Below are 56,191 nucleotides of genomic sequence, written 5' to 3'. Positions count from 1 at the left end.
GGCTGCGGCGCCTTTCAACAGCAGTCTGCGGCTGGGGACTTGGGGAGCAGAGGGCACATGGGGCAGATCGCGATCGCGGCTCATGCGGGGGGACCTCTCGGGGAATGTCCGGACGTTCGAGATAACGAACAGGATCTGTCATTACGAACGACTGAAAGGTAAGGGTGTGTTACCAGGAGGTCAACGAGTCCGGCGCGACGAAGAGAAGGGCCAGGTTTCTGTTATCGGATGCCAGCTCCGCCCGTCCCCGATCACGTGCGCAGCCATACCCACAGGACAGCAGCGGCCGTCGGTGCCCTGGCGGGCGCCGCCGCCCTGACCGTTGTCGCTCCCCCGGCGCTCGCCGCCGGCCGGGACGTCACCGCCGACGTCCTCTCCGACCGGTACGTGACGCTCAGCGGCGACACGGTCGTCACCGTGGCGTCGGGACCGGCGCCGCGGTTCGGGCGCGGCCGCGGCCGCCGGCGGGGCGGGCGGCACACGGCGTAGGGAGCGGGGGCTCGAGGGGCGCCGAGAGTCGTCCCACCTGCTGGTCCCCCGCCCCACCTCGACTACCGTCGTCATCATGACCAGCACCATCACCCTCGCCGAAGCCCTCACCGCCGGGACCGTCGTGCTCGACGGCGGGATGTCCAACCAACTCGAGGCCGCCGGGCACGACCTGAGCGACGAGCTGTGGTCGGCGCGACTGCTCGCGGAGCGGCCCGAGGCAATCACCGAGGCGCATCTCGCCTACTTCGAGGCGGGCGCGGACGTCGCGATCACGTCGAGCTACCAAGCGACCTTCGAGGGGTTCGCGAAGCGCGGGATCTCGGAGGGCCGGGCGGCCGAACTGCTCGGTCTGAGCGTGGAGTTGGCCCGGGAGGCGGCCCGGCGGGCGCGGGGCAAGGGTGTCACGCGGCCGCTGTGGGTGGCCGCGTCGGTCGGGCCGTACGGGGCGATGCTGGCGGACGGCTCCGAGTACCGGGGGCGGTACGGGCTGAGCGTCGACGAGCTGGAACGCTTCCACCGGCCCCGCCTCGAGGTGCTGGCCGGGACGCGGCCCGACGTACTGGCGCTGGAGACGGTCCCGGACGCCGACGAGGCGCAGGCGCTGCTGCGGGCGGTGCGAGGGCTCGGTGTACCGGCCTGGCTGTCGTACTCCGTCGCCGGTGACCGCACCCGCGCCGGGCAGCCGCTGGAGGAGGCCTTCGCCCTGGCCGCCGACGCCGACGAGGTGATCGCGGTCGGCGTGAACTGCTGCGCGCCGCAGGATGTCGAGGGAGCCGTCGAGATCGCCGCGCGCGTCACCGGCAAGCCGGTCGTGGTCTACCCGAACAGCGGCGAGGCCTGGGACGCGGAGGCCCGGGCCTGGTCCGGCGAGGCCGGCTTCGTCTCCGAGCAGGTCGAGGCCTGGCGGGCATCGGGCGCACGGCTGATCGGCGGGTGCTGCCGGGTCGGCCCGGAGGGGATCGGCGCCATCGCCCGGACTCTGTCGGCGGCGCGGTAGCGGAGCGCGCGCCCGACTCGGGCCTCGCGGCGGTAGCCACGGTCGGAGGGGGCGCCGACCGACGGTCACGGATCGTTGACGCACGGCCCGACGCTTGAGGCGGGGACGCCAACGCCCCGACACGGCACACCCCGAAGCCTCGACAGGGCATGCCCGACGCCCCACGCGGGGCCACCAACGCCCCGACTCGACACACCCCAAAGCCCCGCCACGGCACGCCCGACTCCAGACGGCCCACAGCCCGACACCCGACACCCGACACGGGGACGCTAACCCCCTGACGCAGGACACCCCAGCGCCCGACGTGTCATCGCCCGAAGCCCGCCCCCAGGTCGGCGAACCGGGCCCCGCCGGGTCGCGCTCCCGCCCTGGACTGCCCGGGCTCTACGCCTTCCCACCCCGGCTGGACGCGCGCGGATGGTGGCCCGGTGGTCCGCGCCGGAGCGATCCGCCCGGCCCCGGTCAGGGGCACGCCCTCACTCAGCCGGAGCCGACGCCGACGCGTCCCCCGGCGCCGGGAGCAGAGCCGGCCCCGGGGAGGCAGGGCCGGGCGGCGTGGCCGTGGTGTCAGTGGCGGCGTACCGCGCCGGGCAGGCGGAGCCGGCGTACGACCGATCGCATCTCCGTGCCGCGCGGGGGCGGCGCACCGTCGGCAAGGGCCGACGTGGGCAGGGCCTCGGGCGGGGCGGCCGTGGCCCACAGGGCGAGCTCGGGATCGCGGGGGCCGAACGCGGTGTGGGTCTCACCGTCGCCGAAGATCCGCACCGGGTGCGAGTCGTCCCAGGTCTGCCACCCCGGGTCGCCCTCCACCGCGAACCGCACCCACGTGCGGTGCATCTCGTCAGCCAGCTCCTGCGGCGCTCCCTCGCCGGCCAGCTTGCGGGACTCGGGAACGCCCCCGGTGTCGAAGACGAAGCCGAGCTCCAGGGCGTGGCAGGCGCCGAGACCGGGGAGGGTGGAGGGCCAGGCGAACTCGTACACGTACGACGATCCGGGGCGGGCGTCGGCCAGGCGGTGCAGGGGCCCGCGCAGCAGGTGGTCGGTGACCATCTGGCCGACGATCTCGGCGGTGCCGGCCTCCGGGTGCAGGGCGCGGTAGCCGCGGGGCACGTCGGCGCCGACGTGGCAGCGGGCCATGGCACCGGCCAGGGCGACCGCGCCGAGCCGGTCCACGCGCTCGAAGAGCCCGCCGGGCACCAGCCACAGCCGGTACTCGTCGCGGGTCCAGCCCAGCATGAGGTCGACGCCTGAGGCGGCGTCACCCTCCGTGAGCGCCTCCAGGGGGTCCTGGGGGACGATGTCGCCGTCGACGACGATCCCGAAGGCGGGCCCGCCCACGACGGGGCTGCTGAGCCGACTCACGTCGGCCTGGGTGCGCAGGAGCAGCTCTCGGTCGACGTCGGCGAAGGCCGCGGCGGTGGCCGGGATCTTCAGCCGGGTGGCCATACGGCGCACCATCCGCCGTACCTTGTCCCGCTCGGCGGCCTCGGGCGGCCCGCTCTGCAGGATCGCCCGCCGGACCAGGCCCTGGGCCTGCGGGGCGGCGAGCAGCGCACCGATGCTGATCGCGCCGGCGGACTGGCCGAACAGGGTGATACGGCCGGGGTCGCCGCCGAACGCCTCTATCGAGGCGTGCACCCACTCCAGGGCGGCCAGCTGGTCGCGCAGGCCGGGGTTGGCGGGGGCGTCCGGAAAGTAGCCGTAGCCCTCGACGCCCAGTCGGTAGTTGACGGACACGAGGACGACGCCGTCGCGGGCGAAGGGCCGGCCGTCGTACACGGGCACGCCCGAGGAGCCGCGGGTCAGGGCGCCGCCGTGCAGCCACACCATGACGGGGAGCCGGGCCGCCGGGCCCGGCTCGGGGGTCCAGACGTTGAGGTTGAGGCAGTCGTCGCCGGGCACGACGGGGTCGGACAGGTACTGCGCGAAGGCCTCGGAGTACGGCGGCTTGGGCGGCGTCGGCCCGAAGTCCGCGGCCTCGCGCACACCGTCCCAGGGATCCGGCGGCACGGGCGGCCGAAACCGGTGCGGGCCGAACGGCGGCGCCGCGTAGGGGATGCCCCGGAACACCGCGACGCCTTGTTCGTACCGGCCCCGTACGGCACCGTAGGGCGTGCTCACCACGGGATCTGCCTGGACTGCCGTCATACGTCCACCAGCCTCCTCACCGCGCTCGTGCACCGCGAAGATCAGAGCAACTCATTGTGGCCCGATATTCCGGCGAACGAGCGGTTGTGAGGGCTATTCGGCGTACCCGGCCGCTTGGCGTACATCAGGGTGCCGAAGCCGAGCGTGCCGAAGCCGAGCGTGCCGAAGCCGCCGCTGTCGGATCCGTGGTCACCGCCGCCGCCCTCCGGGCCGACCGAGGAGCACATCATGCCTCCCCAGTCCGTGAGGGGGTCAGCTGCGGGTGATGCTCACCTCGTCGAACTCGGTGCTGGAGCGGTCCAGTTCGCCGCCCCGAGCCAGGGCGGAGCTTCGCTCCTCAATCTCACCGATTGACCCGTCCAACGACCAGATCTACGGTAGAAGGCGCTTTCTGACACGTTTTCCGTTCAGCGTCGCCAGTGTCTCGACTCAGTACTCAACTCGGCGCCTCAGGAGAGTCATGCCCAGCCCGCATCCCTTGAGGGCCGTGTTCGCGATGGATCCGGTGCACCTCCCCCTGCTGTTCCCGCCGCCGCTCATGGCCCGGCTGCGGCAGGCGGCCGAGCTCGACCCCACGTTCGTCGTACGGGACTTCACCGACCCGGCAGCGGCCGGGGTCCTCTCCCGGACCGAGGTGCTCATCACCGGCTGGGGCTGCCCCCGCCTCGGCACCGACGTCCTCACCGCCGCGCCCGAACTGCGCGCGGTACTGCACGCCGCAGGCTCGGTCCGCTCGCTGGTCGGCGACGCGCTGTGGAAGGCCGGTGTCACCGTCTCCAGCGCGGTGACCGGCAACGCCCTGCCGGTCGCGGAGTACACGCTGGCGATGATCCTGCTCACAGGGAAGGACGCCTTCGGTCACCGGGAACGTTTTCGCAGCACCCACTCCTACCCGACGCATCGCGAGACCGCCGCGACCGGCAACGTCGGCCGCAGGGTCGGCGTCATCGGGGCGTCGCGGGTCGGCAGACGCCTGCTGGAGCTGCTGCGGCCGTTCGACTTCACGGTGCTGCTGCACGATCCGTACGTCAGCGCCACCGAGGCCGCCGAACTGGGCGCCGAACTGGTGTCGCTGGACAAGCTCCTGCGGCGCAGCGACATCGTCAGCCTGCATGCGCCGGACATCCCCGAGACGTACCGGATGCTCGACGGGGAGCGGCTGAGCCTGATCCGGGACGGGGGCGTACTGATCAACACCTCGCGGGGGGCGCTGGTCGATCCCGTGGCGCTCACGGACGAGCTTGTCTCCGGGCGGCTGCACGCGGTGCTCGACGTGACCGAACCGGAGCCGCTGCCTGCCGGGTCGCCGCTGTATCACCTGCCCAATGTCTTCCTGACCCCTCATATCGCCGGGTCGCTCGGGAACGAGCTGGAGCGGCTCGGGCGGATCGTGGTGGAGGAGTTGGAGCGGGTGGTGGGGGGCGGGGGGTTGGTGCATGAAGTTCGGGAGGGTGATTTGGGGCGGGTGGCTTGAGGGTGCGGGCGGTGCGGCGGCCCGGTCCTGCAGCTGAGCTGCCGATTGTCCGGCTCGTCGCCTACGGGGTGACTCAGCCGGTGTCGTCGGCCCGGTGAGGTCGGTGGGCGCTTGTCCGGCGTTGAGCGAGTGCCCACCCACCTGAAACATGCCCGGCGTCGGGCCGCACTCGGTGTTTCTGGTCGACTCGGCGTTCACGGCCGACTTCAGGATTCCGTCTCACCTGCTGGGGACGCCCGGCGCGTTCGGAGTTTCGAAAGCCGCGGTCCGTGCAGTCCTTGGAACTCCGGCCTCTTTCGGACTCATCGCGGCGAACCTAGGGTAGGAAGCGCTTACTGTTTCCGCGCTGGTCGAAACTTTTCAGGGCCCTCGGGCGGGCCGGAGAGGTGGTTCCCGATGGTCCGTACGGGCGGTGCGAGCGTGGCGGCCGGTCCTACCCTGGCGGTCGTCGCCCGTGAGGCCGGGGTGTCGGTGCCGACCGCGTCCAAGGTGGTCAACGGCCGGGAGGACGTGGCCCCCGAGACCCGCCGCCGGGTCACCGAGGCCCTGGACCGGCTCGGCTATGTCCGCAGACCGCGCTTCGACGCGGCGAAGACGCCCGGGCTGGTCGACCTCGTCGTGCACTCCCTGGACAGCTCCTGGTCGGGCGCGGTGCTGCACGGGGTGGAGGCGGCGGCCCACGACGCGGGGCTGGAGGTGGTGGTCTCGGCCGGGCTGACCCGGACGCGGGGCGGCCGTCCGGAGCGCGGCTGGCTGGACAAGCTCATCGCGCGCGGCTCGTCGGGGGTGCTGTTCAACCTGGCCGAGCTGACGGCGTCGCAGTACGCGTGGCTGGAGCAGCACCGCGTCCCGTTCGTGATGATCGACCCGGTGCTGGATCCGCCGCCGGGCGTGGTGTCGGTGGGCGCGGCGAACTGGCACGGCGGCGTCCTCGCCACCGAGCATCTGCTGGCACTGGGCCATGAGCGGATCGCCGTGATCGCCGGTCACCAGCGCAAGATGTGCAGCACGGCACGGGTGGCCGGCTACCGCTCGGCGCTCGCCTCGGCCGGGGTGCGGCACCGTCCCGAGTATGTCCGGCACGCGGGCTTCGACGAGGGTCTCGCCCGCCGCCGGATGCTGGAACTCCTCGACCTGCCCGAGCCGCCGACAGCCGTCTTCGTCTGCTCGGACCGGATGACCCTGGGTGTCTACGAGGCGCTGACCGAACGCGGGTTGAGCGTGCCCGACGCCATGAGTGTCGTCGGCTTCGACGATCTGCCGGAGGCCCGCTGGCTCGCCCCGGCCCTCACGACGATCCGCCAGCCCCTGTCGGAGATGGCGGCGACGGCGTTGCACCTGCTCGTGCGGATGATGGACGGCGAACGGCCGGAGAGCACGCGCACGGAGCTGTCGACACGGCTGGTGGAGCGGGCGAGCACGGCGGGGCCGCGGGGAACGTCCCGCTGAGTCCTTCACCTGGTTGGCCGGGCAGGCCCCCACAACGGGTGCTGGGGGTGCCCGGGGCCGCTAACGTCGAAGGGCAGGTCGAACAGCTCAGGATCGTCCAGAAGGAGCGTGGTCGGTGTGGCCCGGAACCGCCGTCTGATCCTGAGCTCCCCGTCGAAGGTCTGGAGCCTGCTGTCCGACGGCCGTCGCTACGGGGAGTGGGTGTCGGGAACCCAGCAGGTCCGCGCCGCCGATCCGCACTGGCCCGCTGTGGGCGCCCGTCTGCAGGTCCGGGTCGGCGTCGGCCCCGCGGTCCTGGACGACACGTGCGTCGTACGGATCTGCGAACCGGAACGCCGTCTGGAGCTGGAGGCGAAGGCCGACCCCTTCGGTGCGGCACGCATCGCCATGCAGTTGATCCCGTGGGGCGAGAACACCCTCTTCATCCTCGACTGGCATGCCTTGCGGGGCCCCGGCGTCCGTATGCACGGGCTCCCCGTCGACTATCTCGTCCGGATCCGCAACGGAATGATGCTGACGAAACTCGCCCGGATCGCGGTGCAAGAGGCGGACGACAGGACCGTTGACGCCCACGTGCACTGAGCGGTTCTCCGGTGCTGTGCCTACCTTGATCGCGTTGGACCGACAGGGTGGTTGATGCGCCCCCCGGCCCGTCCGCCCTGGTGGCGACGTTGATCATTGCTAGCTTCGCGAGCTGTCCGAGGGTCCCGGGGCATCGAGCCGAGGCGGGGCCATGACGATGAGCTGAGGCGAGAGTCGAGAGTGACGGGTATGAGCGAAGAGCCGGACAGGCAGACAGTTGCCCCGTTCAGGCGCAGGAGTTTCCTGGCGTCGGCCGCGCTGGCGAGTGGCACCCCGGCCGCGGTCGCGGTCGCCGGTCCCGCGCAGGCTGCCGCGCCCCCGGCAGGCGGTGCGCTCGCGGCGCCCGCCCTCGGGTCCGTGGCACGGCTGCTGGCCGTTCCCCAGGAAGGCCGCGGAGTCGACTGGATCAGGTCGGCCCTTCAGGTCGCCGTCGCACTGGAACTCGCCACCATCCCGCCCTACTTCTGCGGCTTGTGGTCCGTCAAGGACCGTCGCAGTGAGGTTGCGCGACTGATCCAGCGCATCGTCGGCGACGAGATGTACCACCTCGGCATCACCTGCAATCTGCTCGCTGCCGTGGGCGCAAGACCGCAGATCAAGGCGGCCGCACCCGTCTTCCCGGGCCCGCTGCCCGGCGGTGTCCGTGCCGGAGTGCACGTCTACCTGTCGGGCCTCACCAAGGCCTACGTGCGCGATGTGATGATGGCGATCGAGGCCCCCGAGGAATCGCTCGTCCGGAGCGTGCAGGCCTCCCCCACCGTCGGCGAGTTCTACGAGGGGCTGCTGAACGCGTTCCGGACGGTGCGGCCGGAACTGTCGGTGCAGGGACAGCTGTCCCAGTACGTCTTCGCCGACGATCTGTCTCCGATCGCGAACCTCGACCACGTCGTGCAGGCCATCCGGATCATCATGGAGCAGGGCGAGGGCACCACCAGTTCCCCGTCCGCCTCCTTCGAGGACGACCACCCCGCGCACTACTACGCCTTCGGCGAGATCTACCACGGCCGGGAACTGCGCCGGACCGAGGACGGCTGGCGGTATGTCGGCGCGCCCGTGCCCTTCCCCGACGTGCGCCCCATGGCCCCGATCCCGGTCGGCGGCTGGCCCAGCCCGCCGGCCCAGGTCCGCCGGCTCCTGCACCAGTTCGACGCCACCTACAGCACCGTGCTGGACACTCTCGACGCGGCCTGGGCCGGCGGCGGCCAGCGCACCCTGGGCGCGGCCATCCACGCCATGCACGGCCTGGAGAGGCCCGCCGTGGAGCTGATGGAGACCCGCAACCCCTACGTCCCCGGCACCTACGGCCCCCAGTTCCGCGCGCTCCGCAGGCGGCTCCCGGCATCGTGACCCCGTGACGGCAGCCGTGCACGGCGGGCCCCGGCGCGAGAGGACCGCGCCGGGGCCCGTCCGCATCGGCCCGGGCGGCGTCCCGGACCGCGCTGAGGCGCCGGACCGCTTGCTCTAGCGAAGTCCCGCCGCCCACTCGATCCCGCCCAGGAGGTGGGCCCGGAAGCCGGGGTTCACATAGGCCTCGGGCGCGTGGCCGAGCGCCGTGTAGAAGACGCGTCCGGCTGCCTGCTCACGGCACCACACCAGGGGATGGTCCCCACCCATGCCGCCTCCGTCGTACGACGACTCGTCGGCGCCGGCCAACACCCGTACCCTGCCTCGGGGGTTGGTGCGGAAGTCGTACCACTCGTCGACGAAGTCCCATACGGCGGGCAGGTGCCGGGTGGCCGGGTGCTCGCGGTCCTCGACGACCGCCTTGCCCGGCTGGTACTCGGGGTGCCGGTCGAACCACGTGCCCAACAGCTCGCCGTAGTAAGGCCAGTCGTACTCGGTGCAGGCAGCCGCGTGCACGCCGACGAAGCCGCCGCCCGCGTCGACGTACGCGGCGAGCCGCTCGCGCCCGGCGGGGGTGAGCACCTCGCCGCTGGTGGAGAGGAAGACGACCGCTGCGTAACCGTCGAGGGGCTGCTCGAAGGCCGTGGGGTCCTCCGTGTGGTCGACTGCGAAGTCGCCGACGGTGCGTACGGCCTCGACGCCGGCCGGGATCGAGGCGTGCCGGTAGGCGGTGGTGCGGGTGTAGACGAGCAGTCGCACGGACATACGGTCGAGCGTAGCGGCCCAACCGCCCGGGATACCGGGCTGCTTCAGCCCCTCGCGCACTCCCGTCCCGGAAACGTCGGGCCCATGGCGCATGACCGGACTGCCGCCGGGAGTTCCGTATCTGCCGTGCCGAGCGTCCGGTGCGGGTGGCCCCGACGGGCCCGAGCCGCCGCGCCCTTCCGACGTGGACGAGTACGGCCCCATGAAGATCCATCAGACGCTGCCGGAGGACGGCAGCGTCATCCACGACGAGTGACCCTCACCCTCCTCCCGACGCACAGGTGTTCCATATCGCGCGCTGCTCTGCGTAGCCTCGGCTGCGATGAACGCCATTCCCGCGCTCCTTGACCATCTCGTCCTCGCGACGCCCGACCTGTCCGCCACGGTCGCCGACTTCGCCCGCCGCACCGGTGTGACGCCCGCCCCGGGCGGCGTGCATGTCGGGCTCGGCACCCGCAACTACCTGGTGTCGCTGGGCGGCATGAGCTACCTGGAGATCATCGGCCCGGACCCCGAGCAGTCCGCGCCCGGCGATCCCCGCCCCTTCGAGGTCGACGGGCTCACCGCCCCGCGCACGGTCACCTGGGCGATCAGCCCGCCCGACCTGGACGCCGCCATCGCCGCCGCCCGGGGCCGGGGCTACGATCCCGGCCCGGCGCAGCCCATGAGCCGCCGCAGACCCGACGGCACCCTCCTGGAGTGGCGGCTCACCGACGGCGACGACGCCCACCCCTCCGGCCTCGTGCCCTTCCTCATCGACTGGAGCGCCACGGTCCACCCCACCGCCTCGGACCTGCCCACCACTCCTCTGCTGTCCCTGTCCGCGAGCGCGCCCGAGCCGGACGAGATCCGGCCCCTGCTGGCGGCCCTCGGCACGGACCTCGACCTCACGACGGGCCCGGTTGGGATCACCTTCACCGTGGAGACGCTCATGGGACCGGTGACCTTCGACTGACTCCCCCCGCCACCGATCGCGTCTCGGCTACGAAGGCAGATTGAGAGCACCCGCCAAGCGCCGTTTCGCCCGGTGGACCTGGCTGCGGACCATGGCCTCGCTCACTCCCAGCAGACCTGCCGTCCTGCTGGTCGAATAGCCCAGGACGTACTTCATGACGATGACGTCGAACTGCCTGGGCGGAAGGTCCGCGATGGCCGAGTAGAGTCCGAGCGACTCCTCGAAAGTGGAGAACCGTTCACGGGCTGCCGCCATCGCGGCCCCCACCGGATCCAGTCCCGACACCCGGCTGGGTGGGGACACTCGGCGCCGCACCTCCGCCCAGACCTCCGACTCCATACGCTCGGAGGCCAGATAGGACGACCATTTGCCGAGGATCGTGACCCACGCGGCGTCCACCGCTTCCTCGGCGAGGTGGCGGTCGCCGTAGACCAGCTCGGCATAGGCCATGTAGGCGGGGTGGTACATCTCGTAGAAGGCCTGGAAGTCCACGGGGATCGCTATCGACGGCCCCACCGGTAGGTGTGCTGTCTCCGGTACGCCCGGGCGTTCGTCGGTCTCCTTCCGCCCGTCGGCATCACCGCCGCGCTCTCCGGGTCCCCGATCCACCTCGGATTCCGCTTCCCCTTCCCCTTCCGCTTCCGCTCCGGCTTCCGCTTCCGCTTCCGGTGACTGCGGGTGCTCTTGAGGAGGCTCCCCCCTTCCCGACCCGGAGTCGCCAGTCTCATGCTGTGACTGCTCCCCCAGATGAACGCGGAGCTCCGCCATCTCGTGCTGCAGCACATCGAGTTGCAGCCGCAGGCCCCGGTTCTCGTTGAGTACGGACTGCAACGCAGCCCGCCAGTCGGTGTGTTCGTGCCAGTCCTCCCGCTCGTGTGCCCCGTCACGGCGCGGGATCAAGGCGTCCAGTGCCGCCTTGACGCGGGCGGCCCGTGTCTGTTCGTCCTCTGAGCAGACGTAGGCGACCGCCTCGATGAACTCCCGCGTGGGACTGACTCCGGCCAGTCGATCCCCGATCGTCGAGCGGGCCGGAATCCTGCCGCCGGGAAAGTCTTCCGGGGTGAATCCTTGCCGGAGCGTGTCAAGGTCCACGCCGGCCTCGTCCATCCAGGCGCGCATGAGCCCGGCAACGGCGTTGCACTCGGCGGACCGGCCCCGCAACGGCCCCCACGGACGGGTCTTCCTCCCCGTGCGCTCCTGCGCCAGGGCAGGAGCGCAAGACGCTGGAAGGGAGAGCGTCACCTCTGATGCCGTTGCGACGAGTCGTCCGCGGTGATCTCGGACTCTCCGACCGGCGGCCGGATCCGCGGCACCCCGGGCGGTCCGTCGCGGAACCCGGCTGCTTCCTCCCGTAGCGGGTCTCCGGCGCGGATCGCGGTCGCCCCCGTGGTCATCGCCGTCACCCCGATCGCGACCACGGCAAGCGGAGTGCCCACGTAGGCGGAGGCATCCGCGACCGGCACCCCGATGATCAGCAGCGCGACCCACACGGCCAGGGAGGCCCCGGACAGCACCGCCAACAGGACGAGGATGCGACGTCGGGTGAGGTGTGGTCTCGGCACGGTCGTTTCCCATCGTGTGCGGCATCGACGAACTGCGTGAAGCCGTTGGCGCGGGCCGCTGGGCTTCGGGGGCAACAGCCTGCCGGTGGCGCTGCGTCGGCCTCAACCGAATCCGAGTTGTCCGGCGGACAAGCCCCGGTGATCCCGGACAACTCCCGAAGCACACTCACCCAGCTCCTACCCGGGGCGCACTGCGGTCGCAGGGTGTCCGATTCCTTCAAGACCGGCCGGCTCCGGCGTGCCTACGGTGACCGCATGACTCCACGATTCGATGCCATCGGCCTGGTCGTCTCCGACATGGCCGCCTCTGTCACCTTCTACCGCCGCCTCGGGTTCGCGTTCCCCGCGGGCGCCGAGGACGAGCCGCACGCCGAGGCCGAACTGCCGGGCGGGCTGCGGCTGCTGCTCGACACCGAGGAGACGGTGCGGTCCTTCCTCCCGCAGTGGCAGCCACCTACCGGCGGCGGCCGCCACTCGCTCGCCCTGCGGTGCGATGACCCGGCGGACGTCGACGCGGTGTACGAGGACCTGGTGGGCGCCGGCTACCACGGCGAGCTCAAGCCGTGGGACGCCTTCTGGGGCCAGCGGTACGCCTCCGTCCATGACCCGGACGGCGACGGCGTCGACCTCTTCGCGCCGCTAGCCGCCCCTGCGGCCGAGTAGCTCACCGAGCGGCAGGCCCGCCAACTCCTTGACGTCCCGCGCCAGATGAGCCTGATCGGCGTATCCCGCCCGGACGGCCGCATCCGCGAAGGCGACGCCGTCCCGCGCCAGTGCGAGCGCGCGCTGCAGCCGCAGGATCCGGGCCAGCGTCTTGGGGCCGTACCCGAAGGCGGTGAGGCAACGGCGGTGCAACTGGCGGGCGCTCAGGTGCAGTTGATCGGCGGTGGCGGAGACGGGGTGACCCGAGTCGAGGGCGGTGACGACCCGCCGTAGCAGCGGGTCCGGCCGCTCCGCGTCGGCGGCACGCTCCAGCGCCACGTCTTCGAGCGCGGTCACCGTGTCGACCGAGGCCTCGATACGGCCACACAGCCGTCGTACGTCCGAGGCCGGCCACAGATCGGCGAGGTCGACACGTCGGTCACGCAATTCGTGCGCGGGCACGCCGAGAAAGCCGGGTGCGGTCCCCGGGTAGAACCGCACGCCCGCCCAGGCGCTCGGCTCCCCTTCGGTGACGTAAGCACGGGTGTCGGGTCCGGCGACGAGCAGCCGCCCGTCGTTCCAGAGCAGGTCCATGCACCCGTCGGGCAGCACCCGCCCCGCACCGGGCTCGCCGGGGGTGTTCGTCCACACCACGGCACCAGGCAGCCTGGACGCCCGCTCCGCGTACATAGGGGCGAGGCTACGCCGCACCGCCTTCAGGGGCGCGGGGAACTGCGCGACCGGCCACGATGCAGCCGCAGCTCGCAGACAACGCGGCCCCCTGCGGCGAAGCCCGCCCTACCCCACCACGACCCGCCCCCGATGCTCCTGCGGACTCACCCCGTAGACCCTCTTGAACGCGCTCGACAGAGCAAACGCACTCCCGTACCCGACCCGCCGCGCAATCGCGTCCAGCGTGTCGTCGGTGTCGCGCAGCGCATCCGCCGCAAGCGCGAGCCGCCATCCCGTGAGGTACGTCATCGGCGGCTCCCCCACCAGCTCGGTGAAGCGCCGGGCCAGCGCGGCCCGCGACACCCCCGCCTTCGTGGCCAGGGTGGCGACCGTCCAGGGGTGCGCGGGGTCGTCCTGGACGAGCCGCAGCACGCGGCCGACCACGGGGTCGGCGAGGGCCGCGTACCAGGCCGGTGCCGCCGCCTCGGGACGGGAGAACCAGGCCCGCAGCGCGGCGATGACCAGCAGGTCGAGCAGCCGGTCCAGGACGACCTCCTGGCCGGGTTCGTCGCGGACGATCTCCTCCATGAGGTACGGCGTGAGGGGGCAGTCCCACACGTCGGCGGTGAGGGCCAGCAGCGGCGGCAACGCGTTCAGCAGCCGCCCGCTGACCTCGCCCTGCCACAGATAGGTGCCGATCAGCATCACGGCCGAACCGTCGAGCCGGTCGCCCCAGGTGCGCACGCCGAGATCCATCGAGCCGCTGAGGGAGCGGCCGTCGGGGTAGCGGCACTCGGCGCCCGGCAGGATCAGGGCCTGGGGTGCGGTGCCGGGGTCGTCGGCGCAGACGTAGGGGTCCGGGCCGCGGGCGATGGCGAGGTCTCCGGGGCGCAGCCGGAGCCGCTCCCCCCGGTCCGGGATCACCCAGGCTTCGCCGCGGACCATGACCATGACGGTGAGCGGGGCGCGGTCCTCGACGCGGATGGCCCACGGCGGCTCGAAACACGCGCGGATCATGAAGGCGCCACGCGCGCGTGGGCCCTCCAGAAGGCCGGCGAGAGCGTCCATGGCCTCAGCGTAGACGTCCGCGCATGGGAATGAGCCGTTCGGCGATGGGCTGTTGGGGCGCGCGCCAGTTGACTTGAAGCATGACGCAGAACACAGCCGACAAGGCGAACACGCAGCGGATGACGGTAGTGGTGACCGGTGCATCGGGTCGTACCGGGAGCCGGGTGGCGGAGGCGGCGCGCGGGGCGGGGCTCACTGTGCGGGCCGCCTCCCGGGCGCAGGGCTTCGACTGGGAGAACCCGACGACGTGGGCTCAGACCCTGCGCGATGCGGACGCGGCGTATCTGATGTACCCGTCCGACGTCGGCTCCCCGGAGGCGGCCGAGGGCGTCGGAGCGCTCGCGCGGGAGGCGGTCGGGCTCGGCGTACGGCGGCTGGTGCTGCTGTCGGCGCGCGGTGAGGACCAGGCGCTGCCGACCGAGAAGGCGCTCAAGTCGTCCGGCGCGGACTGGACGATCGTACGGGCCGCGTGGTTCGCGCAGAACTTCAGCGAGGGGCCGCTGGTCGAGGGGATGATCCACGGGGAGCTGGTCTTCCCGGCGGGCGAGGTGAAGGAGCCGTTCATCGACGTGCGGGACATCGCGGACGTGGTGACGGCCGTGCTCACCTCGGGCGAGCGCCATGTGGGCCGGACGCTGGAGCTGACCGGGCCGCGGCTGCTGGCGTGGCGGGAGGCGGTCGCGGAGATCTCCGGGGTGACGGGCAGCACGATCACGTACACGCCGGTCCCGACGGCGGCCTACGGCGAGGCCCTGGCGGGTTTCGGAGTGCCGCCCGAGGACGTGGAGCTTTTGGTGGAGGTGTTCGAGACCCTCATGGACGGCCGCAACGCCCATGTGACGGACGACGTCCGCGAGGTCCTCGGCCGGGCGCCGCGGGACTTCACCGACTTCGTGCGGGAGGCCGCGGCGGCGGGGGCGTGGAAGGCCTGAAGCCCTGCCCTTCGGGCCTTTCGGTCCGGTCAGTCCTCCGGCTTGTGCGGCGGATGCGTGTGCGTGCTCTTCACGTGCGTGCGCAGCCGCGACGAGAGGTCCTCCGGCGGCAGGAAGCGGGACCAGCGCTCGGGGAACTCCGACGGCATGTCCGGGTCGTCGGGGTCCTGCTCCCGGCTCGCGGCGTGGCGGGCCACGTACTCGGCGACCTGGGCCTCGCGCATCCGCTCGTTCGCGGCGCGGGCCGCGGCCGTCGCGGCGGCCGGCCAGACCCGGTCGATCGCGGCGTTGACCGCGGCCCCGACGAGCACGGCGAACGCGGACACACCGATCCACAGCATGACGGCGACGGCGGCGGCCAGCGAGCCGTAGATCGACGCCCCCTCGATGGTGCTCGTCAGGTAGATGCGCAGCAGGAAGCTGCCCAGCACCCACATGCCGAGGGCGACCAGCGCGCCGGGCACGTCCTCGATCCAGGGTGAGCGCACCGGCACGGACACGTGGTACAGCGTCGTCAGGAACGCGATCGACAGGACGATCACGACCGGCCAGTACAGGACCTGCACCAAGGTTTCCGACCACGGCACGATCCGCACCACCGCGTCCGGCCCGGCCACCATCAGCGGCAGCGCCACCGAGCCGATCAGCAGCGCCGCGAGGAACAGCAGGAACGCCACCAGCCGGGTCTTGACGATGCCGCGGACGCCGTCGAGCCCGTACATCACGGTGATCGTGTCTATGAAGACGTTCACCGCGCGCGACCCCGACCACAGGGCGAACAGGAAGCCGACGGAGATCACGTCGGGGCGGCCGCCGTTCATCACGTCGTCCAGGATCGGCTGGGCGATCTGGCGCACGCCCTTGTCGGACAGGACGGTGCGGGAGGCCTCCAGGATGTTGGTCTCCAGGCTGGTGATGGTGTCGGTGCCGGTCCAGTCGTCGACGTAACCGAGGAGGCCGATGAGGCTGAGGAGGAGCGGCGGCACGGACAGCAGCGTGAAGAACGCCGCCTCGGCCGCGAGCCCCAGGATGCGGTACTCGATGCAGGAATTGACGGTGTCCTTGAGCAGCAGCCAGGCGGTCCTGCGCTTCGACACGTTCCGGTAAAGGGCACGCGCCCGATGGAGACGGCCGGAGGGCCGCTGGGGGGATTCACTTGCTGGCTGCACGACCTAAAGGTATCCGCCGTACGGGGGCGCACTCATCGCGGCGCCGGGTGCACGCCCTCGCCACCTGCCCGATCCTGCGCGCCGGTGCCGTGTCAGGGTGGATATCAGCGTTCTACGGAGGGGTAGGTTCACAGTCATGGCAGGCAGCACGCACACCGTGACCAACCAGGCCCCGCCCCTGGTCGGCTACGACGCCTACACCACCGATCAGGCCCTGAGCTCTGCCGTCGAACGCCATCTCGCCCCTGAGCTGCTGGACGAGGTCCAGGGCGAGCTGTCGGGGCTCGGCAAGTCCTGCGGATCGGCGCAGGCGCAGGAGTGGGGGGCGCTGGCCAACGAGAACCCGCCGACGCTGCGCACCCACGACCGCTACGGCCATCGCGTCGACGAGGTCGACTTCCACCCGTCCTGGCACCGGCTGCTCGGCAAGGGCGTGGCGGCGGGCCTGACCGCGGCCTGGGTGCGACCGGGCGGGCATGTGCGGCGGGCGGCCGCGTTCGTGCTGTGGACGCAGATCGAGGCCGGCAACTGCTGCCCGCTGTCCATGACCCACGCGGCGGTCCCGGCCCTGCGCACCGACCCCGACCTCGCCGCTGTGTGGGAACCACGGCTGACGTCCATGGTCTACGACCGTGAGCTGCGGCCGGCCCGGCTCAAGGCGGGTGCCCTGTTCGGGATGGGCATGACGGAGAAGCAGGGCGGCAGCGACGTACGGACCAACACGACGGCCGCGCGTCCCCTCCCCGACGGGGAGTCGTACGAGCTGACCGGGCACAAGTGGTTCTGCTCGGCACCCATGTCGGACGGGTTCCTCGTGCTGGCGCAGGCACCGGGCGGCCTCACCTGCCTTGTGGTGCCGCGTGTGCTGGAGGACGGCACCCGCAACGTATTCCGCATCCAGCGGCTCAAGGACAAGCTGGGCAACCGCTCGAACGCCTCCAGCGAGGTGGAGTTCGACGGGACGTGGGCGCGCCGGGTGGGTGAGGAGGGGCTCGGGGTGCGCACCATCATCGAGATGGTGGCCGCGACCAGGCTCGACTGTGTGCTGGGCTCGGCGGGGCTGATGCGGCAGGCGGTCGCGCAGGCGATCCACCACTGCACGCACCGCGAGGCGTTCGGCGGGAAGCTCGTCGACAAGCCGCTCATGCGCAATGTCCTGGCCGACCTGGCCCTCGAGTCCGAGGCGGCGACCACCCTCGCACTGCGGCTCGCGGCCGCGTACGACGACGGCGGCGAGCAGGAGCGGGCGCTGCTGCGGATCGCCGTGCCGGCCGCCAAGTACTGGGTGACCAAGCGGTGTACGCCGCTGACCGTCGAGGCGTCCGAGTGCCTGGGCGGCAACGGGTACGTCGAGGAGTCGGGGATGCCCCGGCTGGTGCGGGAGTCGCCGCTGAACTCGATCTGGGAGGGGGCGGGCAACGTCCAGGCGCTGGACGTGCTGCGGGCGTTGCAGCGGGAGCCCGCGGCGTTCAACGCCTATCTCCAGGAGGTCGGCAAGGCGCGCGGCGCCGATCACCGGCTGGACGCGGCGATCAAGGGCCTGCTGACCGAACTGGCCGATCTCGAGGGCATCGAGGCCCGCGCGCGGCGCCTGACGGAGCGGCTCGCGCTGGTGCTCCAGGGCTCCCTGCTGGTCCGTTACGCACCCCCCGAGGTCGCCGACGCGTTCTGCGCCTCACGGTTGGGCGGCGACGGAGGTGCGGCCTTCGGGACGCTGCCACACACCCTGGACCTGGCGTCGATCGTGGACCGCGCACGGCCGACGTCCTGAGGGGCTCAGCAATCCGGCCAAGGCTGCGGACACCCACCAAGGGGCGCGGGGAACTGCGCGCTCAGCCACAAACCGGCCCGCACACGCCCGCGCACACCTGGAGGCACACCCCGTCGCGACCCTGCCGAACCGTCGGAGACAGGGGTGGTGCTGCGCCGACACGGCACCACCCCTGCGCTTGGCCCGTTCGAGGCCACGAACGCCGCTCGGGACGGCGTTGCTCAAGTCTCAATCAGGCCAGAGCGGTCCACCAGGGTTGCAAGGGGTTGCAACTTGTTGGCGACTGTGTGCGGAGTGTGTCCCTCCGCGAGCGTCGGGCGGCACTATGAGACACACAGTCAAAACGTGGACGAGTCGAACCGGGAGGGACCCTTGGCGCTCTCGCCGACGGACGTGACACAGCTGGCCGTCGTGGACTCCGGGCGGGCCGCGCGGGTGCTCAGCGAGGTCCGCGCGGCCACGCTCGCCGGACAGCGCGCGCCCGTCGCGCCGCGCCCGGTGATCGAGCAGTCCTGGGACCGTATGCTGCGCAGCGGTGTCGATCCGGACCACGACGCCCGGTCCGGGCTGCTGTCCCGCGAGGAGGTGCAGCGGCGCCGGGAGACCACCGCGCTCAAGCATGTCCTGCCGGTGCTGCGCGAGGGTCTGCTGGCGGTCGCGGACGTCGCCCACCACATCATGGTCGTCGCCGACGACGAGGGCCGGGTGCTGTGGCGGGAGGGCAACGCCTCCGTGCTGCGCAAGGCCGACAGCCTCGGGTTCGAACTCGGCGCCGACTGGCGGGAGAGCGTCGTCGGGACGAACGGGGTGGGCACGCCCGCGGTGGCGCGCCGGCCCGTACAGGTCTTCGCCTCCGAGCACTTCCAGCGCTCCCAGACCTCCTGGACCTGCACCGGCGCCCCGATCACGGATCCACGCGACGGCCGGCTGATCGGCGTGGTGGACGTCAGTGGCCCGCTGGAGACCATGCATCCGGCCACGCTCGCCTGGGTCGACTCGGTGGCCAAGCTCGCCGAGGCCCGGCTGCGGGAGTTGCATCTGACCTCGCTGGAGCGGTTGCGCGCGGTGGCGGCGCCGGTGCTGGCGCGGCTGCCCGGGCGGGCTCTGGTGGTGGACCGGGACGGCTGGACCGCCGCGGTGAGCGGGATGCCGTACGCGAACCGGATCGCGCTGCCCAAGTCCCTGTCGCCGGGCCGACGGTGGCTGCCGCCGCTCGGTCTGTGCTCGGTGGAGCCGTTGGCCGGCGGCTGGCTGCTGCGGGCCTCCGACGAGCCGGTGCCGCCCGGGGCGACGCGGATCGCGCTGGACCTGACGCAGCCGCGCCGTTGGTCGGTGACGGTGTCCGGCAGCGCCGGCTCCTGGAGCCATGAACTGAGCCCCCGGCACGCCGAGTTGCTCTATCTGCTGGCCGTGCACCGGGCCGGCCGCAGCGCGGCGGGGCTGGCGGAGGACGTGTTCGGCGACCCGGGCCGTACGGTGACGGTGCGCGCCGAGATGTCGCGGGTACGGCGCTATCTCGGGGGCTTTCTGGAGCACCGGCCGTACCGCTTCCGTGAGGGCGCCGAGGTCGAGGTGCTGCTGCCGGACGAGCCGCGCGATCTGCTGCCGTATTCGACGGCGCCGGCGGTGGTGCGGGGCCGGATCTCGGCCGATCTGCCCTGACTGGCGTGTGTCTTCCGCATATTTACGGGGTCTTAGTCCGCAAGCGTGCCCAACTGCCGTAGCATCCCTGTACGGGCCGCCCCACCTGCTCCTTTGGTCAACGCACAGACCAATGGCCGCAGTTGGCCCGCCTCGGGAGGTTTGATGAAGCACCGCGGCAGACACCGTCGACGCAAGCAGGGCCGTGCGCTGCGCGGGTTCCTCGCCGGCACCGCCCTCGCGCTCACCGCAGCCGCCACGATGATCAGCGCCTCGCAGGCCACGGTCGGCGACAACCCCGGGGCGCTGGAGCCTCTCACCAGGGCCGCCGACACCCGCGCGCTCCGCCTCCAGGAGCAGCTGGTGCCGCAGGCCACCCTCGACGAACTCGCCGCCGGGATGGGCGAGCCGGTCGGTGTCCGTGCCGTTCTGGAGACCGCCGACCGCAGCCTGCGCCCCGCGGACGGCTGTACCGCCGACCGGCGCACCGCCCTGCCGGTCGCGCCGACGGCCACGCGCGCGTACTGCTGGGACGCCGCCGACACCCGCGCCTGGCAAGCGGGGGCGGTCACCACCTCCGGGGACGCCGACGACGACGGCTGGTGGAACGACAACCGGGTGCTGCTCTCCGGCTGGAGTCAGGGCACCGCCGACCGGGGCCTCGCCCGGGTCGCCTTCGTCGACGCGAACGACCTGGCCCGCCTGAGGTACGCATCGGCCCTCCTCGTCGTCCCGGTGGACGGTGGCCGCGACTACCGCGCGCTGAGCTCCCGCCTCTCCGGGATGGTCTGGTACCAGGACAAGCTGCTGGTCACGGCCGCCGACGGGCTGTACGTGTACGACATGAACCGCGTCCAGCGCACCACGGTCGACAGCGCCGCGGTGGGCCGCGTGGACGAGGGCTGGTCGGCCCACGGCTACCGCTTCGTCCTGCCGGCCGTCGGCTCGTACCGACTGACCGGCGGGAACGCCGCCCCGCGCCTGGGCGGCATCTCCCTGGACCGCAGCACGGCGCCGGACAGCCTGGTGGCGAGCGAGTGGACCGCCGCCGACAGCGACCGGCCCGCCCGCCTGTGGCGCTACGACTTCAGCAAGGACCCGGCCCGCCCCGGCCTGCCGGCCGTCGACGCCACCGGAGCAGTGCGCACGGTCGAGGCGTACCGGACGGAGGCCTCCGGCATCGAAGGGGTCCTGTCACACCGGGCGTCCGGAGCGGACCGCACCGACTGGTACCTGGGGCGCGCCCCGGCCCCCACGGACCGCCACGGCAGCCTCTGGCGCCAGGACACCGACGGAGCGGAGGCAACTCGCTGCGGCTCGGAGAAGGCCCCCCGGTGCTGGGGCGCCCAGGCCGGTCCCCTGTCCTACTGGGAGGCCACGGGCGACGTCTGGTCCCAGTCGGGCCGGATGCTGTTCGCGCTGCCGCTGGAGTCGATCGACGAGGCACTGGGGTAGCCGTCCGGCACGGGCGGCCCGCGTGGACGCCGATCGACAGACCTTGCACCCAAATGATTCCCTGGCCGTCATGACCAACATCCCCGTGACCACCTGGTCCCTGGAGCAGAACTCCCCCGCCGACCTCCTCCCGGCCGCCGCCCCGGACGGGGACGTGCGGATCGTGCGGGCCGAGGTGCCCTCTCCCGAGTTCAGCCGGTTTCTGTACGCGTCCGTGGGCGGGGACATCCGGTGGATCGACCGGCTCGGCTGGACGTACGCCCAGTGGCAGGAGCATCTGGAGCGTCCGGGTGTCGAGACGTGGGTCGCCTACGACCGCGGGACGCCGGCCGGGTACGTGGAACTGGAGGCGCAGGACGACGGGGTCGTGGAGATCGTCTACTTCGGCCTGATTCCGGCTTTCCGCGGGCGGCGGATCGGAGGACATCTGCTGGCGTACGGCGCGGCCCGCGCCTGGGACCTCGCGGAACGCCGGCCGGGGCTGGACCGGACGAAGCGGGTGTGGCTGCATACCTGCAGCAAGGACGGGGAGCACGCGATGGACAACTACCTGCGCCGTGGCTTCACGCTCTTCGACACCAAGGTCGAGGAGGAGGCCGAGGCGGCCACGCCCGGACCGTGGCCCGGGGCTTACCCTGGCTGAGCTGGGCAGAAACGGCCGATACGGGCCATGTGACCGACGACACCCTTGTCTCACGCTACGGGACAAGGGTGTCCGCATGCCGGACGAAGCTGGACTGTGTCCAGATCGCCGTGCCACGCTTCCGTCATGTCTGGAACTGGGATTGCCTTGGTGAGTCGGCGGCACGTCGACCTCGGCCGCATGTCCAGCGCCATCTGTCCGGTGCGCTGACAGCCTCGCAGCGCCCGACATCTCTCTCTTCTCGCTTCATTCCCGCGCAACGACGCGCTCCTATGCCCATGCGCCCGTACGCGCAGGTCAGAGCCGCATTCCCGCCTGTCCCGAAGGACGTAACCACCATGGCCGCCACCCCGCAGAAGCCTGCCGCCGCGACTCCCCGCCGCAAGGTGAGCCGTCACCGCGGTGAGGGCCAGTGGGCGATGGGGCACCACACCCCTCTCAACGGCAACGAGCAGTTCAAGAAGGACGATGACGGTCTCAATGTGCGGACACGCATTGAGACGATCTACTCGAAGCGCGGCTTCGACTCGATCGACCCCAACGACCTGCGCGGACGTATGCGCTGGTGGGGGCTGTACACCCAGCGCAAGCCCGGGATCGACGGCGGCAAGACCGCGATCCTGGAGCCGGAGGAGCTGGACGACAAGTACTTCATGCTGCGCGTCCGGATCGACGGCGGCCGTCTGACCACGCAGCAGCTGCGGGTGATCGGCGAGATCTCGGAGGAGTTCGCGCGCGGCAGCGCGGACATCACCGACCGGCAGAACATCCAGCTGCACTGGATCCGCATCGAGGACGTGCCGGAGATCTGGGACCGGCTGGAGGCCGTCGGTCTGTCCACCACCGAGGCCTGCGGCGACTGCCCGCGCGTCGTCATCGGCTCGCCGGTCGCCGGTATCGCCGAGGACGAGATCATCGACGGCAGCTGGGCGATCGACGAGATCCACGACCGCTACATCGGCAGCAAGGAATTCTCCAACCTGCCGCGCAAGTTCAAGACGGCGATCTCCGGGTCCCCGCTCCTCGACGTCGTCCACGAGATCAACGACGTGGCGTTCGTCGGTGTCGAGCACCCCGAGCACGGCCCCGGCTTCGACCTGTGGGTCGGTGGCGGCCTGTCCACCAACCCGAAGATCGGCGTCCGCCTCGGCGCCTGGGTGCCGCTGGAGGAGGTGCCGGAGGCCTGGGCGGGCGTGGTCGGCATCTTCCGCGACTACGGCTACCGGCGCCTGCGTACGCGCGCTCGTCTGAAGTTCCTGGTCGCCGACTGGGGTCCGGAGAAGTTCCGCCAGGTCCTGGAGGACGAGTACCTGAGGCGCAAGCTCGTCGACGGCCCCGCGCCGGCCGAGCCGACGGAGCGCTGGCGTGACCACGTCGGTGTGCACCGGCAGCAGGACGGCCGTTTCTACGTCGGTTTCGCACCGCGCGTCGGCCGCGTCGACGGTGCCACGCTCACGAAGATCGCCGAGGTGGCGGAGGCGCACGGCTCGGGCCGGGTGCGGACCACCGTCGAGCAGAAGATGATCGTCCTCGACGTCGAGGAGGCGCAGGTCGAGCCGCTGGTCGAGGCCCTGGAGGCGCTGGACCTGACGGCCAGGCCGTCCGCCTTCCGGCGCGGCACCATGGCCTGCACCGGCATCGAGTACTGCAAGCTCGCGATCGTCGAGACCAAGGCGCGCGGCGCCGCCCTGATCGACGAGCTGGAGCGCCGGATCCCGGACTTCGACGAGCCGATCACCATCAACCTCAACGGCTGCCCGAACGCCTGCGCCCGTATCCAGGTCGCGGACATCGGTCTCAAGGGGCAGCTGGTCCTGAACGACGAGGGCGAGCAGGTCGAGGGCTACCAGGTGCACCTGGGCGGCGCGCTCGGTCTGCAGGCCGGATTCGGGCGCAAGGTGCGTGGCCTGAAGGTCACCTCCGACGAGCTGCCCGACTACGTCGAGCGGGTCCTCAAGCGCTTCCAGGACGAACGCGAGGACGGCGAGCGCTTCGCCACCTGGGTCACCCGTGCGTCCGAGGAGGCCCTCTCATGAGCGAGCGGGCCGCCCCCTTCTACTGCCCCTACTGCGGTGACGAGGACCTCCGGCCCAGCGAGCAGGGCCACGGCGCATGGGAATGCGCGGCGTGCAACCGCGCATTCCAGTTGAAGTTCCTCGGGCTGCTCGCCCGGGGCCTTCAGCACAACGACGCAGGGGGAGAGGAGATATGACCGCGATTCAGGAAGAGCGCACGACAGAGGACCTCAAGGCGCTCGCCGAGCAGGCGGGCCGTGATCTGGAGGACGCTTCCGCGCTGGAGATCCTCCAGTGGGCGGTCGACACCTTCGGCAAGCGCTTCTGTGTGACCTCGTCGATGGAGGACGCGGTGGTCGCTCACCTCGCCTCCCGCGCGATGCCCGGCGTCGACGTCGTGTTCCTGGACACCGGCTACCACTTCGAGGAGACGATTGGCACCCGCGACGCGGTCGAGGCCGTGATGGACGTCAACGTCATCACGCTCACCCCGCGCCAGACGGTCGCCGAGCAGGACGCGCAGTACGGGCCCAAGCTGCACGACCGCGACCCCGACCTGTGCTGCAAGCTGCGCAAGGTCGAGCCGCTGGAGCGGGGCCTGAAGGGCTATGTGGCCTGGGCGACCGGGCTGCGCCGCGACGAGTCGCCGACCCGGGCGAACACCCCGGTCGTCGGCTGGGACGACAAGCGCCAGAAGGTGAAGGTCTCCCCGATCGCCCGCTGGACGCAGGACGACGTGGACGCGTATGTCGCCGAACACGGCGTCCTCACCAACCCGCTGCTGATGGACGGTTACGCCTCTGTCGGCTGCGCCCCCTGCACCCGCCGGGTCCTCGAGGGTGAGGACGCGCGCGCCGGTCGCTGGGCGGGCAGCGCCAAGACCGAGTGCGGGCTGCACGGCTGACCCATGACTGAGCTTTCTACGTTTCCTGCGAATGGGGAGAACCACGTGACGAGCGGAGCCACCGTCTGGCTCACGGGTCTGCCGAGCGCCGGCAAGACCACCATCGCCTTCGAACTGGCCGGCCGGCTCCGCACGGAGGGCCACCGCGTCGAGGTGCTCGACGGCGACGAGATCCGCGAGTTCATCTCGGCGGGCCTCGGCTTCAGCCGCGAGGACCGGCACACCAACGTGCAGCGCATCGGCTTCCTGGCCGAACTGCTCGCGCGCAACGGCGTGACGGCGCTCGTCCCGGTGATCGCGCCCTACGCCGACAGCCGCGAGGCGGTGCGCAAGCGTCACCAGGAGAACGGGACGCCGTACCTCGAGGTGCACGTGGCCACGCCGCTCGACGTGTGCTCCGTACGCGATGTGAAGGGCCTGTACGCCAAGCAGGCCGCGGGCGAGCTGACGGGCCTGACCGGGGTCGACGACCCCTACGAGGCGCCCGAGTCGCCCGATCTGCGCATCGAGTCCCAGAACCAGACCGTCCAGGAATCCGCGGGCGCGGTCCACGCGCTGCTCACCGAGAGGGGACTGGCATGACGACGACCGTTGCCACGGTCAAGGGAGGCGAGGACGGTACGGACTCCCCGTACGCCCTCTCCCACCTGGACGCGCTGGAGTCCGAGGCCGTCCACATCTTCCGTGAGGTGGCGGGTGAGTTCGAGCGGCCGGTGATCCTGTTCTCCGGCGGCAAGGACTCCATCGTCATGCTGCACCTGGCGCTGAAGGCGTTCGCGCCGGCGCCCGTGCCCTTCACGCTGCTGCACGTCGACACCGGGCACAACTTCCCCGAGGTCATCGAGTACCGCGACCGCACGGTCGAGAAGCACAACCTGCGGCTGCACGTCGCGTCGGTGCAGGACTACATCGACCGGGGGGTGCTCAAGGAGCGCCCGGACGGCACCCGCAACCCGCTGCAGACGGTGCCGCTGACGGAGAAGATCCAGAGCGAGCGGTTCGACGCGGTCTTCGGCGGCGGACGCCGGGACGAGGAGAAGGCACGGGCCAAGGAGCGGGTGTTCAGCCTGCGGGACGAGTTCTCGCAGTGGGACCCGCGCCGCCAGCGGCCCGAGCTGTGGAACCTCTACAACGGCCGCCACGCGCCCGGCGAACACGTCCGCGTCTTCCCGCTGTCCAACTGGACCGAGCTGGACGTGTGGCAGTACATCGCCCGCGAGGGCATCGAGCTGCCGGACATCTACTTCGCGCACGAGCGCGACGTGTTCGCCCGCAACGGCATGTGGCTGACCGCCGGCGAGTGGGGCGGCCCCAAGGACGGCGAGACCGTCGAGAAGCGGCTCATCCGCTACCGCACCGTCGGCGACATGTCCTGCACGGGCGCCGTGGATTCGGACGCGGTGACCCTGGAGCAGGTCATCACCGAGATCGCCGCGTCCCGGCTCACCGAGCGCGGCGCCACCCGCGCCGACGACAAGATGTCCGAGGCCGCGATGGAAGACCGTAAGCGCGAGGGGTACTTCTAAGCATGAGCACGATCACGACCGAGGAGCTCTCGGCCACCACCCTGCTGCGGTTCGCGACGGCCGGCTCGGTCGACGACGGCAAGTCCACGCTGGTGGGCCGGCTGCTGCACGACTCCAAGTCGGTGCTGACCGACCAGCTGGAGGCCGTGGAGCACGCCTCCCGCAGCCGCGGCCAGGACGCTCCGGACCTGGCGCTGCTCACCGACGGTCTGCGGGCCGAGCGGGAGCAGGGCATCACCATCGACGTGGCCTACCGCTACTTCGCGACCCCGCGGCGGCGGTTCATCCTCGCCGACACCCCCGGCCACGTGCAGTACACGCGCAACATGGTCACGGGCGCGTCCACGGCGGAGCTGACGGTGATCCTGGTCGACGCCCGTAACGGTGTCGTCGAGCAGACCCGCCGGCACGCCGCGATCGCCGCGCTGCTGCGGGTGCCGCACGTCGTGCTCGCCGTGAACAAGATGGACCTGGTCGACTACCAGGAGTCGGTGTTCGCCGCGATCGCCGAGGAGTTCACGGCGTACGCGCTCGAGCTCGGTGTCCCGGAGATCACCGCGATCCCGATCTCGGCGCTGGCCGGCGACAACGTGGTGGACCCGTCGGCGAACATGGACTGGTACGGCGGCCCGACCTTCCTGGAGCACCTGGAGACGGTGCCGGTCAGCCACGACCTGAGCCACTGCCACGCGCGACTGCCGGTGCAGTACGTGATCCGGCCGCAGAGCGCCGAGCACCCCGACTACCGCGGCTACGCCGGGCAGATCGCCGCCGGTTCGTTCCGGGTCGGCGAGTCGGTGACGGTGCTTCCCTCGGGCCGTACGTCGAAGATCTCCGGCATCGACCTGCTGGGCGAGCCCGTCGACATCGCCTGGACCACCCAGTCGGTGACCCTCCTGCTGGAGGACGACATCGACATCTCGCGCGGCGACCTGATCGTGCCGACCGCGGACGCGCCCGCGACGACGCAGGACATCGAGGCGACGGTCTGCCATGTCGCCGACGCCCCGCTGACCGTCGGCCACCGGGTGCTGCTCAAGCACGGCACCCGCACGGTCAAGGCGATCGTCAAGGACATCCCGTCCAGGCTCACGCTGGACGACCTGTCCCTGCACCCGCACCCCGGGCAGCTCGTCGCCAACGACATCGGCCGCGTCAAGATCCGTACCGCCGAGCCGCTGCCGGTCGACTCCTACGCCGACTCGCGCCGCACCGGCTCGTTCATCCTGATCGACCCCAGCGACGGCACCACCCTCACCGCGGGCATGGTCGGCGAGTCGTTCGCCTCGCCGGAGCCGGTCAAGGACGAGGCCGACGACGACGGGTGGGACTTCTGACATGAGGCCCCTCGACTACTTCTCCACGTTCGCGAAGGAGGGCGGCCGCGTCGGCAGCGGCGCCCTCGGGAGCGGGCAGGGCGGAGTGCCGCGATGTGTGCGCTGACCTGCGTGCACCGTACGCGCGCCGCTCCGGACGAACCTGCCGACCCCCCGGCCACGACCTGATACGGGCGTGAGCGCCGGGCCACCGAGAGGAACACCTCCCGTGCCTGCCACCCCCGCCCTGCGACGGACCCTCGCCGTCCTGGCCGCGCTGCCGCTGCTGGCCCTCGCGGCCTGCGGCTACGGCTCGCAGGCCAAGGAGAACACCGAGCAGGCCATCGCGGGGGCGCCCAAGGTCGACGGCCTGGACTCGGTGAAGATCGGCTACTTCGGGAACCTCACCCACGCCAGCGCGCTGGTGGGCCGGCACGAGGGGCTGTTCCAGAAGGAGCTGGGCGGTACGACGGCTCAGTACGCCACGTTCAACGCCGGTCCCTCGGAGATCGAGGCGCTGAACTCCGGCTCCATCGACATCGGCTGGATCGGCCCGTCGCCCGCGATCAACGGCTACATCAAGTCGGGCGGGAAGAACCTGCGGGTCATCTCCGGCTCGGCATCGGGCGGGGTGAAGCTCGTGGTCAACCCGGAGAAGGTCAAGTCCCTGAAGCACGTGAAGGGCAAGAAGATCGCGACGCCGCAGCTCGGCAACACGCAGGACGTGGCGTTCCTCAACTGGATCTCCGAGCAGGGCTGGCAGGTCGACGCGGAGAGCGGCCAGGGTGACGTCTCCGTCGTGCGCTCCGACAACAAGATCACGCCTGATGCCTACAAGTCCGGCTCGATCGACGGCGCCTGGGTGCCGGAGCCCACCGCGTCCAAGCTGGTCGCCGAGGGCGGCAAGGTCCTGCTCGACGAGGCCGACCTGTGGCCGGACAAGAAGTTCGTGATCACGAACGTGATCGTGTCGCAGAGCTTCCTGAAGGAGCACCCGAAGGCCGTGGAAGCCGTCCTGCGCGCCTCGGTGAAGACGAACAAGTGGATCGACGCCAACCCGGACAAGGCGAAGGCCGCGGCGAACGCGCAGCTCAAGGCCGACACCGGCAAACCGCTGCCCGCCGGCGTGCTGGACCCGGCATGGCAGTCCATCCAGGTCACCGACGACCCGCTCGCGGCCACGCTGAACACCGAGGCCGAGCACGCGGTCAAGGCCGGTCTGCTGCAGAAGCCGGACCTGACCGGCATCTACGACCTGGCCCCACTGAACAAGGTCCTCAAGGCCGAGGGCGAGCCCGAAGTCGACGACGCCGGCCTCGGCGTCAAGTAACCACCGCACCCGATGAGTTCACAGGAGGTGACGACCATGGCAACCGCCCTCGCCAAGGCCGCCGACACGGTTACGTCCGTGGAGCGGGCCGCGCGTATCGAGCATGTCTCGAAGTCCTTCGCCGGCCCCGCCGGGCAGCAGCTCGTCCTCGACGACATCACGCTCGATGTCGCACCCGGCGAGTTCGTCACCCTCCTCGGGGCATCCGGCTGCGGCAAGTCGACGCTGCTCAACCTCGTCGCCGGGCTGGACAAGCCCAGCGCGGGCGGCATCACGACCGACGGCCGCCCGGCGCTGATGTTCCAGGAGCACGCCCTCTTCCCGTGGCTGACCGCGGGCAAGAACATCGAACTCGCCCTCAAGCTCAGGGGCGTACCCAAGAACGAGCGCCGCGAGCGCGCCGAGGAACTCCTCGAACTCGTCCGCCTCAACGGCGCGCACGGCAAGCGGGTGCACGAGCTGTCCGGCGGCATGCGCCAGCGCGTCGCCATGGCCCGCGCGCTGGCCCAGGACAGCAAGCTGCTGCTGATGGACGAGCCGTTCGCCGCGCTGGACGCGATCACGCGGGACGTACTGCACGACGAGCTGACCCGGATCTGGCGCGAGACACAGGTCTCCGTCCTGTTCGTCACGCACAACGTGCGCGAGGCGGTCCGCCTGGCCCAGCGCGTCGTCCTGCTGTCCTCACGGCCCGGCCGGGTCGCCCGGGAGTGGACGGTCGACATCCCGCATCCGCGTCGTATCGAGGACACCGCGGTCGCCGAGCTGTCCGTCGAGATCACCGAAGAACTGCGTGGGGAGATCCGCCGCCATGGCCAGCACTGAGACGACCGCCAAGGACGGCAACGATCTCGCCGGACTCGAAGCCGGCCTGGACGCCCTGGAGACGGTCCAGACGGGCCGGACGCCGTTCCGGAAGACCCTGACGCAGAAGATCCTGCCGCCCATCGCCGCCATCGCCCTGGTGCTGGTGGTCTGGCAACTGCTCATCTCCACCGGCGTCGCCGACGACCCGACCAAGCTGCCCTCACCGTCCGACGTGTGGGGCGAGCTGCGTGAGGCGTGGCTTCAGGGCACGCTCCACGAGTACATCTGGACGTCCGTCTCACGCGGCCTGCTCGGCTTCCTGCTGGCGCTCGCGATCGGCACCCCGCTCGGTCTGCTGGTGGCACGGGTGCGGTTCGTGCGGGCGGCGATCGGGCCGATCCTGTCCGGCCTGCAGTCCCTCCCCTCGGTCGCCTGGGTACCGCCCGCGGTGATCTGGCTGGGCCTGAACGACAAGATGATGTTCGCGGTGATCCTGCTCGGCGCGGTCCCGTCCATCGCCAACGGCCTCGTGTCGGGCGTCGATCAGGTGCCGCCGCTGTTCCTGCGCGCGGGCCGCACACTGGGCGCGACCGGCCTCAAGGGCACCTGGCACATCGTGATGCCGGCCGCGCTGCCGGGCTACCTGGCCGGCCTGAAGCAGGGCTGGGCCTTCTCCTGGCGGTCACTCATGGCCGCGGAGATCATCGCCTCCTCCCCCGACCTCGGAGTGGGGCTGGGCCAGCTGCTGGAGAACGGCCGCAACACCAGCTCCATGTCCATGGTCTTCTTCGCCATCCTCCTCATCCTGATCGTCGGCATCGCCATCGACCTGCTCATCTTCAGCCCGCTGGAGCGGTCGGTACTGCGCAGCCGCGGTCTGCTGCCAAGGAGCTGACGCCTGTGTTCACGAAGCCGGTTCTTCTCGTCATCGCCCACGGCAGCCGCGACCCGCGGCACGCCGCGACGGTGCATGCCCTGGTACGGCGGGTGCGCTCGCTGCGTCCGGACGTACGGGTGGAGACCGGCTTCCTGGACTTCAACATCCCGTCCGTGCAGGCGGTACTGGAGTCGCTGGCCGCGGAAGGCGTCCGTGACGTCGTGGCCCTGCCCCTGCTGCTGACGCGCGCGTTCCACGCGAAGGCCGACATCCCCGCGGTGCTGCGGGACGCGCCGCGCCGGCTGCGCATCCGCCAGGCGGAGGTGCTGGGCCCCTCGCCGCTGCTGATGGCGGCGCTGGAACGGCGTCTGTACGAGGCGGGCCTGACGCCCGCCGACAAGTCCTCGACCGGGGTCGTGCTGGCCTCGGCGGGGTCCACCGACCCGGAGGCGATCGCAGTGATCGCAGAAATCGCGCGGGAGTGGCGGCACACCGGTTGGTGCGCCGTGCGGCCTGCGTTCGCCTCCGCATCTCTTCCCCGCACCGAGGACGCGGTGCGCGAGCTGCGGGAACTCGGCTGCGAGCGGGTGGCCGTGGCGCCGTACGTCCTGGCCCCCGGCTTCCTGCCCGACCGCATCGCGCGAGGCGCGGCCGAGGCGGACGTCCTGGCGGACGTCCTCGGCGCGGCGCCCGAGGTGGCGCGGGTCCTGCTGGAGCGCTACGACGCGGCGCGGGTGCCGGTGCTGGCGGCGGTCGGGGCCTGAGCCGGGCCGTCAGTCGACCCACGGCGTCGTAGTCCGCGGCCTTGCCCTCGTGGATACGGGTGCCGAAGGCGGTGTACAGATCCCGCGCACTTCTCGCCGTACCGTTCGGCGGGGGCCGCCGCGACCCGCGCCCGGCAGAAATGTCGGGGCGAAGTCCTGGCCCGGTCGCGTACAGGTTCAGTGACTTGATTCGGCCTCGCCGCCGCCCGGCACCCCGACGGCCGCCGCCTCGGCCAGCCCCACCAGCTCCCCCACCGGCATCGACCCCGGTGCCCGTCGCTCGCGCGCGAAGGTGTTGGCGAGGCGTTGGAGGAGGTCGTTCAGCGGGGTCGGTACGCCGTGCAGGCGGCCCAGCAGGGCGATCTCGCCGTTGAGGTAGTCGGCCTCGATGGTGCCGGTGCCTCGGGTCAGGGACTGCCAGGAGGAGCCGCCGCCTCGGGGGGCGCCGTCGAGGGGCACGAGGGTGACCTTGTCGCCCCGGGCTGCGCGCTGTTCCTCGGCGCTCGCGTACGCGATCCCCGCGGCGTCGAGCACGGCCGCACCCTCGGCCCGCACCCGCCGGAACAGCGCCTCGGCCTCCTCGCTGTCGACGGGACCGGTCACCGCCTCCAGGGCGTTGCCGAGGTTGGACAGCAGTTTGGCGTACTGCCAGCGCGCCACGTCCGCCACGACCGGTGCCTCGAAGTGCGACTTCTCCAGGTCGGCGGCGATGAGGCGGGCGGTCTCGTCGGTGCCGTGCGGGTGGCGGCCGAGGTGCAGGATGCCGGTGAGGGGGGCTGCCGGCCGCGGAGACGAGGCCGGGTTCCACGTACGTCGAGGGAAGCCAGACGCAGACGCCGTACACCCGCCGGAACACCCGCAGGGCCAGGCGCTGACTCTCGACGCCGTTCTGCGCGCAGATCAGGGGCAGCCGCTCGGCGGCCGTTCCGCCGCCCGCGACCGGTACGGGCCCCCACGTCTGCAGCGCGGCCGCGCTGTCCTGCGTCTTCACGGCGAGGACCAGGACGTCGTCGGGGCGGAGTTCCCCGAGCGCGGCCGGTCCGTCGACGACCGGCAGCCGATGGGTCAGCTCGCCCTCGGGCACCCTGAGGCGCAGGCCGTGGTCCCGTAGGGCCTCGAAGTGGGCACCCCGGGCCACCAGCACGACCTCGTGCCCCGCGCCCGCGAGCCGTCCGCCTATGACGCCGCCGACTGCGCCGGCACCGATGACGACGTAGCGCACGCTCACTCCCCCTCGGGGTTGAACGGCGTTCCCTGGTGGAAGTACATCTGCCATCCGTCGTCCGTTCGCCGCCACAGTGAACTGCGGTGTGCGTGACCGCCGTTGTATTCCGTGTCGAAGGTGAGGTGGACCAGGTCGGGGGCCAGCCGGACGCCCTGGATCTCGGAAGTGACGACATACCGGGCGGCTGCCGGATCGGTGTCGGCCGGCAGGCGGGCCATGGTCGACGCCCGGTCCCAGCGCCGTCCCGACGAACCGAACTCGTGGAAGTCGGGGTGCAGCAGCGACCCGAGCAGCTCGTGCGAGCGGCGGACCTCCGGGTCCAGCAGCCGCAGCTCGCCCTCGACGGCGGCCTGTACGGCGGAATCGTCTTCAGTCACCGGTCATCTCCACAAGTTTTACGACCGTGTTCCAGTTACGGCTGGTGGCGATCAAACCCTTGTTGAGCCGGGGCCGCGACAGAATTTCGGCGAGCTTGGAGCGGCCCAGGCCGTCCGGCGCGTACAGGTACAGGGCGCGGTCGCCGAGGCGGAACTCCTCCGGGAGGTAGGCGGTCTGGTCGATCTCCGTGAAGCGCTCGGCGTCGACCGGGGCGGAGAAGTAGGTGACGTGGAGCTGCTTGGCCTCCAACTCGGCTGCGGGGAACGGGCAGTTGTCCGCGACGGCCCTCAGGTAGTCGTGGTCGCGCACGATCACGTCCACGGCGAAGCCGAAGTGCCTCTCGATCGCCGACGCGAGCTCCACGGCCAGGGACTCCTCGTCGCCGTGGTCGGAGGCGAACACCGCCTGGCCGCTCTGGAGGTAGGTGCGTACGCCGTCGTGACCGAGGCCGGTCATCAGGGTGCGCAGGTCGGCCATCGGGACTTTCCTGCTGCCGCCCACGTTGATTCCGCGCAGCAGCGCCGCATACGTCGTCATCCGGCCACTTTAAGGCGAACCGCTCGTACCGGGGCTGCCGTCGTGCCCCGTGGGGGTGGGCACGACGGCAGCCCGGACCCGTAAGTTACTTACGGGTCAGCATCGAGCACAAGCTTTCGGCCCTGATCGTCATCCCCGACACCGCCGGATAGGTGTAAGGGACCCCCGTCCTCCCCAGTGGGGAGGACCCCCGGGCCAGGGGGATGAGTTCTGGCCCATGCCTTTCACCGAACAGCACGACGAGATGGCTTTATCCGGCCCATACCTTCGAAACGAAAGGAGGCGGCAGGGGGCCGCCACCGCAATCAAGGGGGCAAGCCCGTCATGGGGAACGGAGACACACGTGTGCGGGGCCTCGCCGCCCGCGCCGGCGGCTGGAGCGCCCGCCATCGATGGGCTGCCGTCGGCATCTGGGTGCTGTTCGTCGTGCTGGCGATGGGCCTCGGTTCGGCGGCCGGCCGGGTCGACGTCAAGGACAGCGACCAGCTGAAGGGCGAGACGCGCACCGCCGCCAAGATCATCGAGGACGCCGGGATCGAGGAGCCGGCCAGTGAGACCGTCCTGATTCAGGCCAGGGGCGGTTCGCTCAAGGCGACCGACAGCGAGTTCCGGACCGCCGTCACCGCGGTCGTCAAGGCGGTCGAGGGCACCGGCCAGGTCACGGACGTGACATCGCCGTACGACACGCAGACGATCTCGAAGGACGGGCGCAGCGCGCTCGTGCAGTTCGACATCCGCGGCGATTCGGACACCGCGGGTGAGCGAGTGGAGCCGGTGCTGAAGGCGGTCGAGGACGTCCAGAAGGACCATGAGTCGCTGCGGATCGAGGAGATCGGCGGCGCCAGCATGATCAAGACGTACGACGACGCGTTCGGGGACGACTTCCAAAAGGCCGAGTACTCCGCGGTGCCGGTGGCCCTCGGTATTCTGCTCATCGCCTTCGGCGCGCTGGTGGCGGCCCTGCTGCCGGTGCTGCTGGCGGTCACCGCGATCATGGCGACGATGGGCCTGATGGGCATCGTCAGCCATGTCATGCCGATGAGCGACACCGCGAACTCCGTGATGCTGCTGGTCGGTCTGGCCGTCGGCGTCGACTACTGCCTGTTCTATCTGCGCCGTGAGCGCGAGGAGCGCGAGGCCGGCCGGGACGCGCAGACCGCCCTGAGGGTCGCCGCCGCCACCAGCGGCCGCGCCATCATCGTCTCCGGCGTCACGGTGTGCGTGGCGATGGCGGGCATGCTGTTCACCGGGCTCGCCGAGTTCGAGGCGATGGGCCTGGCCTCGCTGATGGTCGTCGCGGTCGCCATGGTCGGTTCGGTGACCGCACTGCCGGCGCTGCTGTCGCTGCTGGGCGAGCGGGTCGAGAAGGGCAAGATCCCCTTCCTGCACCCGCAGAGCAAGCTCCGCCGCAACCGGGGGCAGGGCAACCGCGAGAGCCGGTTCTGGACGGCCGTGCTGAAGGGCGTCCTCGCCCGTCCGCTGATCTCCGTCGTCGTCGCGGCCGGTGCGCTGGTCGCCATCGCGGCACCGGCGGTCGGCATGAAGACCCAGAATTTCACGCTGGACCAGGAGTTCGGCGACTCACTGCCGATCGTGCAGACGTACAACCGCGTCAACGAGGCCTTCCCAGGCGGTTCCGAGCCGGCCGAGGTGATCGTCAAGGCGAACGACATCAACGCTCCCGAGGTGAGGTCCGCGCTCGCCGACTTCCGTGAGCGGGCGATCAGTTCGGGCGCCTCTCGCGGCCCGGTCGAGATCAAGCTGCACAACGATCAGAACGTCGCCTTCGTGTACGTCCCGCTGGTCGGCGGCTCCGACCTCGACAAGGCGGGTGCGAGCCTGGACAAGCTGCGCGACGACGTGCGGCCGGCCACGCTCGGCAAGGTCGACGGCGTCGAGGCGCCGATCACCGGACAGGCCGCCGGCTCCAAGGACTTCAACGACCAGCTGGCCGGAGCGGTCATCCCGGTCTTCGCGTTCGTCGTGGTCTTCGCCTTCGGGCTGATGCTGCTGTCCTTCCGCTCGCTGACGATCGCGATCACCTCGATCGTGCTGAACCTGCTGTCGGTGGGCGCGGCATACGGCATCCTCGTCGGCGTCTTCCAGCACGGCTGGGGAGCGTCGCTCGTGGGTGCGGAGGGCGTCGGCGCCATCATCACCTGGCTGCCGCTGTTCCTCTTCGTGATCCTGTTCGGCCTGTCGATGGACTACCACGTGTTCGTGGTCTCGCGAATCCGCGAGGCGCGGCTGCGCGGCCGTACGACGAAGGACGCGATCCAGCACGGCGTGGTCACCACGGCCGGTGTCGTCACCAGCGCCGCGGTCATCATGGTCGCCGTGTTCGCGATCTTCGGCACGCTGTCGATGCAGTCCATGAAGCAGATGGGCGTCGGCCTCGCGGCCGCGGTCCTCATCGACGCGACGATCATCCGGGGCGTCCTGCTCCCGGCGGTCATGGCACTGCTCGGCGAGCGCAACTGGTACCTGCCGAAGTGGCTGAACCGCCTGCCGGACCTCACGCACGACGAGGCACCGGAGGCCGTGACGCGAAGCGCGGCTCGGGACGACGAGGGCGAGCGGGTGCCCGTCTGACCTGCCTGACCCGCATGACCCGACGAGTGGGGCCCGTCGACTCCGGGGGAGTCGGCGGGCCCTGTTTCTTCGAGGTGTTCCGTCACACCTTCCCCGCGGCGGCCAGCTCGGCCTCGACCAGGTCGGCGGCCCGCCGGGTGCCCCCCTCGTGGGCCATCTCCGTCTGGATGTCCTTCAGGCGCCGGGCGACCTCCGGGTCGTCGACGAGCGCGAGGGCGGTCGTGCGCAAGGTCTCCGCGGTGGCCTCCTCCGTCGGGACGTGGCGGGCGACGCCGAGCGCCTGGAGCATGTCCGCGTTGCCGAACTGGTCCACGGCCTGCGGTACGGCGATCATCGGGGTGGCCGTGCCCAGGCCCTCCTGGCTGCCGCCGGCGCCGGCGTGGGTGACGAACAGGTCGGCCTGCTTGAGGATCGCCAACTGCGGTACCCAGGAGTGCACTTCGACGTTCGGCGGCAGGTCTCCCAGCTCGGCCGGGTCGACATGCCTGCCGACCTGGAGCACCAAGTGCCAGCCCGGCAGTTCGCCGAAGGCGCGCACGCACTCCCGGTAGAAGGCCGGCTGTTTGGTGAAGGACGATCCGAGGGAGACGAGTACGACCTTCTCGGCGGCCTCCGGACGCCGCCAGTCGCCCTCGGCGCTGCGGTCGCCCTGGCAGGCGCCGACGAAGGTGTACGTCGTGTCGTCGACGCGGTCGGCGTTGGGCTGCAAGGCCCGCGGGATGAGGACGAGCGAGCGGTCGGGGCGGCCGGCGAACGCATCGGGGTGCAGGGTGATGCCGTTCTCCTCCAGCCACGCGTGGAAGCGGCGGTAGTACGCCTGCCCGCGCTCGGTCTTCTTCGGCTCCGCCCACATCGGCTCGGCCACCTCCTCCTCGTAGCCCTCCCAGGCGACGAGGTTCGGCGAGAGCGAGATCGCGGGCACGCCCCATCGGTGGGCGAGGACGCGCGCCGGGTACGAGGTGATGTCGTGCAGGACGAGGTCCGGCTCGTCTCCCTCATAGGCCTCGATCAGCTGCGGAAGGGCCTGGATCGCGTCGGCGAGGAACGGCTCGACGTTGTCCAGCAGGGTGCTCCCCCAGGCCTCCGGGTCCGCGTCCGGCCCGGGCAGGGTGGAGTTCCAGAGCTTGGGCTCGGCGCCCGCCTCGGCCACCTTCTCGGCGAAGGCCGGCGGAATCGCGTACGTGACCCGGTGCCCGCGTGCCACGAGCTCGCGGATCACTTCGAGGCTGGGGTTCACGTGGCCGTGAGCGGCGACGGAGAACATGGCGATGTGAGCGGGACTGGTCATGACAGCGACGATATGCGAGACGATACGTCTCGTGCAACTCTGTTTCATGGCGCCAGCCCCTCGTGCAGCCTCAGCCACGCCCCCGGCGGCACGCCGCCGACGAGCACCGTCGTGTCGAGGCCGGCCGTGCGGAAGGCCGCATCCACCCGCCGCCTCGTGTGCGCCCGGCGCAGCGAGGCGTGCAACGAGCCGCCGACCCCCGAGAAGCCCAGCTCCACCAGTCGCGTCCAGCTCTCGTGCGCCCCGGCGTCGAGCAACGGCGTGCCGCGCCGCTCGATCCGGACGATCCCGGCGTCCACCCCGGGCACGGGCCGGAAGCTGCGCCGGCCGACCCGCCCCAGCAGACGCCACTCGTAGCGGGGCCAGGTCAGGACCGTCAGCAGGGTCCAGCTGCCGTAGTCACCCGTGCGTTTGCGGGCGTACTCGAGCTGGGTGAGGAGCGTGGCGTCGGTGAGCGCGGGTGCCCGCAGGCACCAGTCGACGATGGCGGCGGTGCGGGAGAAGGGCACGTTGCCGGCGACGGAGAACGGTGTGCGCGGGGGTCGTGCGGTGAGGAAGTCCTCACCGACGACGCGGACCTGAGGCGTGTCCGAGAACCGCGAGCGCAGGGCGGGGACGAGCCTCGGGTCGATCTCGTACGCGAGGAGGCGTCGGCAGCGCGGGGCGAGCTGCTCGGTCAACGCGCCCTTTCCGGCGCCGACTTCGAGCAGCAGGGGTGCCTCACGTCCCTGCGGTACGGCGAGCCGGGCGAACCGGTCGGCGGCGGCGCGGTCGGCGAGGAAGTTCTGGGAGAGCGCGCGGGATACGCGGGTGGGGCGGGCCATGGCCTGCGGTCCTTGTCTTCCGTGGGGAGGGAGAAGGGCAGACGAAGGCCCTGACCGGAAGACAGGAGGAAGCAGCGGGAGAGTCGGGACAAGCGAGTCCGCGACGGATCAGCGGGCGTGGCTCCCCGGGCCGGTCAGGGCTCCGGGGCCGCGGCGCATCCGTACGGAGTGCGCGTAGCCCCGGCCGAGACCGGTGATGATGATCGCGTTGTTCGCTGCCACGAACCGCACGTTAGGCGTGACCGGGTGACGCGGACAACCGAATTACGTCGGCGCCGACAGGGCGTACGTCAGCGCTGGTAGCGCGCCAGCACCAGGTTTCCGTCCTCCTCCAGGCGGTCGCGCAGCGCGTCGAGGCCGATGGCTCCGCTGTAGTACTCCTGGAAGGCGGGCGTGGCGACCTTGTCCTTCCACTCCGGGTAGCCGCGCACGGACTGCGCGGGTGCCGAGCGCAGATGGGCGGCGAGGGCGGTGCCGGTGGCCCAGTCGTTCTCGGAGGTGTGCAGGGCGGGGTCCTTCAGCGCCGCAGTCCCGGTCGGCAGCATCCAGTCGCCCAGCGCCAGCCGGACCATGTTCTCGGGTCGCAGCAGGAAGTCGATGAACGCGGCCGCCTCCCGCTTGTGCGGGCTGCCCTCCGCGACGGAGAGCGTCTGCGGGCTGACGCCCTGGGTGAGTCCGCCGGCGCCCGCCGGGGCGGGCAGCACCTGCCAGTCGAAGCCCTTGGGCGCCTGCTGCACGATCTGCTGGCGGTAGGAGAAGCCGAGCGGGACCATCGCGTACCGGCCGCCGAAGAAGCCGGGCAGGGTGTCCGAGCCGCCGCTGCCCAGGGTCGTGGGCGAGGCGCTGCGGTCGGCGTTGACCTGGTCGTGGACGATGCGCGGCATCACCTCGTCGCCCGCCCCGAAGCGAACGGTCACCTTGCCGTCGGCGCCTCGGTGGAAGAGCTGTCCGCCCGCCGACAGCGACAGGTTGAGGGAGGCGGAGACGGGCTCCTTGAGCGGCCAGGCGACGCCGTACTTGCCGTCCCCGCTCAGCCGCTCGGTGACCGTCCGGAACTCCTCCCAGCTCCAGGGCTGTTCGGGGGTGGGGACGCGTACGTCCGCCTCCTTCAGCCACTTCGCGTTGGCGATGAGCACGCGGGGCTCCTGGAGGAAGGGCACCCCGTAGATCCCGTCCCCGAAGGTGGTCGTCTCCCAACTGCGCTGCGGGATGTCCGACTTGAGCCGCTGGGGCAGCAGGTCGGTCAGATCGGCGAGGTAGCCGCCGTACGCGAAGTCCGCGAGGTCGTCCGAGGCGTCGTGGATGATGTCCGGGGCCTCACCGCCCTCGAAGGAGGTGAGCAGCTGGTCGTGGACGCTGTCCCAACTGCCCTGGACGTACTCGACCTTGACGTCCGGATGAGTGTCGTTCCACTCCTTCACCAGCTCCTTGTTGACCTCGACGGACTCCTCCTGCCAGGCCAGGGACTGGAAGCGCAGGGTGACGCGCCGGTCGTCGGCGCCGTCACGGTCGTCGCCACCGCAGCCCGCGAGCAGCAGGGCCAGGACGGCGACCAGGGCCGGCAGCAGTCTCGTGCGCATCAGTTCTTCACCGCCCCGGCGAGCATGCCGCCCGTGATCCGCCGCTGGATGATCGCGAACACGACCAGCGAGGGCAGCGTCGCGAGGAACGCGGCGGCGGCCAGCGGGCCGAGGTCCGCGACTCCCTCCGCGCCGATGAAGTGCGTGAGGACGACCGGCAGGGTCTGCTTCTCCGGGGTCTTCAGCAGAACGAGCGCGAAGAAGAACTCGTTCCACGCCGTGACGAACGCGAACATCGCCGTCGCCACGATCCCGGGTGCCAGCAGCGGCGCGGTCACCGAGACCAGGGTCCGCAGGCGCCCGGCTCCGTCGACCGACGCCGCCTCCTCCAGCTCGGGCGGCACCGCACGCACGTATCCGACGAGCATCCACAGGGCGAACGGCAGGGCCCACACCACGTACACCATGATCAGCCCCGGCACCGAGTTGATCAGTCGCAGGTTCTTCAGCACCAGGAACAGCGGGATGATCACCAGCACGAGCGGGAACGCCTGGCTGACGATCACCCAGCCGGTCGCCGCTCGCGCGAGCGGGGTGCGCCGGCGGGCCATGACGTAGGCCATCGGGGTCGCGATCAGTACGGCGATCAGGGCGGCGCCGAGCGCGGCGATCAGGGAGTTGAGGGCGGCTTCAAGGAGGGGCTGTTCGTCGAAGGCCTGGCGGAAGTTGGCGAGGGTGGGGTCCTTCGGGATCCAGGTGGGGTGCAGACTGCCCAGCTCGCGTGGCGGTTTGAAGGCGGTGGAGATCAGCCAGAGGAAGGGGAAGGCGAGGAAGAGGAGGTAGGCGAGCAGGGCTGCGTACTGTCCGGCGCGGCCGGTTCTGCTGGTCCTCATGCTTCGTCACCTCCCCGGAGCCGTCCGACGAGGAAGACGGCGAGGACGACGGAGATCAGCGCGACCATCACGCATCCCATCGCCGCCGCGTATCCGAACTGCCCGTAGCGGAAGGCCTCTTCGTAGGCGAAGAGCATGGGCAGGCGGGTGCGGCCGCCCGGCCCGCCGCTGGTGAGCACGTAGACCAGGGCGAAGGAGTTGAAGTTCCAGATGAGGTTGAGCGCCGTGATCGAGAGGGCGACGGGCCGCAGCGCGGGCCAGGTGACCGTGCGGAAGCGGCGCCAGGCGCCGGCGCCGTCCACGGCCGCCGCCTCGTGCAGTTCGCGCGGGGTGTTCTGCAGGCCGGCGAGCAGGGCGACCGTCGTGGTCGGCATCCCGGCCCAGACACCCACGACGATCACGGCGGGCAGGGCGGTGCCGAGCCCGCTGAGCCAGTCACGGCCGTCGCCGAGGCCCAGGTCACGCAGTGTCTCGTTGAGGATGCCCGCGTCGGGGTTGTAGACCAGCCGCCACATCACGCCGACGACGACCTCGGGCATGGCCCACGGCACGATCGCTAGTGCGCGGGCCAGCCAGCGCAGCCGCAGGTCCTCGTTGAGGAGGAGGGCGAGGCCCAGCGCCAGCAGGAACTGCGGCACGGTGACGCCGACGGCCCAGACCAGGCCGATCCGGAACGACTCCCAGAACAGCGTGTCGTGCAGCAGGTCCCGGAAGTTGAGACCGCCGATCCACTGGGTGGCCTGGGTCCGTCCGGACTGGGCGTCGGTGAAGGACAGCAGGATGCCGTACAGGAGCGGTCCGACGCTCAGGACGAGGATGGGGATCAGCGCGGGGAGTACGAGGAACCAGGCGCCGTGATCCGTGACGCGCCGCTGCCGCGGCTTACCGCCCGGTGGGCGTCTCACCGGCCTGTCCGCCTCGGTCACCGATGTCACGGAATCAGCCTCACATCAGCCCCTTTGCGCTGCTCGGAACGGGCCCCGTCATGGTCGTGAAGGCGCTCTTTCCCGTCAAGGCAGCGTGCACGCGGCCCGACCTGTGGAAATGCGAGACTGAGCCGTGGATGGCGGGAATCCGACGCCGTTCATGGCGAGGCAGGACCACACGGAGGCGGACGATGGACGAGGCACGGGCGCGAGGCGTATTGGCGGCGACGGGACTGCTGCCCGTCACGGCGCCGGACGCGCGACTGCTCGCCCTCGGCGAGAACGCCGTGTTCGCCGCCGGTGACCTGGTCGTCAAGGTGGGCCGTGACGCCGAACTCCTCGGCCGGGCGCGGCGCGAACTGGATATCGCGGTGTGGCTGGAGGAGGCGGGCGTGCCGGCGGTGCGCGCGGCCGAGCCCAAGCCGCTGCTGGTGGAGGGGCACCCGGTGACCGTGTGGCACCGGCTCCCCGAGCCGGTACGGCCCGCGGAGCCACGGGATTTGGCCGAACTCCTACGGGTCGTGCACGCCCTGCCCACGCCCTCCTTCGACCTGCCGCCCCGTGAGCTGCTCGGTGGCGTGGAGCGGTGGCTGCGGCTGGCGGGCGACGCCGTCGATCCGGCGGACGCGGCGTACCTGCGGGAGCGGCGGGACGGGTTCGCGGCGGCTGCGGCCGGGCTGACGCCCCGTCTGGCCCCCGGGCCGATCCATGGGGACGCACTGCCGCGCAATGTGCATGTGGGCCCGCACGGGCCGGTACTGGTGGACCTGGAGACCTTCTCGGCCGATCTGCGCGAGCACGACCTGGTGGTCATGGCCCTCTCGCGCGATCGGTACGGGTTGCCCGCGGCGGCCTACGACTCCTTTGTCGAGACCTACGGCTGGGACGTGCGGGAGTGGGAGGGCTGCGCGGTCCTGCGCGGAGCCAGGGAGACGGCGAGCTGCGCCTGGGTTTCGCAGCATGCGCCCAGCAATCCGAAGGCGCTGACCGAGTTCGAGCGGCGGGTGGCGTCGTTGCGGGAGGGGGACGAGGCTGTGCGGTGGTATCCGTTCTGACCCCGGAACGCGGCATGTCCGGCCCGTAGGCCTGGCATGCGCACAGGCCTCACTGATCCGGAGCTTCCCTGCTCCGGACCTGGCGCGCAGCATTTCCGAGGCCGGCCAGTACCGTGCGGACCGCCGATCTGGCCGTGCGCTCCGGGCGGTACAGGGCGTCGATGTGACGTCGGGACTGGACGCCGCTGAGGGGCCTGAGGGTGAGTGCGGGGTGGGGGCGTGTCGTCCAGCGTGGCATCAGGGCGATGCCGCCGCCGGCTGCCACCACCTCGGCCGCCACCGTGAACTCGTTGATGCGGTGGGCCAGATGGAGGCGCCGGCCCGCCGACGCGGCGATCGCTTCGATGACCGCCAGTACCGGGAAGCCGTCGTGCACCGTGATCCACGGCTCGTCCGCCACATCGCGCGGTGTGACGCGGCGCTTGGCGGCCAGGGGGTGGTCGGCGGGCATGGCCACGTCCAGCGGCTCGCGCAGCAGCGTCGTCGCGGTCACCGTGTCCGGCCAGGGCGGGGCGTGGTCCAGACGGTGGGCGAGGACGATGTCGTACTCCCGGGTGAGCCGGGGAAAGTCCTCCTGCCGCACGTCCTCGTCAGCGAGCCTCGGCACGGGCTTGCCCGGACCGGCGAGCGCGCTGATCAACAGCGGGAAGAGCGCGGCGCCCGCGCTGTGGAACGCCGCCACCGACACCTCGCCGTCCGGCCGCCCGACGAAGTCGTCGACGGCGCGCCTTGCGCGTGCCAGCGCCGTCTCCACCTCGACGGCCGCGCCCGCCAGGGCCTGCCCGGCATCGGTGAGCACCAGGCGCCGGCCCTGCCGCTCGGTGAGCGGCACCGGGATCGCCCGCTGGAGCAGCCGCAGCTGCTGGGAGATCGCCGACGGTGTCACCAGCAGCGCCTCGGCGACCGCCGTGACGCTGCCCAGTTCGCCGAGCTCCCGGAGGATCCTCAGCTGCCGTTCGTCCATCGCCTCAGTGTAGGACAACTATGTAGAGCAGCTAAATGATCGTTGTAGAAGGTGGTACTGGGCTTCACGGACGTTTCCGTGCACCGTGGGCGGGTGTCCGATGTCCGACGTACCGATGCGGTACTCCTCCTGGTCGCGCTTGTCTGGGGCTCCAGCTACCTCTCCGCCCAGACGGCCACGGCCGCGCTCCCCGTGCTGCTGGTGCTCTTCGCCCGCTACGGCCTGTCCGCCGTCGCCTGTCTCGGCCTGGTCGTGTCCGGGCGGCGCGGCTCGCGCCGATGGACGCGTGCCGAGCTGCGGGCCGGTCTGCCCCTGGGGGTGACGCAGGCCGCGGTCCTGCTGGTGGAGACGTACGGCGTCGCCCACACCAGTGCCGCCAACGCCGGCCTCATCATCAGCCTGACCATCGTCCTCACCCCGCTTCTCGACCGCGGCGGCCGCCACGGCTCACTGCCCGTCTCCTTCTTCGCCGCGACCGCTGTGTGCGTCCTGGCCGTCGGGCTCCTGATGTCCGGCAACGGCTTCCACGCGCCCCGCATCGGCGACCTGCTGATGCTCGGTGCCGCCGTCATCCGGGCCGGGCATGTCGCGCTGGTCGGCCGCTTCACCACCGGGCGCGCGATCCGCCCGCTGCAGCTGACGACGGTGCAGACCCTCGTCGGCACGGCCCTGTTCCTGCCGGCCGCCGCCCTCGACCTGCCGACACTGGTCCACGCCGACCCGGCGACCTGGGCCCAGCTTGTCTATCTCGCCCTGTTCTGCAGTGTGTTCGCCTTTCTGGCGCAGACGTGGGCCGTGCAGCGCACCTCCGCCAGCCGGGCCAGCCTGCTGCTGGGCACCGAGCCGGTCTGGGCGGTCGCTGTGGGCGTGGCCCTCGGCGGCGACCGTTTCACCCCGCTCACCGGCATCGGAGCGGCCCTCATGGTGGCCGGCACCTACTGGGGCCAGGCTGTGGAACGGGCGCACCGCGGCACACCGGACCTCTCGCCCACCTCATCCCACGGCCCCGCCGACACCCTCAGCAAGGACCCCGAATGCCCGAGCACTACGACACTTACGACCACCTGATCTCCCTGCTCGACTCCTCCTCCCTCGGCTACCGCCTCATCGACCACGAACCCGAAGGCGCCACCGAGGCCGTCTGCGCCCTGCGCGGTCACCCGGCCTCCGAGGCCGCGAAGTGCATCGTGCTGCGGGTCAAGGTGGACCGGCGTACGACGCGGCACGTCCTCGCCGTGGTCCCGGGCGATCGGCGGGTGGATTTGGACGCCGTCCGGGCGCTGTTCGCGGCGCGTTACGTGGGCTTCAGTGACGCTCAGACCGCTGAGCGGCTGGCCCGTGCCGTGCCCGGCACCGTCCTGCCGTTCAGCTTCGACCCCGAGCTCGAGCTCGTCGCCGACCCGGACGTCGTGGCCCGGCCGAAGCTGTACTTCAACGCGGCCCGGCTGGACCGCTCGCTCCTCATCTCCGGCGCGGACTACGAGCGGCTGGCCAAGCCGCGTATCGAGCGGATCGCTGCGCCGGCGTCCGCCTCTGAGTGACCGAGGCAGTGGCTGGGGCGCGTCGCGCGATTCCAGCCGTTCCTGTGCCCGCACCGAGCCGCTCTGTGCCGGACGCCGTCGGAAGCCTGGACCGGCCTGCTCCGCCCCGACACCCCCTCGCCCCGCGCCCCTTGGGCCCACGCCCCTCAGACCGTCTCGCCCGCCACCCGCTCCCCCGCCGGCTCCCTCAGCGGCCACGTCCCGTCGACCACGGCGGTCGCGTCGCCCTTGCGGCGCAGGAAGTTCTGGAAGTCGGCCGCCCACTCGGCGTACCACTCGATCTGACGGAGGTGCAGCTCCGCCGGGCCGAGTGACGCGATCTTGGGGTGCCGGACGGCTATCGCGCCGGCCAGGCGTGCCGCGGCGAGTGCGTCGGCGGAGGCGTCGTGTGCGGAGTCGAGTGCGATGCCGTACTCCCGGCAGACCGCTTCGAGGTTGCGCTTGCCGCGGCGGTAGCGGTCGGCCCAGCGGTCGATGGTGTACGGGTCGATGACCGGGGCGGGGGCAAGGCCGCCCAGGCGGTCACTCAGGGACGGCAGGCCGTACCGCCGCAGTTCGGCCGAGAGCAGGCTCAGGTCGAAGGCCGCGTTGTACGCGACGACCGGTACTCCCGTCTTCCAGTACGTCACCAGGACGTCCGCGACGGCGTCCGCCACCTGGTCGGCCGGGCGGCCCTCGGCGGCCGCGCGCTCGTTGCTGATGCCGTGGACAGCGACCGCGTCCGCCGGGATCTCGACGCCCGGATCGGCCAGCCACTCCTTGTGCCCCAAGGGCTGCCCGTCCCTGACCTCGATCACGGCCGCGGTGACGATGCGCGCCTCGCGCGGCTCCGTCCCGGTCGTCTCCAGGTCGAATCCGATCAGCAGCTCACGGTGCCAGCCCATGGGCGGTCCCCCTTCTTGGTGGTGCTTTCCCCCAGTGGTCTCCACCCTCCCATGCGCCACTGACAATCAGGGGACCGCGTTCCGCTTCCGCGGCGGGACGGCCTTCCGTGGCCGGTCAGCACGGGGACAGTTCAGGACACTGGCCGCGAATCCGCCCACATAAGCTCGAACTCCTCGCGATAGGTGGGGAAGAGCCCGCCTTCGTCGATCTCGTCCGACTTGACCACCCTGCTGCCGTTGCGCAGCACCAGGACCGGCGCTTCGAGACCGCGCATCCGCCGCAGATAGGTCTGTACGACCGCGATGCCGTCGGAGCCGTCGCCGTCCACGAGGTAGGCCGTGAAGCGGGGTGTCTCGTCGAATACCTGGATCTCGAAGGCACCCGGGTCGCGCAGCCGGGAGCGCACCCGGCGCATGTGCAGGATGTTCATCTCGACCGCCCGGCTCAGCTCACCGCGCTTGATGCCGAGTTCGCGTTCCCGCCGCTTGACCGCGCTGGAGGCCGGGTTCAGGAACAGCAGCCGCACCCGGCAGCCGGACTCGGCGAGACGCACCAGCCGCCGTCCGGAGAAGTTCTGCACGAGAAGGTTGAGGCCGATGCCGATGGCGTCGAGCCTGCGCGCGCCGCCGAAGATGTCCTCGGCCGGGAACTGGCGCAGCAACCGCACCCGGTCGGAATGGACGGCGACCACGTCGGCGTACCGGTCGCCGACCAGGTCCTCGACCGCGTCGATGGGCAGCCGGCGAGCGGACGGGACGTCACCGCTCGAACCGAGGATCTCCAGCAGCCGCGCGGAGGCCCGTTCGGCCTGGTTGAGGACCGCCTCGGACAGCGCCCGGTTGCGGGAGACGACGTTCCGGGTCACTTCGAGCTCGTCCAGGGCGAGTTCGACGTCCCTGCGGTCGTCGACGTAGGGCTCGAAGCACGGCCAGTGCTGCACCATCAGCTCGCGCAGCTGCGGCAGGGTGAGGAAGCTGAGGACGTTGTCGTCGGCCGGGTCCAGCAAGTAGCCCTTGCGGCGGCTGACTTCGCGTACGGCGACGGCGCGCTGCACCCACTCCTGCCCGGCCGGTCCGGCCGCGGCCACCACCCAGTCGTCCTGACCGTGGACGGGTTCGTAGATGGGACGCAGCACAGCGGCCACGACCGCGCGCAGCCGCTGTTCGACGAGGTTCAGCCAGATGTATGCCCGGCCGGCCCGCTGAGCGCGCGTCCGTACCTCGCGCCAGGCCTCGGTGTCCCAGTCCAGCTCCGGGCCGATGGAGTTGGTCTCCATCGGCCTGGCCAGCGACACCGTGCCGGGCGGGACGTCTGTGGAGTTCCCCTCGTGACCCTCGTCACCAGGGGGCAACTCCAGCCCTCCCGAGCCCACCCGCGCACCGCCTTCCGCTCCCCCGAGCACTCCCCGTCCCAACGATCAAGGAAGGGTACTCCGGGAGCGGTCGGCGGTGCAGCCGGATGGACAGGGTCGTTTCTCAACTACGAGGCTGCCAGTGCCCGTTCTGCCAGGCAAGCTCGCTCGGAGTGAGCGGATTCATAGCCGTCACGTCCCGCGGGACGATGGAGAATCCCTGCCAGTGGACCGGCATGGGCTGCTGGTCCTCGTCACGGGCGATGTGGTGGAAGCCCACATTCATCCAGACGATCGGGTGGGTGAGGTTCTGACCGCTGACCCACTTGTCGACGGACTTGGGGTGGGTGTTGCCACAACCAGGGTTGTTCGTGGCGAACTTCTCGCACTTGTTGTACTCGGTGAAGTACATGTCGTGCTTGGTGAAGCTGCGACCCGGGTACTTGGTGCTGGCGCCGGGGACTATCTCGTACGACCGCGCGTGGCCGTCCTTGTTCTTGCCGGTCGCGCTGACCATGCGCCACCAGCGGTAGTTCTTGGCGTCGCCGGCGAGTTCCTTGGCGACCTTGGTGCGGGTGGTCTTGGTCTTCGGGGCGCGGTCACCGGCGGCGGGCGCGGTCACGGCCGAGTCGTACTGCTCGATCTTGCCCTTGGAGGAGCCGTCCAGGCCGAAGTCGAGCCGCCAGAAGACGTTGTGGCTGTGGCTGGTGGCCTTGGCCCTGTCGCCCTTGCCGATCGGCCAGCCGCGGCCGTCGCCGGCGTCGTAGTCGTCGTACGACAGGCTGCCGGTGGCGCCGACGTTCATGGTGACCGTGCCGTCGTCCTGGAAGCGCCACTCGGTCATGTACTCGTACCAGCCGACCTGGTTGACCGTGTAGACGAGCAGGTCCTTGCTCTGCGCCTGGTAGACCTTGTTGGCGCTGTCACCCTGCATGCGGTAGGCGTGCCCACGCGCGCGGGTCGTCGTGCACAGGCCGTTGACGTTCGGGTGCTCCGGGTCCCAGGCCTCCGGGACCTTCACGGACTTGATGGTGCCGCCCGGACACTCGCTCGGCGCGAGTTTCATCAGGCCCTGGGCGAAGCCGAAGCCCGTCAGGTCGTCGTACTCGACGCTGCCGTCGTCGTACGGGACGTGTATCTGGCCGAGCCTGGCGTCGTTGAGGACCTTGATCGGCTTGGCCTCACCCTTGGGCTGGTAGGAGATGTTCTCCAGGACGAGCCCGGCCTTGCCGTCGTAGCGCCAGCACATCCGCCAGGTGGTGCCGCCGGTGAGCTTCTGCTCGATGCGGTAGGCGGCGCTGCAGTCGGCGGCGGGCGCCGGGGCGTTCTTCGGCTGGGCGGAGGCGGGTCCGGCGCCGGTCGTCGCGCCGGCGGCCAGTGCGGCCACGGACAGGCCCAGGGCCGCACCCTTGCGGGCACGGCTCATTCTGTTCACACGCATGAAGAAATGACTCCCTTACAGGAGGTGCAAGTACGTGAGATGCACGCACACGGCGCGCGAGTCGGAAAACTGAACGGAGGGTGGTTCAGCCGATGTCGAGCTTGGCGACCTTGCGGGCGCTCAGGTCGATCACGAAGGAGCGGGCGTCGATCCAGGGCCCGTTCTTCACCTTCGGGAACAGCCGCACACACCGGTGTTCGCCGCACTGGTCGAGCACGGCGGGCTGGGCACCCGGAACTGCCCGGTACACGGCGCCGTTGAGCAGCAGCTGGTCCGGGGAGCCGAGTTCCTTGCCGGTGGCGTCCTTGTAGTCCGCCTTCATGCCCGCGCCCAGCGGGTCGGCGATCAGGATCCTGGCCGCCTCGGCGTACTCCGCACGGCTCAGCGGCGGCTGGACACCGTGCTCGGTGGAGGTCTGCTCGACCTTCCCGGTGTCGAGGTTGACGGTCTTGGTGACGAGCGCGTCGGCCTTGTAGTCGTAGAACGAGACCTCGGCCCGGCGCGGCGCGTTCGCGTCGTCCAGCTCGTCGGCCTCCGGCTCGGCGAGGTCGACCCCCAGGCGCTGCGGCCCGCGGTCGCCCTCGACGTCCTCACCGGCGCTGCGCAGCTGCGGGTTGACCGCGAGCTTCGCGGCCCGGTCCATCTCGTCGTCGGTCAGCGGGTCGTTGCCCGTGCCCTTGTCACCCTCGCTCGGGGCCCCCTCGACGACGCCCGGCGGCGCCGCGCCGGCGCCCTGGCCCTGCTCCTGGGCCGCCTGCTGGGCGGACTGCCCGCCGTTGCTTCCTCCCGTTTCGTCGGCCCCCGCCGTCCCCGGCAGGGTGATCCCGACCATCACGGCCGTTCCCGCGACCGCGATGGCCGCACCTGCCACCACCTTGCCCAGATGGCGGTGCACTATCTTGCGCACATCTTCCCCCTACTCCCCGTACGTCCCCGGGAGTACGTGTTGGCCCCACTGGTTCGGCATAACGCGTATGCCTGGTCGACCGATAAGAGGGACGTAAGTCATAGGTGGTTCCATCACTTTTGGGGAGACTCGACGTCAAGGCGCCAACGACGGCGTGCCCGAGCTGAAAGAGTCGTGTCCATGCAGGTCTGGCCTGGAGAGGCATATCCACTCGGTGCCACCTACGACGGCGCCGGCACCAACTTCGCGGTCTTCACCGAGGCCGCGGACCGAGTAGAGCTGTGTCTGCTGCACGACGACGGCTCGGAGACGGCGGTGGAACTGCGGGAGAGCGACGCCTTCGTACGGCACGCGTACGTGCCGGGCGTCATGCCGGGGCAGCGGTACGGCTTCCGGGTGCACGGGCCCTACGCGCCCGAGCGCGGTCTGCGCTGCAACTCCGCGAAGCTGCTGCTCGACCCGTATGCCAAGGCGGTCAGCGGCTCGATCAGCTGGGGCGAGGAGGTGTACGGCTACCACTTCGACAAACCCGACAGGCGCAACGACCTGGACTCGGCGCCGCACACGATGTCGTCGGTCGTGGTGAACCCGTACTTCGACTGGGGCGACGACCGGCGGCCGCGCACCGAGTACCACCACACGGTGATCTACGAGGCCCATGTGAAGGGTCTGACCATGCGCCACCCGGGGCTGCCCGAGGAACTGCGCGGCACCTACGCCGCCCTCGCGCACCCGGCGGTCATCGAGCACCTCACCGAGCTGGGCGTGACGGCGCTGGAGCTGATGCCGGTCCACCAGTTCGTGAACGACCACCGACTGGTCGACATGGGCCTGAACAACTACTGGGGCTACAACACGATCGGCTTCTTCGCCCCGCACAACGCGTATGCCTCCTGGGGCGACCGCGGCCAGCAGGTCCTGGAGTTCAAGTCGGCGGTGCGGGCGCTGCACGAGGCCGGCATAGAGGTCATCCTCGACGTGGTCTACAACCACACCGCCGAGGGCAACCACCTGGGCCCCACGCTGTCCTTCCGGGGCCTGGACAATCCGCAGTACTACCGCCTGACGGACGACCCGCGCTACTACATGGACACCACAGGGACCGGGAACTCCCTGCTCATGCGGTCCCCGCACGTCCTGCAGCTGATCATGGACTCGCTGCGGTACTGGGTCACCGAGATGCACGTCGACGGCTTCCGTTTCGACCTCGCGGCCACCCTGGCCCGGCAGTTCCACGAGGTGGACCGGCTGTCCTCGTTCTTCGACCTGGTCCAGCAGGACCCGGTGGTGTCCCAGGTGAAACTGATCGCCGAGCCGTGGGACGTCGGCGAGGGCGGCTACCAGGTGGGCAACTTCCCGCCGCTGTGGACCGAGTGGAACGGCAAGTACCGCGACACCGTACGGGACCTGTGGCGCGGCGAGCCGCGCGCGCTGGCGGAGTTCGCGTCCCGGCTGACCGGCTCGTCCGACCTGTACCAGGACGACGGGCGGCGCCCGCTGGCCTCCATCAACTTCGTCACCTGCCATGACGGGTTCACGCTGCACGACCTCGTCTCGTACAACGACAAGCACAATCACGCCAACGGCGAGGACAACCGGGACGGCGAGAGTCACAACCGGTCCTGGAACTGCGGGGCGGAGGGCGAGACCGACGACCCGGCCGTCCTGGAGCTGCGTGCCCGTCAGATGCGCAACTTCATCGCCACGCTGATGCTGTCCCAGGGCGTGCCGATGATCAGCCACGGCGACGAGTTCGCGCGCACGCAGCGGGGCAACAACAACGCGTACTGCCAGGACAGCGAGCTGGCGTGGGTGGAATGGCCGACGGACGAGGACGCCGGTGAGGCCGGCTCGCAGGGAGCGGGCGGCTCGGACGGGGAAGGCGGGTCTGACGGGGAAGGCGGCTCCGGTGGCGAGGCCCTGGCCGGTCTGCCCCGCGAGTTGCTCGCCTTCACGCGCGCGATGGTGTGGCTGCGGCGGGACCATCCGGTGTTCCGCCGGCGGCGCTTCTTCCACGGGCGGCCCGTGGAGGGTACTCACGACGACCTGTCGGACATCGCCTGGTTCACTCCGCAGGGCAAGGAGATGGCCCAGCGGGACTGGGACCGCGCGCAGGCGTCGGCGCTGACGGTGTTCCTCAACGGCAACGCGATCTCGGAGCCGGGCGCTCGCGGGGAACGCATCGGCGACGACTCGTTCCTGCTGATGTTCAACGCCTCCCCGAAGACCCTCGACTTCGTCGTGCCGGTCAACCACGGCCGCGAGTGGCAGGTGGTCGTCGACACCGCGCGCGCGGACGGGGTGCCGCCGGAGACGGCAGCGAAGGTTCAGGCCGGCGAGCGGTTGACGTTGGTGGACCGCAGCATGACGGTGTTGCAGCGGCCGGTCTAGGGCAACGTGGCGGCGCGTCCGGGGTACGACTCCGGGCGCGCCGTCAGCGCGATGGCGCAGGCGAGTGCGGCGGCGAGGCTCGCGGCCCCGAAGGCCGTCGCGGGGCCGAACGACTCGGCCAGCCGGCCGGTGACGGCGAGGGCGAGGGCCTGCCCGCCGACCAGCGCGCTCGTCGCGAACGCCATCGCCTCGGAGAGCCGCGCCGGGGGCACCACGCGCTCGGTGAGCCCGAACACCGTGATGAGGTGCGGGGCGTAGGCGACGCCGAGGACGGTGACGGTGACGTAGAGGGCGGGGAGGCCCTCCGTCCACAGCAGCGGGAGCGACAGCAGGAACGCTGCCGCGGTGGCCGCCCGCCAGCGCAGGGCGAGTCCGAGGCGGGCGGGCACGGCGGCCATGGAGAGCCCGGCGACAGCGCTCATCACGCCCATGGCGGCATAGACGAGGCCGGCCTGGTCCGGCTGTCCGAGCCGCTCGGTGAGGGCGGTGATGCCGGCTTGGCAGGCGCCGAACATGGCGCCCTGGAGGGCGAGGGCGGCTCGCAGGGCGTGGATGGACCGGGGGACGGGCACCGTCGGCACGGGACCGCCTCGCCCTGTCGACTCCGCCGGGACGGGGTCGTCTCGCCCTGTCGACTCCGCCGGGACGGGGTCGTCTCGCCCTGTGGGCACCGTGGGCACGGGACCGCCTCGCCCTGTCGGCTCCGCCGGGACGGCACCGTTCCGTCGCCCCGCGCGCGTCCGGGCGGAACCCGACGGTCGTTCCGCCGACGCAGCGACGGGCCCGGGCCGTGTCGCCACCGCCGTCCGATGCCAGGCGAAGCCGCTGCCGCACGACGCCACCAACACGGCGGCACCACCCAGCGCGTAGCCCGGATGCGCGGTCACGGCCGCCAGGCCGACCAGAGCAGGTCCCAGCACGAAGGAGACCTCGTCCAGGGTGCTCTCGAAGGACAGCGCGGCACCCACCGTCGAATCGCGCGCCCCCGCACGGCGGGCGAGAGCGACGAGACGGGCGCGGGCCATCGGCCCGATCTGCGGCACCGTCGCTCCGGCCGCTGCCCCCACCACAGCCAGCGCCGCCGTCGGCAGCCCCGCGAGCGCACCGGCGACCAGCCCGGCGATCGCGACGGCGTTGGCAAGCGAGAAGACCAGCACGACCGTCCGCTGACCGTGCCGGTCGGCAAGTCGGCCGACCAGCGGACCGCAGGCCACCTGCCCGACGGCGAGCGCACCGCCGGTCAGGCCGGCGGCGGCCAGGGAGCCGCTCGTGCGCGCGACCAGCAGCACGCTGCCGAACTGGATCGTGGCGGTCGGCAGCCGGGCCAGGAAGGACATGACCGGCAGCAGCGGCCCGGTCAGGCCGATCACCTCGCGGTAGGCCGCGCAGGTGCCGCGGCGTCCTGTCGTCCCTGTCTGTCCCATCACTCGAAGCTAGGCACGCGCGTGGGCCCACGTGGAGGGGACGATGACACGAAGGGCGGCAGGGCGGGTACGTAGCTTTCCATGACACCTGAGCGACTTGAACCGACGGTGCCGACCTTGCCGACCGCCACGTACCGGCTGCAGCTGCAGTCCTCGTTCCCGTTCGAGGCCGCGGCGGCGGCCGTGCCGTACCTGGCCTCGCTCGGCGTCTCGCATCTGCACCTGTCCCCCGTACTGGAGGCGGTCCCGGGGTCGGGGCACGGCTACGACGTCGTGGACCACGCGCGCGTGCGCGAGGAACTGGGCGGCGAGGAGGGACTGCGCGCGCTGGCGCGCACCGCGCGCGAACACGGTCTGGGCCTGGTCGTGGACATCGTGCCGAACCACATGGCGATGGCCCCGCGCCACAACCGCGCCCTGTGGGAGGTGCTGCGCGAGGGCCCCAAGTCGCCGTACGCGCGATGGTTCGACATCGACTGGGAGGCCCAGGACGGCCAGGTGCTGCTGCCGGTGCTCGGAGGGCCGCTGGGCGAGGAGCTCGGCCGTCTGGAGGTGGACGGCGAAGTCCTGCGCTACTACGACCACGTGTTCCCGCTGCGTGAGGGCACCGAGCAACTGCCGCTGCCGGAGCTCCTGGACGCGCAGTGGTACCGGCCGGCGTGGTGGCGGCTGGCCCGTACGGAGCTCAACTACCGTCGGTTCTTCAGCATCTCGGAGCTGATCGGGGTGAGGGTCGAGGACCCGGAGGTGTTCGAGGCCACGCACGCCAAGATCCTCCAGCTCCTACGCGAAGGCGTGATCGACGGGCTGCGCATCGACCACCCCGACGGCCTCGCCGACCCCGACGCCTATCTCCGGCGCCTCCACGCGGCGACCGGCGGGCGCTGGACGGTCGTGGAGAAGATCCTGTCGGACGGCGAGCACCTGCCTGCCTCCTGGCCCGTGGCCGGGACCACCGGCTACGACGCCCTGCGGCACATCGACGGCCTCTTCACCGATCCGGCGGGGTTCGGGGAACTCCTCGGCCAGTACCGGCGGTTCGCGGCCCCGCAGACGGACCGGGGCGGCGACTGGGAGGCGACGGTGCGGCGGGCCGCGTACAAGGTGCTCACACACGAGCTGGCCACGGAGATCGACCGGCTGACGCGGGTGGCGAGCCGCGTATGCGCCAGGTCGGCGCAGCCGGCGCTGCGCGACCGGGCCCCCTGGGCGCTGCGCACCGCGCTGCAGGAGCTCCTCGTCCGGCTGGACGTCTACCGGCCGTACGCCTGCGGTGACGCGGCCCGTGTGGTCACCGAGGAGGCCGCGGCCGAGGCCCGGCTCGCCTTCGCCGTGCCCGAGGAGGCGGGCGCGGTCGACGTCGTGCGCGAGCTGGTGCTCGGGCGGGCCGGTGATGGGCCGGACCATGTGGAGTTCCGGACGCGGTTCGCTCAGACGGCGTCGGCGCTGCGGGCCAAGTCCGTGGAGGACACGGCGTTCTACCGCTATGTGCCGCTGCTGTCGGCGACCGAGGTGGGCGGGAACCCGGGGAGCCCCGCCGTGTCGGCCGACGAGTTCCACGCCTACTGCGCGCGCGTGCAGCGCGACTGGCCCGTGACGGGGACGGTCACGTCGACGCACGACACCAAGCGCAGTGCCGACGTACGGGCCGCGCTGGCCGTGCTCACCGAGTGCCCGGAGCCCTGGGCGGACATCCTGACCGAGGTGACCCGAGACGGCGAAGGCGTACCGGACGCCCAGCTGGCGTGGGCCGCCTGGCAGACGGTGTTCGGGCTGGGCGAGGCGGACCTGGACCGGGTTCAGGGGGCGCTGCTCAAGCACGTGCGCGAGGCCGGGCTGTTCACCAGCTGGACGGAGCAGGAACCGCCGTACGAGGAGGCGGTGGCATCGTTCGTGGCCGCAGGACCCTGCGGGGCGCCCGGCGAGCGTGTGGCCGCGTTCCGGAGCCGTCTGGAGCCGCACATCCGGGCGAACGTGCTGGGCATGGCCCTGGCCCAGTTGACGATGCCGGGCGTGCCGGACGTCTATCAGGGCACGGAGGGCGAGTACCGGGCGCTGGTGGACCCGGACAACCGCCGGGGCGTGCGGTTCCCGCACCAGGACCCCGGTGAGAAGGGCGCGCTGACGGTCGCCGCGCTACGGCTGCGCAGGCGGCGTCCCGAGGTGTTCGGTGACTCGGCGTCGTACGTGCCCCTGACCGCTGAGGGCCCGGCCGCCGCCCACTGTGTGGCCTTCGGGCGCTCCGGAGAGGTGGTCACCGCCGTGACGCGGCTGTCACTGCGGCTGGCGCAGTCGGGTGGCTGGCGCGACACGGTGCTGGCGCTGCCGCCGGGGCGGTGGGCCGATGTGCTGGCTCCGGAGCGGGAGTTCACGGGCCACACGCGCGTGGCGGAGCTCTTCGAGCGCGTCCCGGTCGCGTTGCTGGAGCGGGTCGGCAAGGAGGCGGTCCAGCGGTAGGGACGACCCTGGAGCGGCCGTAGAGGCCTGGTGAAGGGCTCCGGTGAGAGCACGACCGTCGAGCGCATACGAGGGCGCCCTGCGCCCTGCCATCGCGCCGGCGACCCGGCTCGGGCCCGCGCGCACTCCCCGGGCTCGTGCACACGGGCGGCGCGTGGTGACGAAGGCCGGCGCCCTCTGCGAGCCGGCGCTCCCGGCGTCCGTTCATGCCGGTCGGCGGCGGGCGACCGGTGCGGAGGACCCCCGGCCGGACCGACCCCGCACCTCCCCCGGCTCCCGCTGCCCCACCTGC

At 71.3% G+C, this 56,191-nt stretch carries 51 protein-coding genes and 3 pseudogenes (1 of these 54 cut by a window edge); 31 read left to right on the top strand and 23 right to left on the bottom strand.

Annotated features, from left to right (window positions below):
* On the bottom strand, positions 1-84 hold the beginning of the coding sequence (locus ACFY5C_RS23455) for a family 43 glycosylhydrolase (protein ID WP_389447104.1). It extends 1,035 nt beyond the left edge of the window; the window shows 84 of its 1,119 coding nt (coding positions 1-84); it begins with the start codon at positions 82-84; its stop codon lies off the left edge, out of view.
* 144 nt (positions 85-228) lie between these two features.
* On the opposite strand from ACFY5C_RS23455, the gene ACFY5C_RS23450 reads away from it, so the two are divergent.
* On the top strand, positions 229-489 hold the full coding sequence (locus ACFY5C_RS23450; RefSeq protein ID WP_389447102.1) for a hypothetical protein: 261 nt from the start codon (positions 229-231) through the stop codon (positions 487-489).
* Between the two features lie 76 nt (positions 490-565).
* Positions 566-1,489, top strand: coding sequence for a homocysteine S-methyltransferase (gene mmuM, locus ACFY5C_RS23445; RefSeq protein WP_389447100.1), 924 nt, complete (start codon positions 566-568; stop codon positions 1,487-1,489).
* 567 nt (positions 1,490-2,056) lie between these two features.
* On the opposite strand, the gene ACFY5C_RS23440 is transcribed toward mmuM, so the two are convergent.
* Both ACFY5C_RS23440 and ACFY5C_RS23435 read right to left on the bottom strand, forming a co-directional pair.
* Positions 2,057-3,637 carry a carboxylesterase/lipase family protein gene (locus ACFY5C_RS23440; protein ID WP_389447098.1) on the bottom strand — a complete coding sequence of 527 codons (1,581 nt, stop codon included), beginning with the start codon at positions 3,635-3,637 and terminating at the stop codon, positions 2,057-2,059.
* A 41-nt stretch (positions 3,638-3,678) separates the two neighbouring features.
* Positions 3,679-3,867 (bottom strand): hypothetical protein, encoded by a 189-nt coding sequence (locus tag ACFY5C_RS23435; RefSeq protein WP_389447096.1) that lies wholly within the window; start codon positions 3,865-3,867, stop codon positions 3,679-3,681.
* Between the two features lie 230 nt (positions 3,868-4,097).
* Between ACFY5C_RS23435 and ACFY5C_RS23430 the strand changes: the two genes are divergently transcribed.
* The 4 genes from ACFY5C_RS23430 to ACFY5C_RS23415 all read left to right on the top strand — a co-directional run bounded on the left by ACFY5C_RS23430 (position 4,098) and on the right by ACFY5C_RS23415 (position 8,489).
* Positions 4,098-5,111 carry a hydroxyacid dehydrogenase gene (locus ACFY5C_RS23430; protein ID WP_389447094.1) on the top strand — a complete coding sequence of 338 codons (1,014 nt, stop codon included), beginning with the start codon at positions 4,098-4,100 and terminating at the stop codon, positions 5,109-5,111.
* 396 nt (positions 5,112-5,507) lie between these two features.
* A complete protein-coding gene (locus ACFY5C_RS23425) occupies positions 5,508-6,560 on the top strand; it encodes a LacI family DNA-binding transcriptional regulator (RefSeq protein ID WP_389447092.1) in 1,053 nt (350 codons plus the stop codon).
* 117 nt (positions 6,561-6,677) lie between these two features.
* Complete coding sequence (locus ACFY5C_RS23420) at positions 6,678-7,142, top strand: SRPBCC family protein (RefSeq protein ID WP_389447090.1); 465 nt, start codon at positions 6,678-6,680, stop codon at positions 7,140-7,142.
* A 189-nt stretch (positions 7,143-7,331) separates the two neighbouring features.
* On the top strand, positions 7,332-8,489 hold the full coding sequence (locus ACFY5C_RS23415) for a ferritin-like protein (RefSeq protein WP_389447089.1): 1,158 nt from the start codon (positions 7,332-7,334) through the stop codon (positions 8,487-8,489).
* A 114-nt stretch (positions 8,490-8,603) separates the two neighbouring features.
* Here the strand turns inward: ACFY5C_RS23415 and ACFY5C_RS23410 are convergent, their stop codons facing one another.
* Positions 8,604-9,251, bottom strand: a complete 648-nt coding sequence (locus ACFY5C_RS23410; RefSeq protein WP_389447088.1) for a ThuA domain-containing protein — start codon at positions 9,249-9,251, stop codon at positions 8,604-8,606.
* Between the two features lie 107 nt (positions 9,252-9,358).
* Here ACFY5C_RS23410 and ACFY5C_RS23405 point away from each other — a divergent pair.
* Positions 9,359-9,507: pseudogene (locus ACFY5C_RS23405) on the top strand (DUF5954 family protein); the annotation flags it as partial.
* A gap of 66 nt (positions 9,508-9,573) precedes the next feature.
* On the top strand, positions 9,574-10,206 hold the full coding sequence (locus ACFY5C_RS23400; protein WP_389447087.1) for a VOC family protein: 633 nt from the start codon (positions 9,574-9,576) through the stop codon (positions 10,204-10,206).
* Between the two features lie 27 nt (positions 10,207-10,233).
* On the opposite strand, the gene ACFY5C_RS23395 is transcribed toward ACFY5C_RS23400, so the two are convergent.
* Together ACFY5C_RS23395 and ACFY5C_RS23390 are read right to left on the bottom strand one after the other, a co-directional pair.
* The gene (locus tag ACFY5C_RS23395) at positions 10,234-11,325 is read right to left on the bottom strand and encodes a sigma-70 family RNA polymerase sigma factor (RefSeq protein ID WP_389447086.1); all 1,092 of its coding nucleotides are present in this window, start codon (positions 11,323-11,325) and stop codon (positions 10,234-10,236) included.
* Positions 11,326-11,444: 119 nt separating this feature from the next.
* Positions 11,445-11,768 (bottom strand): hypothetical protein, encoded by a 324-nt coding sequence (locus ACFY5C_RS23390; RefSeq protein WP_389447085.1) that lies wholly within the window; start codon positions 11,766-11,768, stop codon positions 11,445-11,447.
* A 255-nt stretch (positions 11,769-12,023) separates the two neighbouring features.
* Between ACFY5C_RS23390 and ACFY5C_RS23385 the strand changes: the two genes are divergently transcribed.
* Positions 12,024-12,431 carry a VOC family protein gene (locus ACFY5C_RS23385; protein WP_389447084.1) on the top strand — a complete coding sequence of 136 codons (408 nt, stop codon included), beginning with the start codon at positions 12,024-12,026 and terminating at the stop codon, positions 12,429-12,431.
* Here the strand turns inward: ACFY5C_RS23385 and ACFY5C_RS23380 are convergent.
* The gene (locus tag ACFY5C_RS23380; RefSeq protein WP_389447083.1) at positions 12,408-13,100 is read right to left on the bottom strand and encodes a helix-turn-helix domain-containing protein; all 693 of its coding nucleotides are present in this window, start codon (positions 13,098-13,100) and stop codon (positions 12,408-12,410) included. The two genes, ACFY5C_RS23385 and ACFY5C_RS23380, sit on opposite strands and share 24 nt — an antisense overlap.
* Positions 13,101-13,208: 108 nt before the next feature.
* Complete coding sequence (locus tag ACFY5C_RS23375; protein WP_389447082.1) at positions 13,209-14,150, bottom strand: AraC family transcriptional regulator; 942 nt, start codon at positions 14,148-14,150, stop codon at positions 13,209-13,211.
* Positions 14,151-14,230: 80 nt separating this feature from the next.
* Between ACFY5C_RS23375 and ACFY5C_RS23370 the strand changes: the two genes are divergently transcribed.
* Positions 14,231-15,082, top strand: coding sequence for an NAD(P)H-binding protein (locus ACFY5C_RS23370; protein ID WP_389447081.1), 852 nt, complete (start codon positions 14,231-14,233; stop codon positions 15,080-15,082).
* 29 nt (positions 15,083-15,111) lie between these two features.
* On the opposite strand, the gene ACFY5C_RS23365 is transcribed toward ACFY5C_RS23370, so the two are convergent.
* Complete coding sequence (locus tag ACFY5C_RS23365; RefSeq protein WP_389447080.1) at positions 15,112-16,251, bottom strand: YihY/virulence factor BrkB family protein; 1,140 nt, start codon at positions 16,249-16,251, stop codon at positions 15,112-15,114.
* Positions 16,252-16,387: 136 nt separating this feature from the next.
* Between ACFY5C_RS23365 and ACFY5C_RS23360 the strand changes: the two genes are divergently transcribed.
* From ACFY5C_RS23360 to ACFY5C_RS23290, 15 genes are all read left to right on the top strand, one after another.
* The gene (locus tag ACFY5C_RS23360; RefSeq protein ID WP_389447079.1) at positions 16,388-18,022 is read left to right on the top strand and encodes an acyl-CoA dehydrogenase family protein; all 1,635 of its coding nucleotides are present in this window, start codon (positions 16,388-16,390) and stop codon (positions 18,020-18,022) included.
* A 372-nt stretch (positions 18,023-18,394) separates the two neighbouring features.
* On the top strand, positions 18,395-19,684 hold the full coding sequence (locus ACFY5C_RS23355; RefSeq protein ID WP_389447216.1) for a GAF domain-containing protein: 1,290 nt from the start codon (positions 18,395-18,397) through the stop codon (positions 19,682-19,684).
* A 144-nt stretch (positions 19,685-19,828) separates the two neighbouring features.
* Positions 19,829-21,118 (top strand): hypothetical protein, encoded by a 1,290-nt coding sequence (locus ACFY5C_RS23350; protein WP_389447077.1) that lies wholly within the window; start codon positions 19,829-19,831, stop codon positions 21,116-21,118.
* Between the two features lie 70 nt (positions 21,119-21,188).
* The gene (locus tag ACFY5C_RS23345; protein ID WP_389447075.1) at positions 21,189-21,761 is read left to right on the top strand and encodes a GNAT family N-acetyltransferase; all 573 of its coding nucleotides are present in this window, start codon (positions 21,189-21,191) and stop codon (positions 21,759-21,761) included.
* A gap of 126 nt (positions 21,762-21,887) precedes the next feature.
* A complete protein-coding gene (locus ACFY5C_RS23340) occupies positions 21,888-21,971 on the top strand; it encodes a putative leader peptide (protein WP_349817346.1) in 84 nt (27 codons plus the stop codon).
* Between the two features lie 128 nt (positions 21,972-22,099).
* Complete coding sequence (locus tag ACFY5C_RS23335) at positions 22,100-23,797, top strand: nitrite/sulfite reductase (RefSeq protein ID WP_389447073.1); 1,698 nt, start codon at positions 22,100-22,102, stop codon at positions 23,795-23,797.
* The gene (locus ACFY5C_RS23330; protein ID WP_314205404.1) at positions 23,794-23,973 is read left to right on the top strand and encodes a hypothetical protein; all 180 of its coding nucleotides are present in this window, start codon (positions 23,794-23,796) and stop codon (positions 23,971-23,973) included. The genes ACFY5C_RS23335 and ACFY5C_RS23330 overlap by 4 nt, the downstream gene beginning before the upstream one ends.
* A complete protein-coding gene (locus ACFY5C_RS23325; RefSeq protein WP_389447071.1) occupies positions 23,970-24,680 on the top strand; it encodes a phosphoadenylyl-sulfate reductase in 711 nt (236 codons plus the stop codon). Before ACFY5C_RS23330 ends, ACFY5C_RS23325 begins: the two co-directional genes overlap by 4 nt.
* Before the next feature lie 3 nt (positions 24,681-24,683).
* Complete coding sequence (gene cysC / locus ACFY5C_RS23320; protein ID WP_389447069.1) at positions 24,684-25,262, top strand: adenylyl-sulfate kinase; 579 nt, start codon at positions 24,684-24,686, stop codon at positions 25,260-25,262.
* Complete coding sequence (cysD, locus tag ACFY5C_RS23315) at positions 25,259-26,206, top strand: sulfate adenylyltransferase subunit CysD (protein WP_362387180.1); 948 nt, start codon at positions 25,259-25,261, stop codon at positions 26,204-26,206. The genes cysC and cysD overlap by 4 nt, the downstream gene beginning before the upstream one ends.
* Positions 26,207-26,208: 2 nt before the next feature.
* On the top strand, positions 26,209-27,543 hold the full coding sequence (locus ACFY5C_RS23310) for a sulfate adenylyltransferase subunit 1 (protein WP_389447067.1): 1,335 nt from the start codon (positions 26,209-26,211) through the stop codon (positions 27,541-27,543).
* Between the two features lie 208 nt (positions 27,544-27,751).
* Positions 27,752-28,852 carry an aliphatic sulfonate ABC transporter substrate-binding protein gene (locus ACFY5C_RS23305; RefSeq protein ID WP_389447065.1) on the top strand — a complete coding sequence of 367 codons (1,101 nt, stop codon included), beginning with the start codon at positions 27,752-27,754 and terminating at the stop codon, positions 28,850-28,852.
* A gap of 36 nt (positions 28,853-28,888) precedes the next feature.
* Positions 28,889-29,677, top strand: a complete 789-nt coding sequence (locus ACFY5C_RS23300) for an ABC transporter ATP-binding protein (RefSeq protein ID WP_389447063.1) — start codon at positions 28,889-28,891, stop codon at positions 29,675-29,677.
* Positions 29,664-30,554: an ABC transporter permease gene (locus tag ACFY5C_RS23295; RefSeq protein ID WP_389447061.1), complete on the top strand. Its 891-nt coding sequence runs from the start codon at positions 29,664-29,666 to the stop codon at positions 30,552-30,554. The genes ACFY5C_RS23300 and ACFY5C_RS23295 overlap by 14 nt, the downstream gene beginning before the upstream one ends.
* A gap of 5 nt (positions 30,555-30,559) precedes the next feature.
* A complete protein-coding gene (locus ACFY5C_RS23290) occupies positions 30,560-31,300 on the top strand; it encodes a sirohydrochlorin chelatase (protein ID WP_389447059.1) in 741 nt (246 codons plus the stop codon).
* Between the two features lie 177 nt (positions 31,301-31,477).
* On the opposite strand, the pseudogene ACFY5C_RS23285 reads toward ACFY5C_RS23290, so the two are convergent.
* The 3 genes and pseudogenes from ACFY5C_RS23285 to ACFY5C_RS23275 form a co-directional block, all read right to left on the bottom strand.
* Positions 31,478-32,522, bottom strand: a pseudogene (locus ACFY5C_RS23285) (ketopantoate reductase family protein).
* A gap of 2 nt (positions 32,523-32,524) precedes the next feature.
* The gene (locus tag ACFY5C_RS23280; protein ID WP_389447057.1) at positions 32,525-32,902 is read right to left on the bottom strand and encodes a DUF4440 domain-containing protein; all 378 of its coding nucleotides are present in this window, start codon (positions 32,900-32,902) and stop codon (positions 32,525-32,527) included.
* Complete coding sequence (locus ACFY5C_RS23275) at positions 32,895-33,440, bottom strand: DUF1697 domain-containing protein (RefSeq protein ID WP_389447056.1); 546 nt, start codon at positions 33,438-33,440, stop codon at positions 32,895-32,897. The genes ACFY5C_RS23280 and ACFY5C_RS23275 overlap by 8 nt, the downstream gene beginning before the upstream one ends.
* Positions 33,441-33,764: 324 nt before the next feature.
* On the opposite strand from ACFY5C_RS23275, the gene ACFY5C_RS23270 reads away from it, so the two are divergent.
* On the top strand, positions 33,765-36,032 hold the full coding sequence (locus ACFY5C_RS23270; protein ID WP_389447054.1) for an MMPL family transporter: 2,268 nt from the start codon (positions 33,765-33,767) through the stop codon (positions 36,030-36,032).
* An 82-nt stretch (positions 36,033-36,114) separates the two neighbouring features.
* Here the strand turns inward: ACFY5C_RS23270 and ACFY5C_RS23265 are convergent.
* From ACFY5C_RS23265 to ACFY5C_RS23245, 5 genes and pseudogenes are all read right to left on the bottom strand, one after another.
* Positions 36,115-37,357: pseudogene (locus ACFY5C_RS23265) on the bottom strand (glycosyltransferase).
* Positions 37,358-37,364: 7 nt separating this feature from the next.
* A complete protein-coding gene (gene erm / locus ACFY5C_RS23260; protein WP_389447052.1) occupies positions 37,365-38,144 on the bottom strand; it encodes an ErmE/ErmH/ErmO/ErmR family 23S rRNA (adenine(2058)-N(6))-methyltransferase in 780 nt (259 codons plus the stop codon).
* Between the two features lie 290 nt (positions 38,145-38,434).
* Positions 38,435-39,724, bottom strand: coding sequence for an ABC transporter substrate-binding protein (locus ACFY5C_RS23255; protein WP_389447051.1), 1,290 nt, complete (start codon positions 39,722-39,724; stop codon positions 38,435-38,437).
* Positions 39,724-40,557: a carbohydrate ABC transporter permease gene (locus ACFY5C_RS23250; RefSeq protein WP_389447049.1), complete on the bottom strand. Its 834-nt coding sequence runs from the start codon at positions 40,555-40,557 to the stop codon at positions 39,724-39,726. Before ACFY5C_RS23250 ends, ACFY5C_RS23255 begins: the two co-directional genes overlap by 1 nt.
* The gene (locus tag ACFY5C_RS23245; protein WP_389447047.1) at positions 40,554-41,492 is read right to left on the bottom strand and encodes a carbohydrate ABC transporter permease; all 939 of its coding nucleotides are present in this window, start codon (positions 41,490-41,492) and stop codon (positions 40,554-40,556) included. The genes ACFY5C_RS23250 and ACFY5C_RS23245 overlap by 4 nt, the downstream gene beginning before the upstream one ends.
* Positions 41,493-41,674: 182 nt before the next feature.
* Between ACFY5C_RS23245 and ACFY5C_RS23240 the strand changes: the two genes are divergently transcribed.
* The gene (locus tag ACFY5C_RS23240) at positions 41,675-42,538 is read left to right on the top strand and encodes a phosphotransferase enzyme family protein (protein WP_389447045.1); all 864 of its coding nucleotides are present in this window, start codon (positions 41,675-41,677) and stop codon (positions 42,536-42,538) included.
* A gap of 49 nt (positions 42,539-42,587) precedes the next feature.
* Here the strand turns inward: ACFY5C_RS23240 and ACFY5C_RS23235 are convergent, their stop codons facing one another.
* Positions 42,588-43,502 carry a LysR family transcriptional regulator gene (locus ACFY5C_RS23235; RefSeq protein ID WP_389447043.1) on the bottom strand — a complete coding sequence of 305 codons (915 nt, stop codon included), beginning with the start codon at positions 43,500-43,502 and terminating at the stop codon, positions 42,588-42,590.
* A 93-nt stretch (positions 43,503-43,595) separates the two neighbouring features.
* On the opposite strand from ACFY5C_RS23235, the gene ACFY5C_RS23230 reads away from it, so the two are divergent.
* Positions 43,596-44,570 carry a DMT family transporter gene (locus ACFY5C_RS23230; protein ID WP_389447041.1) on the top strand — a complete coding sequence of 325 codons (975 nt, stop codon included), beginning with the start codon at positions 43,596-43,598 and terminating at the stop codon, positions 44,568-44,570.
* Positions 44,537-45,043, top strand: a complete 507-nt coding sequence (locus ACFY5C_RS23225; protein ID WP_389447039.1) for a YbaK/EbsC family protein — start codon at positions 44,537-44,539, stop codon at positions 45,041-45,043. The genes ACFY5C_RS23230 and ACFY5C_RS23225 overlap by 34 nt, the downstream gene beginning before the upstream one ends.
* 146 nt (positions 45,044-45,189) lie before the next feature.
* On the opposite strand, the gene ACFY5C_RS23220 is transcribed toward ACFY5C_RS23225, so the two are convergent.
* From ACFY5C_RS23220 to ACFY5C_RS23205, 4 genes are all read right to left on the bottom strand, one after another.
* Complete coding sequence (locus tag ACFY5C_RS23220; protein WP_389447037.1) at positions 45,190-45,927, bottom strand: 3'-5' exonuclease; 738 nt, start codon at positions 45,925-45,927, stop codon at positions 45,190-45,192.
* A gap of 131 nt (positions 45,928-46,058) precedes the next feature.
* Positions 46,059-47,300 (bottom strand): SAV2148 family HEPN domain-containing protein, encoded by a 1,242-nt coding sequence (locus tag ACFY5C_RS23215; RefSeq protein WP_389447214.1) that lies wholly within the window; start codon positions 47,298-47,300, stop codon positions 46,059-46,061.
* Between the two features lie 103 nt (positions 47,301-47,403).
* Positions 47,404-48,720 (bottom strand): copper amine oxidase, encoded by a 1,317-nt coding sequence (locus tag ACFY5C_RS23210; RefSeq protein ID WP_389447035.1) that lies wholly within the window; start codon positions 48,718-48,720, stop codon positions 47,404-47,406.
* 85 nt (positions 48,721-48,805) lie between these two features.
* On the bottom strand, positions 48,806-49,627 hold the full coding sequence (locus tag ACFY5C_RS23205) for a Tat pathway signal sequence domain protein (RefSeq protein ID WP_389447033.1): 822 nt from the start codon (positions 49,625-49,627) through the stop codon (positions 48,806-48,808).
* Between the two features lie 180 nt (positions 49,628-49,807).
* On the opposite strand from ACFY5C_RS23205, the gene glgX reads away from it, so the two are divergent.
* The gene (gene glgX / locus ACFY5C_RS23200; protein WP_389447031.1) at positions 49,808-52,018 is read left to right on the top strand and encodes a glycogen debranching protein GlgX; all 2,211 of its coding nucleotides are present in this window, start codon (positions 49,808-49,810) and stop codon (positions 52,016-52,018) included.
* On the opposite strand, the gene ACFY5C_RS23195 is transcribed toward glgX, so the two are convergent.
* Positions 52,015-53,442 (bottom strand): MFS transporter, encoded by a 1,428-nt coding sequence (locus ACFY5C_RS23195; protein ID WP_389447029.1) that lies wholly within the window; start codon positions 53,440-53,442, stop codon positions 52,015-52,017. The two genes, glgX and ACFY5C_RS23195, sit on opposite strands and share 4 nt — an antisense overlap.
* Before the next feature lie 81 nt (positions 53,443-53,523).
* On the opposite strand from ACFY5C_RS23195, the gene treY reads away from it, so the two are divergent.
* Positions 53,524-55,899: a malto-oligosyltrehalose synthase gene (treY, locus tag ACFY5C_RS23190; protein ID WP_389447028.1), complete on the top strand. Its 2,376-nt coding sequence runs from the start codon at positions 53,524-53,526 to the stop codon at positions 55,897-55,899.
* Positions 55,900-56,191: the final 292 nt, after the last annotated feature.

The sequence above is a fragment of the Streptomyces sp. NPDC012935 genome, from assembly GCF_042900345.1.
In the GTDB taxonomy this organism is placed as follows: Bacteria; Actinomycetota; Actinomycetes; order Streptomycetales; family Streptomycetaceae; genus Streptomyces.
Note: the sequence above shows the minus strand (reverse complement) of the source record. Positions and strands in the feature narration are given on the sequence as shown.

Bases quoted from the DNA above. Each gene is read 5' to 3' on its own strand.
- ACFY5C_RS23450 (WP_389447102.1), top strand. From the start codon at position 229: ATGCCAGCTCCGCCCGTCCCCGATCACGTGCGCAGCCATACCCACAGG.
- mmuM (WP_389447100.1), top strand. From the start codon at position 566: ATGACCAGCACCATCACCCTCGCCGAAGCCCTCACCGCCGGGACCGTC.
- ACFY5C_RS23440 (WP_389447098.1), bottom strand. From the start codon at position 3,637: ATGACGGCAGTCCAGGCAGATCCCGTGGTGAGCACGCCCTACGGTGCC.
- ACFY5C_RS23435 (WP_389447096.1), bottom strand. From the start codon at position 3,867: ATGATGTGCTCCTCGGTCGGCCCGGAGGGCGGCGGCGGTGACCACGGA.
- ACFY5C_RS23430 (WP_389447094.1), top strand. From the start codon at position 4,098: ATGCCCAGCCCGCATCCCTTGAGGGCCGTGTTCGCGATGGATCCGGTG.
- ACFY5C_RS23425 (WP_389447092.1), top strand. From the start codon at position 5,508: ATGGTCCGTACGGGCGGTGCGAGCGTGGCGGCCGGTCCTACCCTGGCG.
- ACFY5C_RS23415 (WP_389447089.1), top strand. From the start codon at position 7,332: ATGAGCGAAGAGCCGGACAGGCAGACAGTTGCCCCGTTCAGGCGCAGG.
- ACFY5C_RS23410 (WP_389447088.1), bottom strand. From the start codon at position 9,251: ATGTCCGTGCGACTGCTCGTCTACACCCGCACCACCGCCTACCGGCAC.
- ACFY5C_RS23400 (WP_389447087.1), top strand. From the start codon at position 9,574: ATGAACGCCATTCCCGCGCTCCTTGACCATCTCGTCCTCGCGACGCCC.
- ACFY5C_RS23395 (WP_389447086.1), bottom strand. From the start codon at position 11,325: ATGCGCGCCTGGATGGACGAGGCCGGCGTGGACCTTGACACGCTCCGG.
- ACFY5C_RS23385 (WP_389447084.1), top strand. From the start codon at position 12,024: ATGACTCCACGATTCGATGCCATCGGCCTGGTCGTCTCCGACATGGCC.
- ACFY5C_RS23380 (WP_389447083.1), bottom strand. From the start codon at position 13,100: ATGTACGCGGAGCGGGCGTCCAGGCTGCCTGGTGCCGTGGTGTGGACG.
- ACFY5C_RS23375 (WP_389447082.1), bottom strand. From the start codon at position 14,150: ATGGACGCTCTCGCCGGCCTTCTGGAGGGCCCACGCGCGCGTGGCGCC.
- ACFY5C_RS23370 (WP_389447081.1), top strand. From the start codon at position 14,231: ATGACGCAGAACACAGCCGACAAGGCGAACACGCAGCGGATGACGGTA.
- ACFY5C_RS23360 (WP_389447079.1), top strand. From the start codon at position 16,388: ATGGCAGGCAGCACGCACACCGTGACCAACCAGGCCCCGCCCCTGGTC.
- ACFY5C_RS23350 (WP_389447077.1), top strand. From the start codon at position 19,829: ATGAAGCACCGCGGCAGACACCGTCGACGCAAGCAGGGCCGTGCGCTG.
- ACFY5C_RS23345 (WP_389447075.1), top strand. From the start codon at position 21,189: ATGACCAACATCCCCGTGACCACCTGGTCCCTGGAGCAGAACTCCCCC.
- ACFY5C_RS23340 (WP_349817346.1), top strand. From the start codon at position 21,888: ATGTCTGGAACTGGGATTGCCTTGGTGAGTCGGCGGCACGTCGACCTC.
- ACFY5C_RS23335 (WP_389447073.1), top strand. From the start codon at position 22,100: ATGGCCGCCACCCCGCAGAAGCCTGCCGCCGCGACTCCCCGCCGCAAG.
- ACFY5C_RS23330 (WP_314205404.1), top strand. From the start codon at position 23,794: ATGAGCGAGCGGGCCGCCCCCTTCTACTGCCCCTACTGCGGTGACGAG.
- ACFY5C_RS23325 (WP_389447071.1), top strand. From the start codon at position 23,970: ATGACCGCGATTCAGGAAGAGCGCACGACAGAGGACCTCAAGGCGCTC.
- cysC (WP_389447069.1), top strand. From the start codon at position 24,684: ATGACTGAGCTTTCTACGTTTCCTGCGAATGGGGAGAACCACGTGACG.
- cysD (WP_362387180.1), top strand. From the start codon at position 25,259: ATGACGACGACCGTTGCCACGGTCAAGGGAGGCGAGGACGGTACGGAC.
- ACFY5C_RS23310 (WP_389447067.1), top strand. From the start codon at position 26,209: ATGAGCACGATCACGACCGAGGAGCTCTCGGCCACCACCCTGCTGCGG.
- ACFY5C_RS23300 (WP_389447063.1), top strand. From the start codon at position 28,889: ATGGCAACCGCCCTCGCCAAGGCCGCCGACACGGTTACGTCCGTGGAG.
- ACFY5C_RS23295 (WP_389447061.1), top strand. From the start codon at position 29,664: ATGGCCAGCACTGAGACGACCGCCAAGGACGGCAACGATCTCGCCGGA.
- ACFY5C_RS23275 (WP_389447056.1), bottom strand. From the start codon at position 33,440: ATGACGACGTATGCGGCGCTGCTGCGCGGAATCAACGTGGGCGGCAGC.
- ACFY5C_RS23270 (WP_389447054.1), top strand. From the start codon at position 33,765: ATGGGGAACGGAGACACACGTGTGCGGGGCCTCGCCGCCCGCGCCGGC.
- erm (WP_389447052.1), bottom strand. From the start codon at position 38,144: ATGGCCCGCCCCACCCGCGTATCCCGCGCGCTCTCCCAGAACTTCCTC.
- ACFY5C_RS23255 (WP_389447051.1), bottom strand. From the start codon at position 39,724: ATGCGCACGAGACTGCTGCCGGCCCTGGTCGCCGTCCTGGCCCTGCTG.
- ACFY5C_RS23250 (WP_389447049.1), bottom strand. From the start codon at position 40,557: ATGAGGACCAGCAGAACCGGCCGCGCCGGACAGTACGCAGCCCTGCTC.
- ACFY5C_RS23240 (WP_389447045.1), top strand. From the start codon at position 41,675: ATGGACGAGGCACGGGCGCGAGGCGTATTGGCGGCGACGGGACTGCTG.
- ACFY5C_RS23235 (WP_389447043.1), bottom strand. From the start codon at position 43,502: ATGGACGAACGGCAGCTGAGGATCCTCCGGGAGCTCGGCGAACTGGGC.
- ACFY5C_RS23225 (WP_389447039.1), top strand. From the start codon at position 44,537: ATGCCCGAGCACTACGACACTTACGACCACCTGATCTCCCTGCTCGAC.
- ACFY5C_RS23220 (WP_389447037.1), bottom strand. From the start codon at position 45,927: ATGGGCTGGCACCGTGAGCTGCTGATCGGATTCGACCTGGAGACGACC.
- ACFY5C_RS23210 (WP_389447035.1), bottom strand. From the start codon at position 48,720: ATGCGTGTGAACAGAATGAGCCGTGCCCGCAAGGGTGCGGCCCTGGGC.
- glgX (WP_389447031.1), top strand. From the start codon at position 49,808: ATGCAGGTCTGGCCTGGAGAGGCATATCCACTCGGTGCCACCTACGAC.
- ACFY5C_RS23195 (WP_389447029.1), bottom strand. From the start codon at position 53,442: ATGGGACAGACAGGGACGACAGGACGCCGCGGCACCTGCGCGGCCTAC.
- treY (WP_389447028.1), top strand. From the start codon at position 53,524: ATGACACCTGAGCGACTTGAACCGACGGTGCCGACCTTGCCGACCGCC.